The following is a 57,671-nucleotide window of genomic DNA, read 5'->3' as shown; positions in this document are numbered from 1 at the left end:
CTGGCTTTAAAGGGGTCGCTGGAAAACCTGGCCGCGGGCATCTTATTGGTATCACAACGTCCGTTTAAAAAGGGCGATTTTATTGACGGCTCGGGGGTGTCGGGCTCGGTAGAAAAGATCACCATGTTGAATACCCGTCTGAAAACGCCGGATAATAAAGTGGTTGTGATTCCCAATGCCTCTTTAATTAATGATAACCTGACCAACTTTTCCGCTAATCCAACCCGTCGTTTGGATCTTACCGTAGGGATCGGTTACGGGGATGATCTGTTGAAGGCTAAAAAGGTGCTGCAGCAGTTGGTTGCTGAGGAAGAACGTGGTTTGAAAGAGCCGGAGTCTCTGGTGGCTGTGAGTGCATTAGCAGACAGTTCTGTGAACTTTACTGTGCGTATCTGGGTAAAATCTGAAGATTACTGGCCCACCTATTTTGATATGACTGAGAAAGTAAAACTGAAGTTGGATGAAGAGGGTATCTCAATCCCATTCCCACAACGGGATGTGCATATTTATCAGCATGGAGAGGGCTAAGGGTTATAATGAGTGCCTCTTCACCGACTGATTCAAAAACAGGTGCTGTAAAGAAGCCTGTGATTTATAGCAAGCCCAAAGAACGGGTACAAACTGAGCTGGAGATCAAGCGCAGTCGCTTTATTGCTATTGCAGCACCTGTAGCAAACGTCACGGAATGTCAGCAGTTTATTCAATCCGTGCGGGAGGAATACCCGGACGCACGACACCACTGTACGGCATTTATTGCCGGAGCACCGGATAATACCCAGTGTTATGGTATGAGTGATGACGGCGAGCCTTCGGGTACAGCCGGTAAGCCGATGTTTAATGTGGTCAGCCATAGTGGGCTAGGCCAGTTGGCCGTTGTGATTGTACGTTATTTTGGTGGTATTAAGCTGGGAACGGGTGGTCTGGTTAAGGCGTATTCTCAGGCTACCCAGATGGCTCTGGATGAGCTGGAGCTGATTGAGGTACGGCCTAAATACGGTGTTAGGATTGAAGCGGACTATGCGTTTGAATCCGATATTCGCCATTGGTTGCAACAGTTGGATGCTGATCCGATAGAGTGTGATTATGATCACCAGGTTAACTTCCAGGTATGGTTGGAAGAGCCGGAAGAGCTGTTAGACAAGATGCAACAAGTCGGGCAGGGACGGATCAATAGCCGCTTAATGGATGCCTAGTCTTGCTACCCTATTCTCAAGCTTTGGCTGGGAATAGGGTAACTGACATCGGGCGTTCTGGTTTACTGATGGGGTTTACTGATGGCAGCATTCAGCAAGTACCAGAATTTAGACTGAGTTGCCGAGCTGATTTACAGGTTATCGCGATTCTGAGTGTTTTGATCAATCGCACTCTTCAGGCGTTCATACTCCACCATGTTGTCTGGCAGGAAGTATAGGGTGTAGAACACCTTCTCGAACAGATGACGTTTGCCTTCTTCACCCTTTACCTTCTCTTTTGAACTGCTGAAGTTACTGTTCATAGTGAAGTGCAGCACGCAGGTGCCCGGTGGCAGCAGGAGCGTGGAACTATCAAGCTGCTGTTTCTCTTTCGGCTCTTTCAGGCTGTAGGAGGAGATTTCAGTAACCAGTTGCAGGTTGATATAGAAATGACTGGAAACAGGTGCAATGACTCGTTTGCCACTTTCATTGTTCTGCATGTAGATTCCGCAGTTTTTGCGAATTTTCAAAAACATTTTATCCTCCCATAATCGGGCATTTGCTGGCTGATTTTGAACAGCTTAATCACAACTGAGTGTTCTGTTTACGTGCAGCAGGAACAGTAAGACAGATATATGATATTTTTGTGACACAGGCTGTGATTCAATGGGTATTTGTTGTACTTTGGTTGGTGTGTAATGGGTGATAAGTCATGTTTACTTATGTAAAAAAATGATTTTTTTACAGCGGGCTGGCTTCTGGTCATTGTGCCGTCATTGAAACTCATTACAATATGCTGCGCAGGCGAGGTAGAGTTAAAACAATTGGGCCGGAAGAGAGAGTAAGAATTTTGCGAGTCATCAGAAAATATGCCAACCGTCGGTTGTATGATACTTCAGAAAGTCGCTATGTCACTTTGGAAGATATCAAGCTGCTGGTCATTAATAAGGAAGAGTTTCGGGTTGAAGACTCGAAAAGTGGTGACGATTTAACCCGCAATATCTTATTGCAGATTATTACCGAGCAGGAAAACACCTCGACCGGAGGCAGTAATCCTATGTTCAGCAATCAGGTGCTGCAACAACTGATCCGTTTCTACGGTGACAGTATGCAGGGCACCATGAGCAATTACCTGGAAGAAAGCATTAATACCTTCCTGGAACAACAGAAAGCGCTGCGTGATCAGATGCAGAATGCCATGACCAGTAACCCTATGACCACCAATCCTATGGAGCTGATGCGTCGTGTGGCTGAGCAGAATATGAAGCTGTGGCAGAGCTTCCAGCCTAAGAATGGTAAAGACGACGAGCATTAATTCCTGAGCTTGCGCCGATGAGGGGCTTGAGGATGATACGGATCTTTTCGTATCAGGAGTAGCGTTTAATGTCATCGTCTTGTCACAATGTATAATGCAAAAACCAGCCTGATGGCTGGTTTTTTTTCGCCTTCAAAAATCTTAATAATCAGCTGGTTACAGAGGTTTTTAGATTTATGCTGCATTTGCGAATAAAAAGTATTTGACAGTCTTTTGTGCAGTGCACTATATTTCTCTATAACAACTTTGTGCAGTGCAGTATTTAACGGTGATTCGAGAGAATCCAGGAGGCAGTGATGAACTTTTTTGATCAATGGGTAGCAGAGTGTCAGAAAGTGGCGAAGACTTTTACAGAAGCCACTGATTGGCAAGCTTATGAGTCCACTGGTGCTCTGGTGGCCGGTGAAGCCAAGCTGGCTGAAAAAGCAGTTCAGCAGCAAGCACGCTTCTACGCTGACAGTGCCGACCAGATCAGCCAGCATTGTCTGGCGATGGTGAAAAAGACAGATCTGGCTAACATTGCTGAGTCTAACTACAGCTTCTTCTGTGAGCAGCAGATTCGTGTGTCTAACCTGTATCTGAGTGCTCTGGACCTGGCTTCTGAAGCTAAGGGGCTGGTTGATCAGCACGTAAACAAAGCTTTTACTCGCTAAGAATCTTGTTGTTCTTACTCTTCTTGTGAGTAGTGCCCTGCCGGTGATTTACTGGCAAATTTGAGCTTTTTGTCTGTTCTAACTCCCTCCCTCTGCCAGACAGAAAGCAACCCCGGTGTTTTGCACCGGGGTTTTTTTGTATCTGTAGCTTTATCTTTGACGGGCTTTTCGGCTTGTTACAGAGCACTTTTATACTGGACGTTTACTTCTTTTATCCTTATTTATGTATGAACTATGCTGAAGGAAAAGAGCATCGAATATTATGAGATTTCAGCAACGAGTAATGGGATTGCTTAAGCACCCGGAAATGAAGCTGTTTGTAGTGACCGTGATCTTTTTGGCGATCTCCTGGCCGGTCTTTAATCAGGATCGTTTGCCGCTGCAGACAAGCTTTTTATTGATTTCCGGTATCTGGCTGCTTACGGTTGCGATGTTGTTTCTGATGCGTCGTGAGTAGATTTTTGAGTCGATAGTGTAAAGTCAAGACATTGAAGACACATTGAATAACCCGGTATTTTGCAGCAGGGTTACGTACCTGCCAAAAGTGTTAAAGAAAACCTGAAGAAAATGCCGCCTACGGGAGCAGAGGCTATATGATCGACAGTGGGTTGTTATTTGTATCTCTGGCTGCTTATTTGATCTTTTTATTGGCGATCGCCTGGTGGGGTGGTCGCTCAGAGGAGCAAACACGTTTTGTCAGTCTGACCCGTAGCCGCTGGGTATATACCCTATCGTTATCGGTGTACTGCACCTCCTGGACATTTTACGGTATTGTCGGCAGCGCATCGTTGGCTGGCTGGATGTATCTGTCGATCTTCTGGGGCTCCATTCTGGCTTTTTTCTTTAGCTCAATACTGCTAAGGCGCATGATTGCAGTAAAAAACCTATATCGGGTGACCAGTATCGCGGACTTTCTATCCGCACGTTACTTTCGCTCCCAAAGTATTGCAGCCTTGGTCACTGTGATGGCTCTGGTGGGCGTTACACCTTATATTGCACTGCAGCTTAAAGCGATCAATAACAGTTTTGCTATGATCAGTGCGCAGGGAGACAGTACGCTACAGAGTTTTAATGCTTGGGTGCCGGTGCTCAGCGCCGGTTTTATGGTGCTGTTTACGATCGCTTTTGGTTTACGCCATTTGGATACCACGGAACGCCACCCAGGTGTGACCCTGGCTATGGCGGTTGAGAGCCTGATTAAACTGGCGGCATTTGTCTGTGCTGGTTTATTGGTCGTGTTCGGTTTGTTTGATGGCTTTTCTGATCTGTTTGAACAAGCGGAAAAGCTGCGCCAAAGTGATGAGCGTATGGCCGGTTACCTGTCGGCTCCTACCTTTGTCAGCTGGGTGTGCTATCTGCTGGTTTCAGCGTCGGCGATCTTTTTTCTACCCCGGCAATTTCACCTGGCGGTAGTAGAAAATGCCAACCCTAATCATGTGCGTACTGCACAATGGGGCTTACCGCTCTATCTGTTTTTGATTCTTCTGTTTGTGATTCCAATCAGTCTGGGTGGTTTGATTCTGGGCTATGAGCCAACCGATGGGGACACCTTTGTTTTACAGCTGCCGCTACAGTCTGACAGTCCCTGGTTGTCGCTATTTGTGTTTATCGGTGGCTTCTCTGCCGCTATGGGTATGATTATTATCAGTGCCATGAGCATGTCGGTGATGCTGACCAACCATCTGATTCTACCTGTGCTGGAGTTGATCCCCGCATTTAAAAAACTGCGCCGTCATCTGCTGAAGCTACGTTGGCTGGCTGTCGCATTTTTCCTTTATATCAGCTTTCAGTTTAATACCCATGTTGGCGATTCCTATATGTTGGCCAGTATGGGTATCCTCTCTTTTGTCGCGGTATTGCAGTTTGCTCCGGCTGCGTTGGGTGGTTTGTTTTGGCGTAAAGCCAGTCGAGCGGGAGCTTTGGCGGGGCTGTTGCTGGGATTTATGGTGTGGTGTTATACCTTGCTGTTGCCAGCATTGATCAAAAGTGATTGGTTGTCATTGGATTGGCTGGAAGCCGGGCCTGGCGGTAACCCATGGCTTCACCCTGAGTCACTGTTTGGGTTATCGGGATTGGATACGATCAGTCATGGTGTAATCTGGACATTGATATTTAATATCACAGCCTTCCTTATTGTGTCCCTTCTCGTGCCGGGCCGTCACGAGGAAAAAGAGTACAACCGGGAGTTTGAAGAGGTTTTGCGCAACGAGGTTACTGACAAACCGGTGTTTGAGTTACCCCATAATATCTTCTTACCTAATAAGGTGATTCAGGTACGGGAGGTACTGGAAGAGTACTTGTCTCATCAGGAAGCAGTGGACCTGCTTCATCGGGCGTTGGAAGAGAAAGGATTAAAGGATCAGAGCTACGGCACTTTGTTGGATCTGAATCTGCTACAAAAAGAGATCAGTCATCGTTTGTCGGGCTCTATCGGTGCGGCAGCCGCTCATCGGGCTATTGATCGGGCAGCTTTTATCAATCCTGCTGAGCGGGAGTCAATCCGTAATCTGTACTCTGATCTTCTAAATGAACTGAATATCTCTCCCCATGAGCTGCAGGCTAAGGTCAGTTACTACCAGGAGCGGGAGAAACTGATTGTGAGTCACTCTGAGCAGCAGGCGGAAACAATTCGCTTATTACAGGATCAGATTCAGCAGCGCGAACAGGCGGAGCAGGACAGGTTTGAGATGGAAAGTCGTCTGCAATCTATTCTTGATCACGCGCCGTCGGTGATCTATCTAAAAGATCTGGAGGGGCGCTATTTACTTGTCAATAAACAGTTTTTAAGCATATTCAATCGCACTCTGGATCAGGTCATTGGGAAAGATGACTTTGCGTTGTTTTCGCAAGAATCTGCTCAGGCTTTTCAGAAGAATGATCAGGAAGTGATTACATTAGGTCGCCCTCTGGAGAGCGAGGAGGTCGCTGAGCATAAGGATGGTGTGCATACCTATATGTCCATGAAGTTTCCGATTTTTGATCAGGAGGGCAATACCATCGCTTCCGGCGGGATTTCCACGGATATCTCGGATCGCAAAGCGGCAGAAGAACGCTTGAGAACCTTCAATCAGGAGTTGGAAGCACGGGTACAGGAAAGAACCCAAAGCCTGCAAACCAGTAACGAAGCGCTGCAAAATACATTGAAAAATCTGAAGACGACTCAGGATCAACTGATTCAGTCAGAGAAGATGGCATCCTTAGGAGGGCTGGTGGCGGGTGTTGCTCATGAGATTAATACCCCTGTAGGTATAGGGGTTACCGCGGCGTCTTCTTTGTTGAAAGAAACCGAGCAATTGATGGAAAAAATGGCCGATGAAATGCTGACTCGTAGTGATCTGGAAAACTATCTTGCGATAGTGGGTGAGAGCAGTCAACTGGTCTTGAGTAATCTGGAAAAAGCGGCGGAGTTGGTGCGGACTTTCAAGTTGGTGGCTGTAGACCAGTCGGTAGAAGATATGCGCAGTTTTATGTTGCTGGAATATGTTAAGGATATCCTCTTTTCCCTGAAGCCAGCCTTAAGTCAAGCACAGGTGAAGGTCGATATAGACTGCACATCTGAAATTCTAATGCACAGTTACCCGGGCTCGCTATCACAGATCTTTACTAATCTGACGATGAATGCGCTGAAACACGGATTTGATCCTCATCAGGCGGAGAAGAAGATCCAGATTTGTATTCGTATGTTAGATGAGGATCAAGTTGAGGTGGTGTTCTCTGATAATGGTCGGGGCGTAGCGGCTGACCTGCTCAATAAAATGTTTGAACCTTTTGTCACTACCGCCCGGGGTCAGGGGGGCAGTGGTTTAGGTGCTCATATTGTTTATAACCAGGTTACCCGTAAGCTCCATGGCACGATTCAGGCCAGTAGTGAGCCTGGCCAGGGATTGACTCTGCGTATGAGCTGGCCAAGAGATATTCGTGAAACCATAGATCCTGCGATTTAAGGATAGTGAAGCCTTTAACCCTTTGAGTATTTGTATGTTTTCCTTCACTTATTCTGTCTTTGTTTGACCTATATTGCTTATTACATAGCGTCTGGACATAAGTAATGCACTAGCGTCAGGTGCTATCTGGCGCAGTTTTTGCGATAATATGCGGCAAATTTTTTAGTGTGCTGGTATCCGGTGGGTTTAATTAATCCTCTGATCGGCAGACAGTACGTCAACTTTACAAGTGAGATGAAACAAAGATGAGGGTTTTAGTCATCGGTAGTGGTGGTCGTGAACACGCTCTGGCATGGAAAGCAGCTCAGTCTGCACAGGTGACTCAGGTGTTTGTGGCACCGGGTAACGCGGGTACTGCGATTGAGCCAAAACTGGAAAATGTAGCGCTTGACGTACTGGACTTCGATGGTCTGGTTGCTTTTGCCAAAGACAATCAGGTCGAGCTGACCATTGTTGGTCCTGAAGCCCCTCTGGTTGAGGGTGTGGTGGATCGTTTCCAGCAAGAAGGTCTGGCGATCTTTGGTCCTTCTGCGGGTGCTGCTCAGCTGGAAGGTTCTAAAGCCTTTACGAAAGATTTCCTGGCTCGTCAGAAGATCCCGACGGCGGAATACCAGAACTTTACTGAAATTGAGCCTGCGCTTGAGTATCTGCGTGAGAAGGGTGCGCCTATCGTCGTTAAGGCGGACGGCCTGGCAGCAGGTAAAGGCGTAATCGTTGCGATGACGCTGGAAGAAGCGGAAGACGCGGTTAAAGATATGCTGGCAGGTAACGCCTTTGGTGATGCCGGTAGCCGTGTGGTGATCGAAGAGTTCCTGGATGGTGAAGAAGCCAGCTTTATTGTGATGGTTGACGGTAAAAATGTGCTGCCAATGGCCACCAGTCAGGATCACAAGCGTGTTGGTGATAAAGATACGGGCCCTAACACTGGTGGTATGGGCGCATATTCTCCAGCACCTGTGGTCACCCAGGAAATCCATGACCGCATTATGGCAGAAGTGATTATGCCGACGGTTGAAGGTATGGCCGCTGAAGGTAATGATTACACTGGCTTCCTGTATGCTGGTCTGATGATCATGGCTGACGGTACGCCTAAAGTGATCGAATATAACTGCCGTTTCGGTGATCCTGAAACTCAGCCGATCATGCTGCGTCTGAAGTCTGATCTGGTTAGCCTATGTCAGGCTGCTCTGGCCGGTGAGCTGGATAAAGCCGAAGCGGAATGGGATCAGCGCCAGTCTCTGGGTGTGGTTCTGGCTGCGGGTGGCTACCCTGGCGATTACAACAAGGGTGATGTGATCTCTGGTCTGCCGGAAGAAACGGAAGGTCTGAAAGTATTCCATGCCGGTACTAAACTGGTGGACGGCCAGGTAACGACCCATGGTGGTCGTGTACTGTGTGCTACTGCTTTGGGCAATACTGTTGGTGAAGCGCAGGCGAATGCTTACAAACTGGCTGAGCAGATCAGCTGGGAAGGCATGCTCTACCGTAGCGATATCGGCTACCGTGCCATTGCCCGTGAGCAGGGTGAATAAATTTCTCAGTTGTTAACATTTGCTTGAAATGCGATTCAAAATGATAGAAAAGCCCTTTACTGGACTTGTGCGTCGCAGAAAAAAGATTGTCTATTGAGTCAGTTTCAGTTTATCTTAGCTGAAAACGGCAAAACAGATTGATCGCTTTTTGACGCATTTTGGCCGCTAATCGTTAGCATATCAGTGATAAAGCCGGAGTTTTACTCCGGCTTTATTGTTTATCGGGTATCGCGGTTGATCTGGCGTGAGAGGGGCTGTTTTCAGGCCGGTTCAGGCATCGCTTACCGGCTCAGACATCGCTAAATAGAGTAGAAGTGATGGAATGAACAGAGGTAGCTAAACAGAAGTAGCTACGTAAAAGTATCTAAACAAAAGCGGTGTCTGCAACATACGACGGTGTTGATCTTATAACCTGATACTAAGGGTTAATTTATCAACAGGTTTTTGTTTAGGTATTTAGATTAAGGAGATTAAATATGGCTCGTGTACGTATTGAGTACCCACAAGAGCAGACCTTTTTTCATCATGAGATGGCCCTACGTATTACTGACCTGAACTACGGTAATCATCTGGCTCATGATACTCTGATTTCCCTGATTCATGATGCCAGAGCCCAGCTATTTATCAGTCATGGGCATAAAGAGATTGATGTCGACGGTAATGGTACAGGTGTGGTGGTGGCGGATCTGGCCATTAGCTATCGTGCCGAGGTGTTCTACCCGGATACGTTGACCATTGAGATCGCCTTTGATGAGATGTCTCGTAAGGGTTGTGATCTGGTCTATCGTGTGACTAAGGCATCTGATGGTGGTCTGGTGGCCGTAGCAAAAACCGGCATTGTTTTCTTCGATTACAATGAGCGCAAAGCGGCGTTTGTGCCTGAAGAATTTAAGCAGATGATTGCTGAAGTACAGCCTGTGGTTCAGGCGTAATGGGTTCTCTGAGGTAAGTTTATGTCCAGAGAGTATCCTATTATTGCGGTGACCGGATCATCCGGTGCCGGTACGACAACCGTTAAAGACGCGTTTGCCCGTATGTTTCACCGTGAACAGATCGCAGCGGCCTTTGTGCACGGCGATAGTTTTCATCGTTACTCCCGTGCAGAGATGAAGCGTATCCTGCTGGAAGAGCCGGAGCGTAAACGTTCAATCAGCCACTTTGCCGTTGAGGCCAACCTGTTGGATGAGCTGGAAACGCTGTTCAGCAGCTATGCTGAGACGGGCTCTGGCACTTATCGCCACTATATCCATGCCGAAGATAAAGAGATGGTTGAGCAGGGATATCAGGTGGGTACCTTTACACCTTGGGAAGACCTTCCCGAAGGTACGGACCTGTTGTTCTATGAAGGCCTGCATGGTGGTTTGGTAACAGAGGCACACGATCTGGCCCAGTATTCGGATCTGTTGATTGGTATCGCGCCGACGATTAACCTGGAATGGATTCAGAAAATTGACCGGGATACCAAGCTCAGAGGCTATTCGCAGGAGGCGGTGGTTGATTCGATTCATAGCCGTATGTCGGATTATATTCAGTATATCGTCCCTCAGTTCAGCCGCACCCATATCAACTTTCAGCGCGTACCCACGGTTGATACATCCAACCCGTTTATTGTGCAGGATGTTCCTTCCAGCGATGAGAGTATGGTGGTTATCCGCTTTAAGGATAAAGCCAGTGTCGACTTTCCTTATCTGTTGGCGATGATCAAGGACTCGTTTGTGACCCGGCCGGATACCTTGGTGGTGCCCGGTGCGAAAATGGGTTTGGCCATGGAGCTGATTTTAACGCCCCGTATTCTTGAACTGCTGGAAAATCGCCGTTTTCGTTAGATTCTAAGTCACTCTGCATCTAGCTTGATGCAAACCTGATAACAAGAAGTGGAAGAAAACTATGGACTGTCTGTTTTGTAAAATTATTGCGCGGGAGATTCCTGCGGATATCGTATTTGAAGATGATGATGTGCTGGCATTCCGGGACATTGACCCTAAAGCACCGGAGCATATCCTGATTATTCCTAAGCGCCATATTGCGACCCTGAATGACCTGCAGGAAGAGGATTGTGCTTTGGTGGGGCGTCTGCAGTTTACCGCCCAGAAGATTGCCAAAGAACTGGGTATGGCGGAAGAGGGTTATCGTGTGGTGATGAACTGCAACGAAGCCGGTGGACAGACGGTTTATCATATTCATATGCACCTACTGGGTGGCCGTTCTATGACCTGGCCTCCGGGTTAATACGTGAAGCGTTATGTTAATGACCTGATCGGTTATTGATGCAAATCAGCGGGCTTCTTCGGAAGCCCGTTTTTGTTAGCGATTCGTGGGATTATCGTCATAAAGAATGAACAGGAATATCAGAAAACCGTCATAAAATGAGTGGATACTTGTTCGCAGTCGCACAATAATACAGACTAATATATAGAAATAGATCAGTTAATTGGGAATAGTGAACCATGGATCAAGTTATTCGTGAAATTCTGGTGCCGGATGCACCACGAGTTGAAGATCATCATCATGAGCAATTGAATGCTTTTTTAGAGCAGGCCAAAGAATACGATCCTATTCCAACAGCAGTGGTTCATCCTGCTGATGGCAATAGTCTTCTGGGTGCAGTGGAAGCCGCTGAAGAAGGTTTGATTATTCCTTATCTGGTGGGACCTGAAGCACGTATCCGTGCTATCGCTGAAGAGTGTGATGTTGATATCAGCAACTACACCATTATCCCTACCGCCCACAGCCATGAATCAGCTGAGCTGTCTGCCAAAATGGCTAAGAACGGCGAAGTACACGCGCTGATGAAGGGGAGTTTGGGTTCCTCTGAGCTGCTAAGCGCCATTCTGGATAAAAGTGCTGGTCTGCGGACTGAGTTTCGTCTGAGCCATGTCTTTGTGATGGATGTGCCGAGCTATCACAAGACACTGATTGTTACCGATGCGGCGATTAATGTGGCACCGGATCTGATCACTAAGCGCGATATCGCCCAGAATGCGATTTACTGTGCTCAGGCTTTGGGCATTGAACAGCCAAAAGTGGCGATTCTGGCCGCGGTTGAGAAGGTTAAGCCAAGTATGCAGAGTACGCTGGATGCGGCAGCCCTGTGTAAGATGGCGGATCGTAAACAGATCAAAGGTGGTCTGTTGGATGGCCCACTGGCATTTGATAATGCGATTTCAGCCGAGGCCGCCCGTGATAAGGGGATCGACTCAGAAGTGAGTGGTGATGTGGATATCCTGTTGGTGCCCGATCTTGAATCCGGTAATATTCTGGCCAAACAGCTACAGTACCTGGCGGGAGCCAAGTCTGCAGGTATCGTACTGGGTGCCAAGGTACCTGTGATTCTGACCAGTCGTGCGGCAAAACCTCTGGAACGTTTAAGCTCCTGCGCGGTCGCATCATTAGTCGCTCATAAACAGGGGTTAACCGTATGAACTCTATCCTGATTGTTAATGCGGGCTCTTCCAGCCTGAAATGTTCTGTCTTTGATGAGTTTGATGGCGATATCCGTCAGCACTTTCGCGTTAAGGTCGCTAATCTGTCCGGTCCGGCTCGTCTGGAGATCTATGATCACAGCGAAAAAGTCGATGGTATTCTGGTGGATAAGATGCAGCTTTCTGCTGAAGAGCTGGATGTGGCACACAGTCAGGCTCATCATCAGGCGCTGTCTGTGGTACTGAACTGGCTGGATCGCAATACCAAGTTCCGTATTACCCAGGTGGGCCACCGCGTGGTGCACGGCGGTGATTACTACTCAGAACCTGTTGTGATCACTGATGAGGTGATGGAGAAGCTGGAAACGCTGATTCCACTGGCACCACTGCATCAGCCCTATAACTTAAAGCTGATCGATGTGTGTAAGGAAGTCTTGCCGGGTCTGCCTCAGGTTGCTTGTTTTGATACCGCTTTCCATAGCACGATTCCCGATGTAGCCCGTAATTTTGCCATTCCCCGTGCCCTGACCCGTGAAGGTGTGCGTCGTTATGGTTTCCATGGCCTGTCTTATCAGTATATCCACAGTAAACTGAGTGAACTGGACTCTGCTGTGGCTGCCAGCCGTGCGGTTGTGGCTCACCTGGGGGCGGGTGCCAGTATGTGCGCCATCGACAACGGTGAAAGTATCGCCTCGACTATGGGCTTTACTGCCCTGGACGGCCTGCCAATGGGAAGCCGTAGTGGTCAGATCGACCCAGGTGTTCTGCTCTATCTTATGCGTGAGCATAAGATGGATGTGGATGCGATCGAAGGCCTGTTGTACAAAAAGAGTGGTTGGTTGGGCGTTTCAGGTGGTCTGAGCAGCGACATGCTGACACTGCATAAAGAGAACACCGAGCATGCCCGTGAAGCGATCGATATGTTTGTCTATCGTATTGCCCGTGAAACCGGCTCTCTGGCGGCCTCTATGGGCGGTATGGATACCTTTGTTTTCACCGGTGGTGTCGGTGAGAATGACGCTGAGATCCGGGCTCAGGTGGCTCATCAGAATGAGTGGCTGGGAATGAAGTTAGATGCGGCCCGTAATGAAGCCAATGAATACCTGATCAGTGCCGATGACAGTAAGGTGAAAGTGTTTGCGATTCCGACCAACGAAGAGCTGATGATAGCCCGTCATACCAGCCGCCTGCTGCGTTAATGCAGGATTGATAAGGCGGCTGTTACAGGTCGCCTTATCATCGTTTTCCAGCCGTTTGTTTCTACGAATCTTTTTGCTCTTCCTTTAGATTTTTTCCGGTAGTTTTATCCGTTGTAAAGCGCCGGGTTAGCCCTTAAAACACCCTGTTGGATGGTCAAAGACCGCTTCGTCTGCCAGTGATGTTGATATGGCTCACAGCACAGCAAAAAAAGTGCTTTCAACCGTAGCCTGATCCCGGTGCATTGGTTACCATGCCATTAGAAATTACCGAGGTTGTTATGAAAAGTACACGTCAACATACCCCCCTGGATCGTTTGCTGATCAGTGCCGATACTGTACTGCGTACATTGGTGCCTGGTGCAGCTGAACCATACCGGCCTTCCCCTGCCCGTCAGGAAGAAGAGTTGGATATGACCCCCGCTGAGCAAAAACATGCGGCAGGTTTAATGCGTATTAACCATACCGGTGAAGTGTGTGCACAGGCGTTGTATCAGGGGCAGGCGTTGACGGCTCAACTGCCGGAAGTGCGTGAACAGATGGATCATGCGGCAAAAGAAGAGATAGATCACCTGGCATGGTGTGAACAGCGTATTCGTCAGCTGGGCAGTCGCCCGAGTCTGTTGAATCCTGTGTTTTATGGTTTGTCATTTGGTATTGGTGCTGCAGCGGGTGCAGCCGGTGATAAATACAGCCTGGGCTTTGTTGCGGCTACTGAGCAACAGGTATGTAAACACCTGGATGATCATATGCAGCATCTGCCGTATAACGACAAAAAGAGCCGGGCGATTCTGGAGCAGATGTATATCGATGAAGAGCAGCATGCGGATCAGGCTTTGGCTGCCGGTGGTATACGCTTTCCTGTGCCCGTTAAAATGGCTATGAAAGTGATGTCCAAGGTGATGACCAAGTCGGTTTACCGTATCTGAATCGGGTACCAGGTCAGAAGTTTGACTTGGATTTATTAACCCTGAGTATCGTAATGTTTTTTTATGTTTCCTGTTGCGATGAAGGGTTACAATAGTTAACATTGAACGCAAGTTTCTTGGGATTGGTGCTCGGGGAGTTGGGCACCTAAAGGATTTGACCCTTCTTGATTGGAGTTAGACGCGATGAACGCATCTTCTGATAGTATGCTTAAGGACTTTTTAACCAGCTACGCTTCCCTTTCTTTCAAACATCACTTTATTGTTTCCAGTATTATTATCAGTGCGATTGGCTTATTGAAGTTATTGATTAGCCAAAGTGCACCGGATGGTATCTGGTGGCAGGCATTAAGCACGATGAATCTGTTTCTGGTGATTACTGTGCTGATGTATGGTGCGATTATTTTCTCACAGATTATGGCTGCGGTTTGTGCACAGGTGATGCAGGTTATTATGCCTGGTGATAATGCCATCGCTGCAGGTTCTGTCATTGGTGTAACGCTGTCGGCTGTTGCCATGTTCTTTATGGCGCCTATCCTGCTGGATCTGATCTGGCGTTAATCGGATAGGTGTTAGAGGAATGCCGATAGATTAATGGTCGGTTATTCCGAAACAAAAAAGCCACACATCTGTGTGGCTTTTTTGTGCCTGATTAAAAATCGGACATTGCTATCTTATGACGTAAGTCAGCTTTTAGAAACAGGTCAGCCGATGTTGCGGGAGTAGAAAATCTCCAGCATCTCTTTACGCAAACGGGCTTCAATATCGGCGGCTTCTTCAAAAGTCAGCTTATTCTTATCAATACCAAACAGATAGTTATCCAGGTTGAAATCCTTCAGCAGCATCTTGGTGTGGAACATATTCTCTTGATATACGTTCACATCAATCATCTGATAATCTTTTTTGGTATCTTCAGACAGGTAGTCCTGAATCGAGGTGATCTCGTGATCAATAAAGAGCTTACGACCGGATTCATCACGGGTAAAACCGCGTACACGGTAATCCATAGTCACAATATCAGAGTCAAAGCTATGGATCAGATAGTTCAGCGCTTTCAGCGGTGAGATCATGCCACAGGTGGAGACATCGATGTCCAGACGGAATGTACTGATCCCACCGTCTGGGTGACTTTCCGGGTAGGTATGTACTGTCACGTGACTCTTGTCCAGGTGTGCCACGACTGTTTCCGGCAGAGGGCCTGGACCAACGGAATTGCCTGTTTCAGCATCGCTGTCAGTTAGCTCATGCTCAGCAATCAGGATGGTCACACTGGCACCGTGAGGATCATAATCCTGACGGGAGATATTCAGCACGTGAGCACCAATAATATTGGTCACATCCTTCAGAATCTGCGTCAAACGCTCGGCGTTATAAAGTTCATCGATATAATCGATGTACTCTTCACGTTGCTGTTCTGTTTTGGCATAACAGATATCGTAAATATTAAAACTCAGGGAGCTGGTTAGGTTGTTAAAGCCATGAAGCCTGATTTTATCCTTCACGCCCGACACCTCGCGCACACAAATTCGAAAAAACCTACTAACCTTAGGGGTTAGTCCCATGATAAAGGCGCGTATTATGCCTATATTTAACGCCTAATGCACACCAAAAATGAGCGCAATTTACGCATGTCTGATGCGACAGTTTTGCGCTACTTTCTTCCGCTTAGCAAGGATGATTTTACAGCGCGATAATTTCATAATCGTGGCTGATTTCTACTCCGCCTGCCGCAAGCATGATAGATGCGGAACAGTACTTCTCTGCGGACATTTCAACGGCGCGTTTAACCTGACTTTCTTTTAGATTACGGCCGGTAATCACAAAGTGTAGATGAATCTTAGTGAATACTGCAGGTACGGAATCCGCACGCTCAGCTTCCACTTCGGCTTTACAATCCACTACATCCTGACGGGACTTCTGCAAAATGGTCAGTACATCAAAGGAGCTGCAGGAGCCCAGACCCATCAGCAGCAGTTCCATCGGGCGAGGACCGGTATTGCGTCCACCATTGTCAGGTGCACCATCCACAATAATGGCATGACCGGAACCGGATTCTGCTACAAACTGTACGCCGTCTGTCCATTTAACAGTGCTTTTCATCGATTTATTGACTCCAGGTTGGGAATTAAAATATCCAAGCGTTTACAATACAGGCAAGAAATATGGACGATCTCCCTTTGACCTGCAAGCTTTAAGCAGAGAAATAGGTCATATGGTGCATTGGGGACGGAAAAGGAATAGGTGACAATGGCGCTTTTCTGTGTAAATGTGTTCAACTTCAAGTAAGTTCTTACTTCTGGATTTAAAGGTATAGATAGGTATGTTACCCGTTCAAAAAAGGGAGATTCCTGGCTTAGAGGGGTTTTTAGCGCTCAGTCACCGCAGAAAATTTCCTAAGCGTTCAACTGTGATCAGTGCCGGAGCAGAGAGTAACTCTATTCTTTATCTGGTCAAAGGTTCGGTCACTGTGTCTATTGAAGATGAAGATGGACATGAGATGGTGATCGCTTACCTTAATGAAGGCTCTTTCTTTGGTGAAATGGGTTTGTTTGATGAAGAGTCTCGTAGCGCTTGGGTTAAAGCCAAGACAGAGTGTGAAGTGGCTGAAGTGAGTTGTACGCGTTTCAAAGAGCTGATTGAAATGGATACTCGTCTGATGTACGCCCTGGGTAAGCAACTTTCTGAGCGTTTGCGTAAGACTACGATTAAGGTAGGCGACCTGGCATTTATGGATGTGACGGGGCGTGTTGCACGAACTCTGTTGGAGCTGTGTCAGGAACCGGATGCAATGACTCATCCTGACGGCATGCAGATTAAAGTGACGCGTCAAGAGATTGCCCGGATTGTAGGCTGTTCCCGTGAAATGGTAGGCCGTGTACTGAAGGATCTGGAAGAACAAGGCTTGGTAACCGCCTCTGGTAAAACCATGGTGGTTTACGGTACTCGTTAGATCTTAGCTATATATAGGCAGAGATAAGTAAGGTATACAAAGAGCCGCATAGTGCGGCTTTTCTTTTTAATCGGGTATGACCGCCTCTTAAGCTCATTGATTTGAGGTCATGTTTACCCTCATTCATTCTCGAGTGGTAGCTTCTGAACTTTCAGTAGCTCAGTATAATTCTCTGCAGGTACCGGTCGACTGAAATAGTAGCCCTGGAACTGTTTACAGCCCAGCTGTAGCAGCTGCTCCATAACCTCAGCATCTTCCACGCCCTCAGCAATGGTGTCCATCTGGAGATGAGTCGCCATAGCGATAACCGTTTTTGTAATTGCTCTGTCGTTGCTATCGGTCAGGAGGTCGACCACGAAAGATTTATCAATCTTCAGTTGATCAATCGGCATACGTTTCAGGTATTTTAATGATGAGTAACCGGTACCAAAGTCATCAATGGAAAGTGCAATACCCATTCCGCGAATGACTTCCATTTTAGCAATGGTGTTGTCCAAATTACTGATCAGAACACTTTCTGTCAGCTCAAGCTCAAGTTGATTTGGGTCAATACCGGTTGATTGCACAACATCGGTAAGCTGTTCGATAAAACTGCTATGTTCAAATTGGCGGGCACTGATATTAATAGCCAGACGGAAGTTATCAGGACACAGTTTGGACTTTTGCCATTTGGCGAGCTGGCTGCAGGCGTTATGCATTACCCATTTACCGATGGGCAATATCAGGCCGGTCTCTTCTGCCAGTGGGATAAACTGATCGGGTGGAATAAATCCTTGTTCCGGATGCTGCCAGCGTAGCAGTGCCTCAGCGCCAATAATCTGGAAATTATGATCTACCTGCGGCTGATAATGCAGGTAAAGTTCATTATTCTGCATCGATGTATGCAACGCTTTTTCCATCTCTAGATGTTGATCGGCCAGCAGTTGCATACTTGGACGATAGAAGTGAAAGGTATTGCGGCCACCGGATTTAGCCCTGTACAAGGCTGTATCCGCTTGCTTTAGAATACTTTTAGCATCCAGATTGGAATCAGGGAACAGACGAATACCGATACTGGCAGAAATATGCAGAGCATGTTCACCGACATGAATTGGTTCGGCCAGGCTTTCTAATATACGTGTGGTAATGCGACGGGCATTCAGTGCGGCTGGTTCCATACGGGCAGCCAGTTCAGGTAAAATGACCACGAACTCATCACCTCCCAAACGGGCTACTGTATCCTCTTCGCGCATCATCTCTTTTAAGCGATCCGCAATCTCAATCAGCAGCTCATCACCCACATCATGTCCAAGGGAATCATTGATATTTTTAAAGCGATCCAGGTCCATAAACAGTAATGCACTATGCTGCTCGTGACGGGCACTTTGTGCCAGCACTTGATTCAGACGATCCAGAAACAGGCTGCGGTTTGGCAGGCCCGTTAGGGAATCGTAATAGGCCAGGTGATGAATTTTGGCTTCATGGGATTTTCTCAGAGAAATATCCCGGGCCAATGCCAGAATGTAATGACTGCCACCTAACTCGATATGACGGGCTTTTACCTCCACTGGAATCTGAGAGCCCCGCTTACTGATCATCAGTCCCTCGATGGATACATCTTGTTTTTGCAGTAGCTGGGTTTTGATATTCAGAAATGAGTTTTCCCGATCCTGATCCAGAAACAGTTCATGGAAGCTCATTCCGATTAGTTCTTTTTTATCGTATTCCAGGGCGTTGAAGGCCTGATAGTTAGCATTGAAGATAGAGAAATCTTCCTTAAAAATCAGCAAGATATCGCCAATGCTGTTCATCACGTCACGATTAAACTGTTCGCTGCCACGCAGGGCTTTTTCTGCCTGATTGCGGGACGCCCACAATTCATTAAAACTATCAACCAGAAAGCCCAGCTCATCATCTTTGTGATTATACAGATTGGGTAGCTGTTGATCGCCGGTATGGTCTTCCCGCAGTTTATTTAAGCCAGTCGATAGTTGAGTCAGAGGACGGCTGATCAGGACATGGAACACATAGAGAAGGCAAATGGCCAATAACAGATTACGCAGGAAACCTGTGCCGATAATTACGGTCGCACGATCAATAATATCAATAGCGACTGCTTCAGGATCGGTTTCTACGATAAGTGTACCCACAGGGTGTTGCTCGTAGACTGTGGTCAGAGGGATTGCAAAGGATTGGCGCTGCTCTTGAATAAAGAAGCTCAGGCTATCACTGCCCTCTTTTACCAGGCGGTCGGAAGAGGCCAGAATGGTATTGTCGTCCAGACGAATCTCGGCATAGAGGATATAGGTGTGATTAATTAAGCCACCCACGACACGTTGTGCCAGATCTTTATCAATATTATAGGCGGCTTGTACCGCAGACTCTTCGACGAGATGGATGACCTGTTCCACCTTGTCATTCATACTGATACGGCTGTGCTGGATATCCAATGAGATCTGGATACCACTGAATAACAGGCCTAACGCGACAGCAACCAGTACGCTTGCTTTAGCCTGTTTAAAAGAAATTCGATTGCGTAGCGCAGACTTTTTCAAGGCTCAATCCATTAAAAATCGGTCTGTTGTTTTCAGAATAAACACTCCACTTTGCATTTAATGGTCTTCAGCCATTTGTTGCAAGTGCTTTCCTTATCTTTTGCCTTTTTATCGTAATCTGGACAAAAGTGCTGGAATTTTTTCTGACTCGCGATAAAAGGATACAACGGCTTTTGTCAGCCATATCACTTTTGTTATGTTATCGTTTCAATTGTGTAGTTTAAGTGTAGTGGCAATAGTAACAAGGGTGCTGATGCTCATTCATATTACACCCTGCCTTGATAGCGTTGGGGGTGAAGCTTTCAGCATTTAAGGTGAATGTTTTTGATTTCCCCTAATATAACACCAAAATGGTCAGCCGCGAACGGTTGAAAGGGCGCTGTAGGGTTTGTTATAGAGTGTGGCAGTATTGGGTCATATGTTGTCGTGGTAATATGGCCTGCACTAGAGGCGAAGCCACATTACCCGTTGATTTTTTAAGTAGCTAATGTCTGGAGTGACTACTCAATAAACAGTTCTGCCAGCTTTTCACCGGGGTCGTCGGCACGCATAAAGGCTTCTCCAACGAGGAAGCTGTTTACTTCATGCTGGCGCATTGCTTCTACATCATCCCGATTCAGGATGCCACTTTCGGTGACTATGATGCGATCTTCAGGGATCTGCTCCAGCAGATCAAAAGTGGTTTGCAGGCTCACTTCAAAGGTGTGGAGGTTTCGATTGTTAATGCCAATCATACGGTTTGGCAGCTTCAGTGCACGGTGTAGCTCGGCTTCATCATGCACTTCGATCAGTACATCCATATCCAGCTCATGAGCCAGGAGATTCAGCTCCAGCATCACATCATCTTCCAGGCAGGCGGCAATCAGCAGAATGCAGTCGGCACCGATGGCGCGTGCTTCATACACCTGATAAGGATCAACAATAAAGTCCTTGCGGATCACAGGCAGATCACATGCCCCACGGGCTTGTTTCAGATACTCTTCATGGCCCTGGAAAAAATCACGGTCAGTCAGTACAGACAGGCAGCTGGCCCCGCCTTCCTGATAGCTGATGGCTATCTCTGCGGGATCAAAGTGTTCACGCAGAACACCTTTGCTGGGTGAGGCTTTTTTTATTTCAGCAATGACAGCAGAGCGACCTTCACGCAGACTGCGAGCCAGAGCATCAGCAAAGCCTCTGGGAGTATCTTTATTGGCCAGCGCCTGATCGCGTACCATCTCCAGAGATACGGTTTGCTTACGCTCTTTGATCTCTTCCCATTTGCGGTCGACAATTTTTTTTAGAATGGTGGGTGTGTTCACAAACAGCTCCTAGGCAAAAACATCAGTAAAACTGGACAGTTCTTTCATCTTCTCACCGGCCAGTCCAGTGCCGATGGCATCCTGGGCCATTTCGACCCCTTCTTTAATACTACTGGCAATATCGGCGGCATAGAGAGCGGCACCGGCATTTAGCGCGATAATATCTGCCGCTTTTTGAGACTCAGGGGTGCTCTGTTTGCCCAGTGCATCCTTGATTAGCGCAAGGGATTGTTCTGCTCCCTGAATATCCAAACCGACCAGGCTCTGGCTTTCCAGGCCGACATCTTCCGGGTGGATATCGTATTCTTTAATCTCTCCATCTTTCAGTTCAGCAACATGGGTACTGGTCGCCAAACTGAACTCATCCAGGCCGTCTTTGGCATGAACAACCAGCACATGTTTGCTACCAAGATTACGGAGCACTTCGGCTAAAGGGCGGCACAGGGTTTGGGCAAAGACACCAATGACCTGGTGCTTGACTCCCGCTGGGTTGGTTAGAGGGCCCAGCATATTAAACAGGGTGCGCATACCCAGCTCTTTACGTGGGCCGATAGCATGCTTCATAGCGTTATGATGCATAGGTGCAAACATAAAGCCGACACCCACTTCGCTGATGCAGCGACCAATCTGTTCTGGGTTCAGCTCAAGGTTGATACCAGCGGCTTCCAGTAAGTCAGCACTGCCACTGGTTGAGGATACCGAACGGTTTCCGTGTTTAGCGACCTTTCCACCCGCTGCGGCGATGACAAAGGAGCCTGCGGTAGACACATTGAACAGGTTGGAGCCGTCACCACCTGTTCCGCAGGTATCGACAGCATTTTCCAGATCAATGGTCACCGGCGTGGCTAGTTCACGCATGACCTCAACGGCGGCTGTAATTTCATCAATGGATTCGCTTTTCATGCGTAATGCCACCAGAAATGCACCAATCTGAGCATCTGTGCATTGGCCGGTCATGATTTGACGCATTACACCGTGCATTTCTTCCCGGCTTAAATCCAGTCGTTCAACAACCTTATTCAGGGCCTGCTGAATATTCATTCCTGTGTCCTCTGCTAACTACTGAACTGCTCTGTGACAGTTTGTTTTGGAATGCCTGGCATTCCCCTCTGTTCTTGTTTGCATCTAGGGCAGTGCCAATCACGATTGGCCTGGGATGCTGAGTACCCTGGCGCATGTTGCCAGTACTATAAATGACGTTGTAAGAAATTGTTTAACATATCATGGCCGTGCTGGGTGAGTATTGATTCAGGGTGGAACTGTACGCCTTCAATGGGCAGTGTCTTATGTTTTAAGCCCATAATTTCATCCAGCTCACCGTCGTGTGTTTCAGTCCAGGCGGTGACTTCAAGGCAGTCCGGCAGTGTTTGCTGTTTGACGACCAGTGAGTGATAGCGGGTAGCCGTAAATGGCAGCGTTAGCCCCTGAAACACACCTTGATGGTTATGGTAGACAGGTGAGGTTTTACCGTGCATGACCTCTTTGGCACGAATGATATCACCGCCAAACGCCTGGGCAATGCTCTGGTGCCCGAGGCATATGCCCAGAATAGGAATCCGTCCTGCAAAGTACTCAATAGCCGCCAGAGAGATACCCGCTTCATTGGGAGTACATGGGCCGGGAGAGATCACCAGCTGCTTGGGCTGTAGTGCTTCAATCTGTTCCAGTGTGATCTCATCGTTTCGATAGACCTGAACATCGGCACCCAGTTCCAGTAAATAATGTACGACGTTAAAGGTAAAAGAGTCGTAATTGTCGATCATCAATAACATAAGTGATGTAACTTTTTGATTGATAAGAGGTTATGTCTACGGCGGTTATTGTTTACCCACGTTTTACCCACTTAGGCCCGCCTTTAAACCAGCTCGTCCAAAGAATCCACGACCAGATCTGGATCGCATTCCTGTACCGGTTTACCGTGGTCATAACCATAAGTCACCGCGATGGTTTTAAACCCTGCATTTTTACCGGCGTTGATATCCGTAATGGAGTCGCCAATCATCACGCCATGCTGTGCAGCGATATTCAGTTGTTCACAAGCGTGCAGCAGCGGCAGACCGGATGGCTTTTTCTCACTTAAAGAGTCACCGCCCAGGACAAGATCAAAATAGTGTTCCAGATTCAGCTCCTGCAGAATCTCAGGTACAAACTGATAGGGTTTATTGGTGATCAGAACCATCGGTATTTGTTTGGCTTTGGCGGTATCCAGCAAAGCAAAGATACCGTCGTAACACACCGTCTTTTCACCTTTACAGGCCTGATAGTGTTTTAGAAACAGAGTATGAGCTTGCTGAAGGGTCTCATCTTCATCAGCAATCTGCTGATCACCAGAGATGTTATTCGTCAGTGCACGCTTTACCAGTGCCAGAGAGCCATTCCCCACCCATTGACGTACCGAGGCTTCACCGGCTTCTGCCCGTTGCAGATCCAGTAGCATCTTATCCACAGCGCTGGCCAGGTCAGGTACCGAGTCGATTAAGGTTCCATCCAGGTCAAAGGCCAGCAGTTGGGCGTTTTCAATCAGTGGGTGTAACGCAGTATTCAAGGTGATGCCCTCTTATCTCGGTTTACGTACCTGTTTGGTCTGAGTAGCCCAAAAACAACAAACCGGATCAGGCAAGTGATCCGGTTTGCTGGTTGAGCTTGATGGTAGCATTGTACTAGTACGTTGATACAGTATTTTTTACCGAGACTATGGTTTTACCTGTGCCAGCTCGGCACGCATGGCATCAATGGTTGTCTTGTAATCATCGGTATTAAAGATGGCGGAACCGGCAACAAAAGTATCTGCACCCGCTTCAGCGATCTCGCGGATGTTCTGAATACCCACACCACCGTCGATCTCCAGGCGGATATCCAGGCCACTATCATCGATGATCTTGCGTGCCTGACGCAGTTTATCCAGCGTGCCTGGGATAAACTTCTGTCCACCAAAGCCAGGATTTACAGACATCAGCAGTACCATGTCTACTTTGTCCAATACGTAGTCCAGATAGTGCAGCGGTGTCGCCGGGTTAAATACCAGGCCAGACTTGCAGCCTCCGTCGCGAATAATCTGTAGAGAACGATCAATATGATCAGACGCTTCCGGGTGGAAGGTGATCCAGCTGGCACCGGCATCAATAAAATCACCAATCATACGATCAACCGGAGACACCATCAGGTGGACATCAATCGGTGCGGTTACACCGTGATTACGCAGCGCCTTACAGACCATAGGGCCAATGGTCAGATTAGGAACATAGTGATTGTCCATCACATCAAAGTGCACAATATCGGCTCCGGCCTGCAGTACGTTGTCAACTTCTTCACCCAGACGGGCAAAGTCGGCAGATAGAATGGATGGTGCAATTTTAAAATCTGACATCAGACTCTCTCATCAATTTGTGATCGCAGTGGTCTCTACCCGAGAGGGATAAGTACAATGACCGAACTGGCATCGATACCCAGATAAAAAGTGTGGCAGAGGGTGGCACTTTTCGTAGAAACTTCGGGTTCAGGTGACGGCATTTTACCCAATGCCTGCAGTAACGCCTAGTCAGTTCTGAGCAAAAAACGGATAAGGCCAAGAGTTTCAACGCGGCTCTGTATGACATGTTGCGCATTGAAAAATACTTGAGAGTACAAGGATGGGTGGCAATCAGGTTTAGTCGCCAGCTATGACGATGTATATTGACTAGAGAAGTTTGGTTGTCATTGCAATCAGGCTATGCTGTCTGACACTGTTTCTTGATGAGGGCAAGTGGAGTCTGGTCAGATTCACCTTGGCCGGGTTTGTTGTGCAATAAATCATATGGAAGAGAGAGATGAAACGACTGACGTCCATGGTGAAATGTTTTTCTCGCGCTTGCTTTTACCGGCGTGCCGGGATACTGGTCATGCTTTACATGCTCCCCTTGTCCGGTTACGGGCAAACCCCTATTGGCAAAATTTTATTTGTACATGGCGATGCCGTTGTTATCAGTGAAGATGGCATTTCAAGAAAAGCACAAAAAGGCCATGACGTATTTCTGCGTGATCTTGTCGTGACAGAAAAGGCTGCCAGTGTACAGATTCAAATGCAGGATAAAAGTTATTTTGCTGTCCGGCCTGATAGTTCTGTGCGTTTGGCCAGATTTTCTTTTAACGGCCAGTCTAAGAACAACCAGGTAGAGACCAAAGTATTTAAAGGCGGTTTACGCTCTATAACAGGGTTGATTGGACAAAGAAATAAAAAACAGTTTGCGATCAGGACGCCCGTTGCAACCATCGGTATTCGTGGTACGGATTTAGTGGTGTTTCATGTCGCGGATAAGATCGAAGAGATGGAAAATAGTCCTCAGGGCAGTTATCTGTTGATTCAAGAGGGCAGCGGTGCACTGGAAAATGAATCGGGTACCCAGGTTCTCAAGCCCAACGAGGTGGCCTACGCTTCCAGCGCTGAGGATGTTCCCAAACCCTTAGAAGATCTGCCCGATATTTTTAAACAGCCCTCGTTTGAGGAAAGCCTGATTGGTATTAATTCCAATCGTTTCACTTTTTCTGGCCAGTTCTATATCACCGGTGGCCGGAGCGATCAGCTGATTCCTGTTGCCTGGGACGATCAGGAGGGTATCCGTATGATTCCTCTGTTCTATCATAATGCGCGTTATCAAGGCCTGGCGTGCTCAGGTTCGAGCTTCAAAAGTCATTTTAAGCATCTGAATGCGGATGTCCGGATGAATTATCATCTTTCAGGTTACTCTTATCTGTTTGCTGAGCTATCCGCACTTAGGCAGTATGTTTCACCGGATAATGAGGGTGATGCCAACCTGGGGCGCTTAGCGGGTAACCGACTGAGTGTCGGTGGATATTATGGTGTATCTCCTGAGGCCAAGGCCTGGGTACAGCTGGACTATGTGATTGCAAACAGTGATAAGGCCGACACTGGCACAGAGGCCATTCTGGCGCTTGAAGAATACCAAATTAGCCAGCTACAGGCGGGGGCAGATATTAAACTCAATGAACAAATCGCATTTTCGGGGCAATTCACCCGGGCGGAAGTTGATTGGGAGTTCATGCCCTTCACCCCTAAGTTGCAGCTCGATAATGCCTATCGTAGCAACAGCCTGGAGCTAGGGGCTCGCATCAGCGCTCAATCAGTACCGGTTAAACTCTATACCGGTTTAATCGCAAGTCACGTTCACTATGATGAATCCGGTGACCTAGGTGAAAAGGTACGCGGCTATGGTGGCCGGGGGCGTTTGGATTTCAGGCCCGTTAGTCCTGTAAATCTTTCTATGGATCTTTTGCTTATGAGACTTTCTCCCCGTTTTAATGATGAGAGTGATAGCGGAACAATGGAATATAGTGACAGGCTTCGTCAATTAACTCTGGGGGTTCAGTTGGATTTGAACACCAATGTACAGCTATCCGGTAGTGTGAGTCATCGACAGCTGGAACTGGAGCCTAGATCGACATTTAGCGGTGACTTAGATGCCTATAGTGGGCAGATTGGTGTGAAAGTTATGTTCTAGAGATTAGGGCTGGGGCCACTTAAACAGTGGCTCCAGCCCTGATCGGCAGGATCAATACCGGAGGCTTATTGAGATAAGCCCAGAGCCTTGACCGTTTCGATGTTGATATAAGGATCTGAAGGCAGGTTATGATCGGCCTGGAACTGATGCACCGCTTTCATGGTCTTTTCTCCGACAATACCGTCAATGGGGCCAGGTGAATAACCTTGATTGAGTAAGCGTGTTTGTATGCTTCTGATTGTTGATGTATCCATATTGCTTTCGCATAAAATGGCTCGCCATTCCATGTAACCAGGCTGGTCGATTTTGCTTAAGGTGATCTCATTATACTCGGCAGGGATGACGTGTCTGACCTGTTTTGCCGGTTCCAGCAATTTTTGCACCTGGATCGTCTGATATTCGGCTGGTTGTTTGACCGTCTCGGTTCGGGCGGGAGCGACAAGTACTTGCTTATCTAGTGTCTGATAAACAGCTGGGGTCTCAACGAGACAGATCTGATTGCCTGTACGGGTTTTTTTAGGTAATTGTTGGTTATTTATCTCATGCCAGGTAAAGGAGGTATCTTCCATCTTGGTTCGGGTAGTAACCTCCTGATATTGAGCAGCAACAGGTTGCTGATGTTGACTCGCGGGTGTCACCAGGGTTCTGACGCGCACTGTCTCATATTCAGCGGGAATCGCTATGGTTTTAACCGTTGCAGGTGTTTTGAGTATCTGCTTGCTCACGGTTTTATATTGGGCGGGCACATCCTTTTTGCACAGTCCTTCGGCACTATGAGCCGATAAGGTGCCAGCACAGGGCTCCCAGGTCACATGAGCCGGAATATCCAGTAGCTGCACCTCGACCGTTTCATACCGAGCCGGTATCTCTTCCAGTCGGGTGCTGGCCGCTTTGACTAACACCTTTTTTTCGACCCAACTAAACTTGGGCTCAGTACTGGTGAATAGCGTCGATGCCTCTTTAACAAGAATCTCTTCTTTCTGCTCATTATACCAGGCTGGGTGATAGTGCTCATGAAAGCACATGCCAGGTTTGGCGTTATCCAATTGAATACCGTGGGCCTGAGCCTTATCCAGCAGATATTTCTCCGCGGGTGGACTTTTAGGGTCGAGGCTGACCCGCCATTCAAGGCTGGCAGGGGTAATCAGCACTCGTTCCTGTACTGTTTTATACTGAGCAGGAATTGGGATGATTTTGTTACTGGCCGATTTGATCATGACCTGTTCAGTGTTGAGCTGAAACTTTGCCGGTACTGTTTCGATGTATTCGCTGCTTTCTTTAGTCAGAATTGATTTTGAATACTGTTGGTAGGTGGTTTCCACCCAGACGCGAGCAAAGCATTGCCCAGGTTTTGCACTGGTCAGGGTTGCCGGTAATGGTGGTGGTTGTGTCGTTTTTTGGATTTCCAGTGCGTGCTCTTTTTCTTTGGGTTGTGACCCTTTTATCGCTAAGGCCTTTTCCTGTTCTGCCAAGACTTGCTCTTTCTGCTGTAGCCGGTCAAGGTCCGTTTGTGAGGCAGGTTTTATCTGCTGGTTACTACAGCCAGCGGTAATGACCGCCGCGCTTAATAGGCTTAATACCTGTGCTATTGGTTTTTCCATCATAATCCACTTCAGCTTTAGGCGCTCTTGCTTGTGAGAATAAGGCTAACAGTATCAAACTGATTGCCCGCATCTGGAAATAATAGACGTTCACGAGGGAATAGAGGAGTCATCTAATGTCATTTTTCTGGAACCTTTTCACGTTTTGTCTGTTTGTTGGGGGATTACCTGTGTCTGGTGGTTCTTTATCGGTGTCGAGTTATTTATACTCAGGGACTTGGATATCAAATGTAGTGTTCTGATATCACACAAAGCGTAGTGCAGAGACAGCGATAGGGGATACAGGGTGATCATTCACGGCGATGGATTTACCGGCAATGAGGGCGTGACCAAACGTATAGTGCGTTGGCTATTGGTGTTGACGTTATCGCTATTTACATTCTCGCCAGCCTGGGCAGCAAATGATGAGGAAGTGCCTGAAGACGGTGAAGAGCTGACTGAAGAGCAGACTAAGCCAAAAGAGCCTCCTAAGCCTCACGTCAATGTTGATGCTGATGAAACCCGCGATTACTTCCTGGAACGTCAGGCTAATCCCAAAGAGATTATTAAACTACAGGCCCTGGATGAAGAAGCCCTTAGCCTATTTCTACCTGAGAATAGTGCGGTTGCTCAAGGTGCTATTCTGCTGTTGCATGAAGAAGATGCTCACCCTGACTGGCCAACGGTAATTAATCCTCTGCGTATTCTGATGCCGGATTATGGCTGGGCTACACTGTCTTTGGCTTTACCAAGCCCAGGTCCGGCGAAGCAGCCTGATCGCACACTCCCGGCTATTGAGGTTTTTGCTCAGATGCCCAAGAAAGAAGGCGAAGAAGAGGGAGAAGAAGGTGTTGCTGAAGAGGGGACTGGAGATGAAGAAGGTATCGAAGGAGAGGGTCCTGTAGAGGAAAAGGCTGGTGATGATGAAGAGGGCGATGAGCTGGGTGGTGAAGATGAAGCTCCACCTGCGCCGGCACCAGAACCGGAAAAACCAAAAGCACCGATTGACCTGCGTGTGAATGCCCGTATTGAAGCAGCTTTAGCTCAGCTGGGCTCGATGAACTATGAGCGTATTGTGCTGGTGGGGCATGGTACAGGTGCTGCCTGGATTCTGGGTTATTTGAAAGAAAGCCCGTTACCACCGGAACAAGCTCTGGTATTGGTGCAGCCACGCTTGCCTTACTATGATATTGCGGTGGACATTCCCAGTTTGTTAGGTGAACAGCAGCGTCCGATTTTGGATCTGTATTTTGCAGATACCAACCAAGCTAAGAGAATGGCCAAAGACCGTGCAAATTATGCCCGTCGATCAGGCAATCCGGATTACCGTCAAAGTCGTATATCGGGTAGCTCAGTGAATAGTCAGACCGATGCCCGTGGTCGTCGTATCGCACAAACGATTCGTGGCTGGCTGGCTTCCCGTATTTCCAGTGATCCAGAGCGTGAGGCGGAAGACCCCTACCTGAAAGGTGGGGAAGACAGTCTTTACATTTACCCAGGTGCACGCTCAGTGGAAACCTTTGAGGAAAATACTGAAAACGGGCAGCGTTCAGGCCGGACTATGATGTAAGGTTTTACAACGAGTCAGAAAATGAAAGCCCCATCACTTTATGTCAGGTATGTCAGGTGATGGGGCTTTTGGTGTTTGACATATATGCGTATAAAGTCAATTAGCCCAAATGTTGTGCCAGTGTTTCCAATCTCTCAGGTGTGCCCACATCCAGCCAATATCCTTGATAGTGTTCTCCACTGACTTTGTTTTCTGTCGCGGCTTGTCTTAATAAAGGTGCTAGTGGAATAGGAGTGGGTTGATTCATAGGGATCAGCTTAGGATCAATCAGACTAATACCGCTAAAGGTATACTGGTTTTCTGCTCTGTTTTGGACCTGGTGATTCAGCAAGCCAAAATCACCATTGGGATTATGTTCTGGGTTGTTGACCAATACTAAATGGGCTAATTGATCTTGAGCCAGTTTAAGCCGCCTGTCTTGAACCAGTTGGCTCAAATCAAAATCACACCATACATCGCCGTTGACCAGCAGAATGGCTTCATCGGCAGAGAGTTTGCCTGAACGCAGGGCTTGCTGCAGACCGCCTGCGGTTTCCAGCGGTTCAGGCTCATAAGATAAGCGGATCTCTGCAGGCCATTGTTTACTGACGATAAAGTCTTCAATTTGTTGGGCCAGATAGCTGGTATTAATCACGATGTGTTGGATACCGGCTTTAAACAGACGCTCCAGCTGATGCTCCAGCAGAGGTTTTCCTGCAACCTTTAACATGGGTTTTGGTGTGTGGTCCGTTAAAGGGCGCATGCGGGTGCCAAGACCCGCTGCCAGTATCATCGCTTGCATTATACCGGGACCTCTTGCTGAAACTGTTTTTCCTCTAAGGCTGGCTGAATACGGCTTTGCAGCCAATGGGTAAACTCTTCCAGTTGAGGGTAAGGTTTACAGTCTTCCAGCAAGTGGTCAAAAGTACGTGGAATATCTGCCAGATAACCGGATTTACCATCACGCAGCCACAGGCGGGCAAAGATACCGACTATTTTTAGATGGCGCTGAGCTCCTATCATATCGAAGTCTTCAACAAACTGTTTCTGTCTATAACCCGTCGGCATTTGTCCTTTTTGTTCCAGTTGGCACCAGAAGTGGTTTTGCCAGTGATGGACCTGATCTTTCGGCCATGTGATATAAGCATCTCTTAGCAGAGAGAGCAGATCATAGGTAATGGGGCCGTAAACAGCATCCTGAAAATCGATAATGCCGATATTGTGTTTGCCTTCGGGTGTCAGCATGAGGTTTCGGGAATGATAGTCTCTATGCACGGTGACTTTTGGCTGTGCCTGCGCATGTTCACTGAGGTAAGCGAAGGTGTTGTCGATCAGTTGATGATCCGTTTCTGTCAGCTCCAGAGCTAACCATTTTTGGCAGAACCATTCCCGGAACAGTTCCATCTCACGCATCAATAGAGCATTGTCGTAATGGGGGAGGTGCTGTCCCTGTGTTGTCTGAATCTGCAGGAGAGCGTCAATGGCATCCTGATAGAGCGGATTAGCCTGTTGGGCTCCTTGTTCCAGTAGAGGGAGCAGTTGCTGATCACCAAAATCTTCCAATAGCAGGAAGCCCTGTTTCAGGTCCTGAGCAAAAATCTCCGGCACAGCAACACCCTGCTGGAACCATTCTTTGGCAATAGAGACAAAAGGTGTGCAGTCTTCTTCCGGTGGTGGCGCATCCATCACAATGCGCGGACCTTGCTCGGTCTCCAAGCGATAATAACGACGGAAGCTGGCATCACCTGCTACTGACGTAAGCTGTGGATTGGTGTCGCCTGTCTGCTGGTTAAGCCACTGACACAATTGCTGATAACGGGGGTTCATAGCTACTCCTTACTTATGCGGTTATTATTGCAAAAGCTTTCCGGGCTGCCCATAGCTATCTGGCGACTGACAGAGTGGTTTTTAAAGAGACGGGAAGAGACAGGGTGATCAGAGTAATAACCTATGCTGGTTGAAATAAACTCAATAGATCAATTTAGCATGCTATTTGTTGTGAACTCCTTGTGTTGAGTCGTTATAATGGCGCGCTATTGTCGACGAAATAAGCACCTAGACAAGTGTGTTCTTCCATAGTATCAACCCTGTTTTTATTGCCAGATTTTCCGGTAGCAGGCTGAGAGGGAAAGGATTCAGTTGTTTGGAGCTGTAGTGCACTATTAAGGATTAAGTTTGAAACGGCCTGTGATACCTACTAATGCCCTCGTGAGCAGAAAATCGATCGGCAGTAAAAAGGCGTTAGCCATTGCCTTGGCCTCGGGGTTTTCTTTATCTGCTGCTTTTTTTTCAGTCGGGTCTGCCTGGGCTCAGCTTCTTCCAGAAGAAGATGAGAAATCCTGGGCTTCAGAGCAGTCCGATGCGGTTTCTGCTAAATCGATAGTGATTACCGAACCTGCGGCATCTGATTCAGATCTTGATCTGAATTCGGATCTCTTAGGTTGGATTAAGACCGGCAGTGATCGCAATCAGGGGATTTGTGGCGGTTATTATCTGCATCAGACTATGGTGCTGCCTGAGAATCAGGAGAGCATGGAGGTCACGGCTGATCAAGCGGAGTATCAGTCTGATGGCTCCGTGCTGTTAACCGGTGATGTGAGGGTGCGTTCTCAGCAAATGATGATGAGCACGGAAGAGGCATCAATCAATAAAGCGCGTACTTCTATTGAGACTCAGGGGACATTACGTTTAGTACAGCCTCAAGGTTTACTCGTAGGTAGTCGGGGACGTTTTAATCAAGATAGTGAGCAGTTTGAAGTGCATAACGCTCAGTATGTGCTGTATGAAAATAACTTCCGTGGTGCTGCAGAGCGTGTTCGTCACAATGAGAATCGGGTGTTAGAGGTGACCAATGGCAGCTATACCTCTTGTCCGCCTAATGACAATAGCTGGCAGTTGATTGGTCAGGATATTGAGTTGGACCATGACAGTGGTTTTGGTACAGCGAAACATGCCCGTCTTGAGCTGGGTGACGTGCCTGTTTTCTATTGGCCCTACTTTAAGTTTCCGATTGATGACCGTCGTCATACCGGCCTGTTGCCTCCTTCCGCATCCATTGACAGTAAGGGGGTTGAAGAGTTTAGCCAACCAATCTATCTGAACCTGGCTCCTAACTATGATGCCACGTTAACGCCGCATTGGTACCGGGAGCGTGGTCTACAGATGAATACAGAGTTCCGTTATCTTCTGCAGGAAAAGCATTCTGGTACGCTGCATTATAACTTTTTGGACTCAGATCCTGATTTTAATGATGAAAACCGTTACTTCTACTCCGCTGAGTCGGCGGGCTATATTCGCAATAACTGGGTTTATCGTTTGGACTACAGCAAGGCCTCGGATGATTACTATTTCCGGTCATTTGAGTCTGGTTTTGACGGCTCGAACATCGAAAAGCTGAATCAGCTTATTGAAACCCGTTATCACCAAGGTGCATGGACCTTCCGTGGAGCACTTGAAGGTTTTCAGGAGCTTGACCCCAATCTTACGGATGCAGAGCGGGAATATTACAAGCTGCCGCAGCTAGAAGCCAATGCCCGGTATTCGGATGGTAACGGTCTGACATGGGGGGCTAATAATCAGACTGCGCGTTTTTATCGTAGTATTGATGATGGCAGCGGAATTGCAGGTGATGTTGACAGCAACGGAGTGATCACCTGGAGCAGCGATATGTCTGCTCAACGGACCCATCTGGAGCCTTATGTTGGATATCGCAATGATCAGGTATGGGGGTTCTGGGCCGCTAATGCGCGTTTAGGTGTGTCCCATTATCAGTTAACTGACCAACCCGATGGTGTTGCTGATAGCCATAGCCGGATAGTACCTACAGTGTCTATGGACTCAGGGTTGATTTTTGAGCGCGAGATGGCTGCGTTTGACCAAACGTACACGCAAACCCTGGAACCGCGGCTGTTCTGGGTTTACTCCCCTGAAGAAGATCAGACTGATATTCCCGTATTTGATACCAGCGAATATCTTTTTGATGCTAACCAGTTGTTCCGTGATACTCGCTTCAGTGGCGTTGATAGGCAAGGAGATCTGCATAAGATCAGTCTGGGGTTAACCAGTCGTTTTCTTGATCAGCAGGGGCGTGAAAAGGTTAAGCTGATGGTTGGTCAGGCATTTTATCCTGAGGAACGCAGCGTAAATATGGACAGTGATCCTACTGTTGCACAAGGTTCTCAATACAGGCGTAGTGTCTCGCCTTTGATTGCTGAGGTGAATTATAACCCTTATCCTTGGGCTTCTCTTTCGGCATCAGGGCAGTGGAATACTCACGAACGCGGTTTCTTTTTAGAAAAGCGGGAGACGAAATTCAGGGCGCAGCATCCATCAGGGCTCTCTGTTTTATTGCGTCATACTAAGAGCTATACCGATTGTGCCATCAATGGCGGTTGTGCCGCAGGTATTAGCGAACCCTACGATGAAACGGCGGACTTGGGGTTCACCGCGCCGATTAATAATCAATGGCGTATTTTTATGCTGGGACGCCTGGATATTCAAGCTGGGGATTATATGGAGCAAATTTCTGGTTTAGAGTATGAAAGTTGTTGTTGGTTGTTAAGAATAGCCAATCATCAATATTATTCCGGTGACGATGTAGATGATCCGGATGCCTTTGAGGATAAGTTTAAAATTCAGCTGGTATTAAAAGGTTTTGGTGGTTTAGGTCGAGGGGAACCCTTTAACCGGGCCGCAGAGTACATTCCGGGGTACAACCCCATCTTTAAGTAATAGGCATTTGGACAAACGCTTTTCGCAATAGCTTTTTACAAGCGTACTCACGTTGTGAGTCGTTATGGAATTATTGTGAAGAACGTCTGATCTAAAAGTCGATGAGCGTCGGCCTAGCGGCCGGAATACGATATTTTGTGGTGAATTGATTTAAGCGGGAATTATGAGAAAGATAGCCCAACTCTGCCTTGTAATGGGGCTGGCTTTCAGCGCTGTATTACCGGTCCAGGCCCGTGAAGTACTGGATCGTGTGGTTGCAGTGGTGAACACAGAAGCTCTGATGCAATCTGAACTGGAAACCAAAATGGATTCTGTTTATCAGAATCTGCGTCAGCGAAATATTTCACCTCCGCCACGGGACCAGTTGCGTCAGCAGGTACTGGATCGTCTCATTCTGGACACCATTCAGCTTCAGCAGGCGAAAAAGTTGGGTATGCGTGTACAGGAGCAGCAGCTGATGCAAGCGTTGGCCAGTGTGGCACAGAAAAATAAGATGACGCTGAATCAGTTCCGCCAGGTGCTGGAAAGCCAGGGTATTCCATTTGATAGTGTACGTGATCAGATCAGTCGTGAATTACTGATCTCTCAACTGCGCCAACGCAGTGTGGGGAGTCGGGTGCGTATCTCTGATCAGGAAGTCGATGCGTTTCTGGCCCAGGAAAAAAGTGAACTGAACTCGACGGATTATCATCTGCAGCAGATCACGATCCGTTTGCCTGACAAGGTGACACCGCAACAGGTAGCTGAAGCGGAGCAGTTGGTGCAGAGCAGTTATCAGAAATTGATCAATGGTGAAGATTTTACTCAGCTGGCGATTCGTACCTCTCAGGATGATTTCGCTCTGGAAGGTGGCGATATGGGATGGCGTCGCGGTTCTGAACTGCCGTTGTATATGGCTGATCCGGTCCAGTCTTTAGGGATTAATCAGATATCCCTGCCTCTGCGTAGTCCCGCGGGCTTTCATATTGTCAAATTGCTGGAAAAGCGCGGTGGCCCATCCAAGCTGATCACAGAAACATTAAGCCGCCATATTCTGATCTCTCCAACAGCACTGCGTAGCGAAGCCGAAGCCCGTCAGTTGATTCGTTCTCTGCGTGAGCGGGTGAAAAATGGTGAAGACTTTGCTGAATTAGCCCGTAATTACTCAGATGATAAAGGCTCAGCTGGTGATGGTGGCAGTTTGGGGTGGGCTGGTCCAGGCAAGTTTGTGCCAGCATTTGAAGCAGCTTTGAATATCACGCCAATTGATGGCTTAAGTGATATTGTGCGGACTCAATTTGGTTGGCATATCATTCAGGTTAACGGCCGTCGAAGCCAGGATATTGGTGAGCAAGTGTTGAAAGAGCAGGCGCGTCAGCAGCTGTTTAAGCGTAAATTTGATTCGGAGCTGGATAACTGGCTGCGAGAGATGAGAGCCGCAGCGTATATCGAGGAAAAGTAATGAGTTTATCCCTGGTCATTACGGCGGGTGAGCCAGCGGGTATCGGCCCGGATGTGGTGCTTAAGCTGGCGGTTAATTGGCAAGCGGCGCAGGATAACCTGGCCTGGAGTGGCGTAGCTGTTGATCAACTGCGCCTGGCGGTCATCGCTGATCCGGATATGCTGGCCCGTAGGGCGAAGCAGTTAGGGCTGGATGTAACTTTTGTGCCAGTTGATGCAGGTGCCGAGCTGCCTATGATGCAGGCCCGGCAGTTGGCCGTGATTCCGGTCCCGATGGTAGAGAAAGAGCAGCTGGGGTTGCTGAATGTCGCTAATGCAAGCTATGTGTTGGAAACATTAAAACTCGCCTGTGATGGTTGTTTGAGTCAGCGCTGGCAGGGTATGGTGACAGCTCCTGTGCATAAGGGCATCATTAATGATGCGGGGGTGGCCTTTTCCGGTCATACTGAGTTTCTTCAGGAACGCACCGGTTCAGAGCAAGTAGTGATGATGTTGGCAACGGCCGGCTTGCGTGTGGCTCTGGTCACCACTCATTTGCCATTACGGGAAGTGGCTGATGCGATTACTGGTGAGCGTGTAAAGCAGATCAGTCGTATTCTCTATCGCTCATTACAACAGGACTTTGCCGTTACTCAACCCAGGGTTTTGGTGTGTGGCTTGAACCCTCATGCGGGCGAGGATGGCCATCTGGGTCGTGAGGAGATTGATATCATCATTCCAGCCCTGCAGGAACTGGCTGATGAGGGGATCAATCTGACAGGCCCTCTGCCAGCGGATACCTTGTTTGCTCAGCATCATCTGCAGCATGCCGATGCCGCATTGGCAATGTACCATGATCAGGGATTGCCGGTGCTAAAACATGCAGGGTTTGGTAAAGCAGCCAATATTACATTAGGTATGCCGATTGTACGTACTTCGGTGGACCATGGTACTGCTCTGGATCTGGCTGGAACCGGCCTGGCTAATGAAGGCAGTTTATGGACTGCCTTGGGTTATGCTGCTTTGATGGCGCAGGCACGCCAGGCTATCGGTTAAGTTTCAGAAGTTAAGTTTCAGAAGTTAAGTTTGAGGATAATCAATGGCTAAAAAGCCACAGCAACACAGAGCCAGAAAACGTTTTGGCCAGAACTTCTTGCAGGATGAAGGCATTATTCGGCGTATCGTTGGTCGCATTGCGCCCAGAGCAGACCATCATATGGTGGAAATTGGTCCTGGTATGGGAGCGTTAACTGAAATTATTCTGGAATCTGCTGAACGTCTGGATGTCATTGAGCTGGACCGGGATCTGATTCCTGGTCTGAAGGTTCAATTTTTCAACTTTCCTGGCTTTGAGATCCATCAGGCAGATGCACTGAAGTTTGATTTTGCCTCTTTAATGGATGACGGCAAGCCTTTGCGTGTGGTGGGTAATTTGCCCTATAACATCTCCACACCATTAATTTTCCATCTGCTGGATCATAAAGGTGTCATTCAGGATATGCACTTTATGCTGCAGAAAGAGGTGGTCGAGCGTTTGGCTGCCACACCGGGTACAAATGATTGGGGCCGTTTAGGTATTATGGCTCAGTATCTGTGTGATGTTGAGGCGTTGTTTATTGTACCGCCAGAAGCCTTTGATCCTATGCCAAAGGTTGATTCTGCGATTGTACGCCTGACACCTTATCAGGAGCTACCGCATCCAGCCAAATCGGTAGAATGTCTGGATAGTCTGGTACGTAAAGCTTTTGCTCAACGTCGTAAAACATTGAGAAATAACCTGAAGGGTATGTTGGATGTGAGCGATCTTGAAAGTTTGGGTATTGATCCTGGACGTCGCCCAGAGACTCTGAGCTTGCAGGAAGTTGTCGCATTAAGTGATTGTTTAGCGGATAAGTTGAATAAATATGACTGATCAATCAGCGGTCAGTAGTCTGGTCGAAGTGCAGGTGGAGCCCGGCTTTATCCGCTTTGATGGCGATAAAGAAGAGAAATATATTTTTAATTACAAGGTGACTATCACCAACCGTAATAAAAATAATATCCAGTTGGTGAGTCGAGCCTGGATTATTACTGATGGTAATGGCAAGGTCAGTGAGGTTAAGGGCAAAGGTGTGGTCGGTGAGCAGCCTATCATTGCCCCAGGTGAGTCTTTCCATTATACCTCAGGCTGTGTGTTTCCTACGCCAATTGGCTTTATGCAAGGGCACTACAGCATGCTGGATATTGAGATGGATAGCTATTTCACGGTTGCAATTCCAGTGTTCCGTCTGGCACAGCAGGCGTCATTGCACTGATTAATCTCTTGTTCAGTATTTATTAACTGAGAACCACTGTCTCGACGGTGGTAATCGTTTCAGAACGGCTTTCTGGTCCCTCTTTTATTGGTTTAAAGCATACTCTTCTAATTACTGTGCTTGGGGCCTTAGCAGTATTTTGGTTTTGGATTATCGTTCGATGAAGGTTTTTGCTGTCGGTGACCTACAGGGATGCTTTAGTGAGCTGGAGCAACTGTTAGAGAAAGTAGAGTTTGACCCCAATCAGGATCAGTTGTGGTTGGCGGGTGATCTGGTGAACCGTGGTCCTGAGTCCCTGGAAGTACTGCGTTTTGCATCATCTATGGGCGACAGTGTTAAAGCGGTTTTGGGCAATCATGACCTGCACTTATTAGCCATCGCCTTTGGTGGTGCCAAGGTGAAACGTTCAGACACCCTGGAAGCAATTTTAACGGCCCCTGACAGAGATGAGTTACTGGATTGGCTGCGTCATCGGCCTCTGTGTCATTATGATGAAAAGCAAGGTTATGTAATGACCCATGCGGGAATTCCGCCAATCTGGAGTGTTAATGACACTCTTAACTATGCCAATGAAGTGGAGCAGGTGCTGCGTAGTCGCCAATGTAAAGCTTACTTTAAGGCGATGTACGGCAACTATCCTGATATTTGGCAAGATGACCTGGTAGGTTTTGATCGCCTGCGCGCAATTACTAACTACTTGACTCGTATGCGCTTTTGTACACCACAAGCTCAGCTTGAGTTTGCTAGTAAAGAGGGGCTGGAGCAGTGCCCTCCTGGTTTTGCTCCTTGGTTTGATTATCCTCGTCAGAGTGAAACCCCCATCATCTTTGGTCACTGGGCTGCATTAGAAGGTCAGGTTGATCGGGCTGGGGTTTATGCACTTGATACAGGCTGTGTTTGGGGGGGGCGCTTAACCGCATTGAATTTAGCAACAAAAGAGCTGATTTCGGTAAACAGCCTGCAGCATCGACACTTCTGAGTTTTGATCCTGATTGGGTAATAACCTTACTTTTATAATTAGTATTTTCTTATATTGTGTTTTGATTGCGCCCTTCTATAATGAAGGGCGTTTAATATTAAAAGGTTGGCCTGATGAGTTTTCAATTTATGGACCCGGCAACGCTGGGTGAGCGTCTGGATAACGGTACGAGAACGGTTATTGTTGATATTCGTGACCCAAACAGCTTTGCAGCAGGTAATATTAGTGGCTCCCTGCATTTGGACAATGAAAATGTGCAGGCGTTTATTGAGCAAAATAATAAAAGCCAGCCGGTCGTGGTATGTTGTTACCACGGCAATAGTAGTCAGTCTGCAGCACAGTTTCTGTTTGAGCAGGGTTTTACCGAGGTATATAGTCTGAATGGGGGCTATGAGCAGTGGAAGGTTAGCTTTCCTCAGCACTGCAGTTAAACGAAAGCCCAATGATGGCTTCGTCCTCGTATTGGTCGTTTGTCTATACAGATTAAAAAAGCGGTGGGCATGACCCGCCGCTTTTTTAATAATGCTTTGCTACCTTCGATTTGTAAAAGACATTATAGGTAGCCTTTGTAGATTGAAAGGGCGCCAGGGCAGGTCTTCCCCTGGTGCCTTACCCCATTTTATTGTGCGGACGGGTTGCCCAGCACAATAGCGCCAGATACAGCCTGAGTCCCAGTACTGTTACTGGCACCAAAGCTACTCATCACACCTTCTGGTACATTAATATTATTGACCGGCACTGTAGAGCCGACAAATACAGCTCGAGCTTCACCTGTCAGTCCAGAGGACGATTGCAGAGAAATAGCACCACCATTCAGAACACTCTCAATTGTCGTACCTCCTGTATTTTGCAGCACGACATTGCCTGAACCGATCGTCATATCAATCTGTGTGGATGTGATCTGCTGTGTACCAAAATCCACTCCCATACTGGCTGAGTTATATTGGCCAACATTGCCATCCTGATCCGTGGGAGCACTACCACCAATCAGACCGTAAGTGATCGTGCCGGCAGTGGTCCCTGCCAGACTAGTGATATCACTATTTGGTGTCTGATTGGTTGTGCTTATAAAGTGAGCTTGCTCCAGAGTAATAGGGTCATTGGAAAGCAGGCTTGTGTTGGCGGAAGCCCAGCGACCCCAGGTTACGTTCAGGCCTGTTGAATCGGAACCTATAGAAGAGGTTACAACGCTGCCATCGGTTTCAACGATAGCTTCCAGACCTGTTGCTCCGGTTGTGACAGGATCTTCCCCGTTAATCACTAACACTGTACCGACGCCGTTAGCACTGGTTTGAACAGCCACTGAGACAGTTGCAGGATCTGTTGTACTGACCGCTGGTGTAGAGGCGGTTTGACTATAGGCTGCAGTACCCCAGAAGTCTGAATTAGTACTTGTATCCTGAAGATGGAAGCCTGACATGGCGTGCTGGTAAGTGTTGTTTTCTGCACTATCTATTAGTGAGAAGAGCATACTACCTGAACCCGAACCACCATCAGTACGGTCCAGGGTGAACTGAGCGACATCGCTATTACTTGCCAGAGCTACCGGGGACGGCGTGGAGAATACATAGCTAGTACTGGTACCGGACTGAGCAACAGAGAATGCAATATCAGCATTGGTAATCTGCATGCTGGTAAAGTTGAGGTTGACGGTACTGCTCATACCTGAACTATTCACTACACCATTGGTTGCCGCTAAGGTCATAGTGGAAGTGGAGTTTGCGTTGTAGCTGGCTCCTGAGAGTGAGTTGGCCACTGTACCAAAGTTAGCGGTTTTAGGACTGGTAATAAATGGCAGGAAGGTCAGCATAGGCTCAACATCTGAGCTGGAGCTTACAGTCCACTTATTGGTTAGCCAGATGCCCCAACTCAGATTTTGTATAGAACTGGCGCTTACAGGTCCGAGAATACCGTCTTCAATGCCATTTCTTTCTGTTAATAAGGTGCAGTCCGTAGCGCTGCCGCAACGACCTTGCAAATCCAGGTGGGTTGGTAGCTGGAACTCACTACTGGACGAAATATAGCCACTCATCCCCTGAAGATTAAGTAGGTTAATCTGATTACTGCCATTGACGCTAATCGGTAGCGGCATAAAGAAGGGGGTTGATATAGTTTGTAGGGGGGTCTGCTCCATGGCGTAAGCCCCAGACAACGCAAGGCTATTAGTGGATGTTGATAGCTGATATCCACCAGCAGCAAGTTCAGCATCGCTGCCTGCAAAGTTAAAGTTTGCAAACCCCGTCATAGTATTACTAGAGGCGTCTTTCTGATAAGCATTCAGATCCAGTGTTTGAAGATCACCGCTTGCCAAGGAGATTGGATCACCGTCCTGATAAACCAGCCAGGTATCATTGTTATGGGTCAGATTCATATCTAAAGAGATGATCTGTTGATTACCATAGTCAATCAGCATTTGAGCATCATTGAGTACCCCGCTGTTACCATCCTGATCAACAGGAGATGTTCCCCCCGCGAGAGTATAGCGAACCATTCCTGATTTTGAGATAGCACTTAATGAGGTGACATCAGGGCTATAAGCATAATGCAGGCCTCTCGTTGATACCGTTGTGCCACTCTCTGTCAGGCTGAGATCATTACTGCTCCAGTAGCCCCAGTTAACTGTTGCTCCACCAGAACTGATAGATCCTGCATTCGTCAGGGAATCTGTTGAAGTATTAACATCGAAGGTGCCTGGTTGGTTACTCCACGCAGAGTTCGTTGTATTACCTGAAATAGGTGCCGTACTTTCCAGGCTGGTAAACTGCTGAACAGTGAAGTTAGAATCACCGTCTGCTGTCATAGCCACTGCAGAGGTGTTCCAACTAGTACTATTGCTACTGGATAGGAAAGTGCCATGAAGGATACCCGTTCCGGGTTCTATGCTAGCCTGTTCGGTGGCTGTATAGCCTCCCACGCCATAAATACTACCGTCACTATCTATACCGGATAGCTGATAGTTACCGAGTGCATGTTGGCCGTTATCACCTGAGAACTGGAGTGTTGCTGTGCCTGATGTGCTGTTCTGGCCATCTTGCAGAGTTACTTCTAGCTGATTGCCAGGTCCTGAAAGTGCCGTTGGTTGTAGCAGGTCAAACTCATAACTTTGCGATGGTGAGTTGAAGTTTAGCGCAAAGCTAGTGATTTCTGCCTGGCCGAAATCAACGGTGAACTCATTTAATGCAACCTGCATGGCTTGATCTGCAGAGTTGATCAGTAGAGTCGAATTCATATCTTCGGGGGCATAGGTAAACTGGCCGGAAGAGGGTAGATTGTTCAAACTCAACAGGTGATCTGCAGAGGTAAAGAACATCGGTAGCTCACCACCGGAAGAGATTCGAACACTATCAACATAGTACAACCAAGATCCAGCTTGCCATTGTCCCCAGCTGATACGGTCACTATTGGTGCCAGTGCCACTGTTGGATAAAGTATGTTGAACGCTTGGCGTTTGCTCTGCAACAAACAAATGATGTTGCTCGCCGTTGTCATAACTCAGCAGATCAAATGCAGAGCTTGTGCTATCGGCTACACTGGCTTGGGCTGCACTAGTTGCAATATTCTGCAGGGTGATACCCGAACTTCCGATATCGGAATAAAGTACCTGATAGTTGACGCTGCTATTATCGACCTGATCAAAAACTGCAGTGCCTACCGCATTGTTTAATGTCGTGTTCGTGGTTGAGCTATTAAGGGAGTAACCACCTGCAATGCGCTCAGCATTGTCGCCAATAAAGGAATAGGTCATATTTCCTGTTAAGCCCGAGCTATCAGCAGTCGCGTCTAAACCAGTAGTATGCTGTTGTTGGCTGGTGTTGATCGTCGTCGAAGTCCCTCTTCCAATAACGAGATCGGCGCTTGAGTCCGTACTTCTATTGATCTTAAGATCCAGATTGCTGAGTTGCTCCTGACCTGATGACGAGAAGTTAATCACTATAAAGCCTGAACCCAGGGTACCAATGCTATTACCACTGTTATCCGTAGGAGATGTTCCTGCAGTAGAGTCTAACTTGTACAGTACTTGGCGGCCTTCGGCGCTGGACTTATTACTCAGGTTAGATGTACTGGTTGTATCGGGACTATGGATATAATGCAAAGCTCCCACGCTACTGCTCTGAGTGTTATCAACCGTCCAGTTCGAAGTCCACTTACCCCAATAGACCCGTTTATCTGTTTCTGTCAGCGAGCCTGAGTCCAGAATCAAATTGTTTTCTGCTGCTTGCTGCGCGTCAAACTGGAAACCATCTGAACTGGCCCCAGAAAAGGCTGTATTGGATACACCACCTGGTGTTGTGGCCAGTGTTAAAGTATTCGCTTCGCCATCAGTTACCCAGCCTTGTGTTGAAGCCGAAGTGGAAGCGCTGCTATTTGGTACGTAGCTAACAATAATAGATGTCCCCGTTACTGCTGGTACTGTCTCGGATACGGGGTCTGTTGGCTCAGGTTCTGGCTCAGGTTCTGGCTCAGGTTCTGGCTCAGGTTCTGGCTCTGGTTCTGGTTCTGGTTCTGGTTCTGGTTCTGGCTCAGGTTCTGGCTCTGGCTCTGGCTCTGGTTCTGGCTCTGGCTCTGGTTCTGGCTCTGGTTCTGGCTCAGGTTCTGGCTCTGGCTCTGGCTCTGGCTCTGGCTCTGGCTCTGGCTCTGGCTCTGGTTCTGGCTCAGGTTCTGGCTCAGGTTCTGGTTCTGGTTCTGGCTCTGGCTCTGGCTCTGGCTCTGGCTCTGGCTCTGGCTCTGGCTTAGTAATGATGGTGTCTCCATCGCCGGTATTTATTATTAGATTACCGTTCTGGGCTGTATTACTTGTTGTATCCAGTGCCGCTTCACCTTCTCTATCCAGAATTGTCTGAGCAGAGCTGTTTAGTGCGACATCAAGCTTCGTAACTTGATCTGCGTCGCTGGTAGGTAATGCGTCATTAACATTGTTAATCAGAATACCGCTTTCATTGATGGCAACACGGATCTGTTCATCGTTTAGGTTTTCTTCTGATTGATTGGAAAGAATGCCATTAGCATCAGAAAACTCACTACCAATGCCTAAACTATCTTCAGTTTGGCTAGAGGGCGAGGAGTTTGCGTCTGAGAATTGACTACTCAAGCCTAAGCTATCTTCAGATTGACCAGAGGCAGAGGCATTCGTATCGGAAAGTTCACCATCAGATAAAGAGGTGCTGGTGCTTTCAGTACGGCGAGTATTAGATGAAGCAGAGGTATTGTTGCTTTCAGATGAGCTATCTTCAGAGCTATCGTCTTTTTGCTCTTCAGGGCTTTCATTTTCTGAGGAAGAATTGTCATCTGGATCGTCTTCATTAGACGCTGTGCTATTTTCCTCAGAATCCTCTTCCTCTGCGGTAACACTTTGCAGTATAGGGAAAGGCTGAATGGTTTTTTGGATCACATCGGTCGGGGATGCGGCAAAACCAAATTCACCGCTGGCAAACAATAACTCTCCAGTATCGTTGAATAAGCTGACAATACCTGAGTCAACGCCCAGATATAGACCTGCCATGAGGTTATCAGAAGACCAGGGGTTTATATCCGAAGGGGATACTAGAACAGCTTTGTAGACTGTTCCGCGAATGCCGATTGTAGCAACGGATGTTTCAACCTTATAGTTGGAAAAGCGTTTTTTACCAATCAGGCCAGTTACTTTTCTCATGCCGCCTTTTAACAGGCTAAAGTTTGCTTTACCGTTACTTTCTGCTGTTTGTTTGAACTGATAGTCATTGACTCTAAACTCAGTATCAGACTTTAGTGAGAGAATACTACCGTCAGAAAATCGTATATGAATACGTCCCTGTTTCCCTGTTTTGATCGTATCGCCACTTAGGATCTGGGATTTAGCTTTAAGTGCCAGGACCGAGCCGTCTGCCCGCAATACTTTGTTGCCGCCAGTGCTGATAATAACTTTGCCTGCGATATCGTCAGCTTTGACCCAGCCAGGCCAGGTCATTAGGGCCGGTGCGGCCAATATGGTGGAGGACAGGCCAACGGCCGATAAACCTATTTTAGAAAAGCGCAGTTTTATACATTCTGAAATAGCCATAACTAATACTCGTATTTCACGCCAATGGACACGACCTCCCGGTCATACTCATACAGTTCAATCGAAGAGCTGTTATCAATAAAAGAGGAGTTTAAGTTGACGCTGAACTGGTCGTTAAACAGATAGCGCCAGGACAGGTTGAGGGCTTTGTATTTATCATGGCGACGAGTGTTATATAACCAATCCCGTCCTTGGTATTCGGTATCCTGATAGATGGCTGCTGCAGTGGCAATATTTTTCTCGGTAATAGGCAGCTGTAGGCCGATGCTGCCACCAAAGAACTGCTTTTCAACAGAAGCTTTACTGACTGTAGTAACATCATCTGGAGTTTCTTCACCATAGTAGAGGTTAGAGAAAAGGATAGGGCTATTCCAAATGGGTAATACTTTATATACGCTGGCACCCGTGCTGACCTGAATAGAATCGCGCCAAGCAATACTGCTATCAGGATAGCTAAAACGTGAGGCCGATAGATAAGCACTGGCCGAAAGAGTGTTGCTGAAACTGTGAGTATAGTCTGCAGAAAGGCTGAACATGTTACGGAAGGCGCTGCCATCAGTACGATAATGTTGGCCTCGGGCGGTGACTTGAACCCGGTCTTTATTTTCCAGGTTATAACGCAATCCGCCTACGATATTAAGCGTGCTGTTGTTAAAGCTATCTTCATCTTGATAACTCTTATGATTGACGTCTCCTTTGGCAAATAATGTGTACGTTTTGTCCATAGGTTTGGTTATCGTAGCACCGGCACTGGCCTGAACATAAGAATCCCCTTTGCCCAGGGATTCGTCTGTGAGCTCTACCCTGTTGAGTTGATCTTCTGGTGCACTATTTAAGTTGCTGTCATATCCAGCTGTTATTTGAGCATAGACTTTCTTCGTGACTTTATACTGCTGCTCTCTTTTCTCTATTAGTGCCAGGTAGCGCTTAATTTTGATTGCAACTGCTTCCGGAGGCTCTTTCAATAGAACAGTGTTAAACTCTTGCTTAGCGGCTTCATTGTCTTCCAGCAAGTACATACCCCGGGCGTACTCTAGCCTTACCCTGTCATTTTCTGGGTATTGAATCAGTACTCGTTCTAAGGCCATCGTTCCTTCTCCGGGGTGGCCAGAATCTACGGCAGCTAAACCATAGTAGAAGTCAAATAAAGGCGTACCTTCCAACTCCTCTAAGTGTTCACTTGCAATATTGTAGGCATTTTCCGATTTTCCTTGTTCAGTCAGTACCTTTAACTCATTGATTAAATTGTCCTTATCTGTTTGAGCGTAAGGTGTAGAGGAAAAGGTCAATGCCGTCATAATTGGCAATATAGTGAAACCTTTTTTAAAGTTTAGCCATCTCATAAACTGATAACCCTGTGTGAGAAACTTAAGGCAAACGAGGCTGTCTGACTGTTTTGGCTAGACGCGTCGTAGAGAGCCGTAACTAACCCTCAGACTAGCTACTGAGTATAGAAAAAGCTACCTTTTATGAGAGAGAAATCTGATGTTCGTATAGTTGAATGATCTTATAACGGAAGGTTTTTTAGTTCTTATGCTCTAATAGGTGCGTGTAGGCGCTGCCTTTTAGTGGGTACATCTTTCACTCTTCTTTTATATAGCACTTCTGCTTTGCTGTTTGGATGCGGGTGAACAAGAAAAAGGTTGCTATCTCATATTGAAGTAAACACTCTTCAATATTCCTACTCACTTACCTGAAAATACGAATGTCTTGTATATATGAGTATCTTGTATAGATATCGCTTGCCTGGCAGACTGTTTTAGTGACTGGAGCTAAAAAAGATGCAGAGGGGTGAGAAAAATAAAAACCTGAAAGTATTAGAACCCTCAGGTTTTTAGTGGGCAGCAATATTCAGAGTGATTTACCAGGCAATGACTACATCACCTTGCTGAATGCCTATTTTATCAGGGTCTGTAGCAACCTGACCGCGAGCGAAGAAAGGTTGTACCTTTTTTAATGTAAGAACTAGTTTGACATTTTCCAGCTCAGTATAAGGGTTTTGCTGATTATCGTAGAAGGTACTTAGGCGATAGATATTCAGCGTATCGCCAGGTCTTAACCCTGCATCTGCACCTGAATTGATATAGATATTACGGCCATCGGTACGGGTAATTTTAGCCATAAAAGGCTGACAACCCAGAGACGCCTGCAGGTCTTCTGCTGCTTGCTCCATTACTTTATTCACTTTCTGGCCATAATCGCTGTTCCAGAAAGAGATGGCACCAAAGCCTGGTTTTTCATTCAAAGGAATATTCCAATTTCCTTGAGTATCATAACGTTGGCTATAGACCATAGAGCCACTAAAGCCGTCGTGGACATAAATATCCATCTGGAAGCGGCGTTCAAAACGTTTATCTTCATACTCCATCTTGTCGCGGATTTGGTCGATGTACGATTTTTCCCGCAGCAAGTCAGGGCGCACCATGGATATATCGCGGATTACACCGCTGACCACATACTGCACACCTAATTTTCCTGCAGTACTCACCGCTGTCGTGAGGGTACCTTGTTCCGTGACTGAGGTTGGAATGGCTTCAGGTCTATTATAAACCTGAAACTCCGAAGCATCTAAAACTCTTAGGCGTTGCTGACTGGAAAGGCGGCGACTTAAGTCTGCAGGTAGCTTTTGGCTGATCTTATAGAGGCCACCGAAAGTGGAGGACTGGGGATCAGCAAGATAAAATGAGCTGATTGCAGCGCTACGCAGGTAGTCATTGCTGGACTCTGTGCCGCAGGTATTATTCTCGGTAATGACATCGGCACTGATGGTTAGGTACATGATGCCATCTTTGATCTCCTCCTTCAGGATATTAATATCCTGCACAGAGCCATTGGAGCTGACTCTGAGGTTATCGGCGGTGATGGCACCATCGGTCATCTGTTGAAAGCTGCTGACATCCGCTCCAGCTTGCAGGCTGACTTGCTGAATCGCATCGCGAATGGCCGCTCGGCGTGCACTGACCAGATCCTGATGTTGAATAGAGGCCTGACCGGTTGCTTCAAGCCATTTGGCCTCGGCTTGGAAACTACTGAGAGCCAGGGTTAAACCCAGGCCCTTCAGAATATTGTGACGGATCTTTTGACTGAACAACCGACCACTCCTTGTATGATCTGAGAGTTATTAGTTCAGATAATACTGCCCCGGCTGAGTTTTCACCAGAGGGCGAGTAACCGCGCGGGTATCAGGGGACTGGCCGTGAACGGTTGGAGCAGTACAGTTCGGAGTCTGAACCGCGTCTACAGAGGTTATGCAGTCGTAGAAAGTAGGTTCCAGCACCAGTTCAAGAGTAGTCTCATAATTTTTATGAGACAGTTCGTAAGTGGAAATCACTTTAGCTCCGCGGATAACGCTATCCACGTAGGTACGGAAACGGTCATCGCGCAGCACCATGGCTTCAACGGTAGAGCCACCACTTACACGGGTGCCGTATACACGTTCAGCCAGAGCACGATAGGCATCCAGCTTAGAAGCGCGCATCGCCATTAGCTGGTTTTGGCCTTTGGACATACGAGGGTTGTCCAAATAGGCTCCATAGCCTGTTACACGAACAATAATGGGCTCAACTTTAGGGGTGTAGGTGTGTTCAACCTGCTGATAAACAACCTGCTGCTGAGGCATCGCCTGCTGTTGCATGTAAGCTTGGTTCATAGGTCCACAGCCAGCAAGCAGTGCTGCACTAGTTAGTGTCAGAGTGGCCAGTTTTAATTTCATTTCATCTCTCCAGATGTCCGTCACAGAAAACTTGCTTCGGCTTATTGCATCAATAAACAAAAATATTTCAATATTCTACAGTTTGTTGCAAGAGAATACGGCTTATTTACGCAAAAACTTTTGTTTAGTGATTTGTTAACGTTTACGAATATAAATTACATCAGGCTGCATTCTGCAGCAGGGCTCCATGATAATCTGTGGGGTCAGTACCCGATGAGTTTCCGTTCGTATAATTACTCTTCTGGGTTGAAGCTGCGGCTGCGGCGGCAGTTTGACATAACCCGGTGGCGGTGCGGCATTATACGGCGCCTGATGGTATCCCTGGGGATAAGCACAAGCGGTTAAGCCTGCAATTAAAAATGTGGTGCCCGCAACCTTAAGTATGTTTTGCATCAACTCAGACCTGACGTTTTATCCTAAGTAGAGAAACAAATGTTTCCAGAGTAAGACATGCTGGGTGCTCTGGTTTCCGGTATGGAGAATATCAACAACCGTTGTTTCGCTATGTATTAACACTTGAGCCGAAAAATGTAATGAATATTATCGGCGATTACGAAAAAAAGTTTAGAAATTATAAGGGTAACTTAAGTATGGCACATCCGGGGCAGGTATTTTTAGTGGGCGGGCCGGTTCGCGACCAATTATTAAGTCTTAAGGCTCACGATAATGATTGGGTGATAGTGGGGGCTACACCTGAGCAGATGTTGTCAGCAGGTTTCACTCAAGTGGGGAAGGACTTCCCTGTTTTTTTGCACCCGGAGGCGAAAGAGGAGTACGCCCTGGCACGTACAGAGCGTAAGCAGGGGCATGGTTATCAGGGGTTTATTTGTCATACCAGTCCGGATGTGACGCTGGAGCAGGATCTTCTGCGCCGTGATTTTACCATCAATGCCATGGCGTTAAGTGATCAGGGGGAGCTGGTGGATCCCTATGGTGGTCAGCAGGATCTTGAGAATAAAATATTTCGGCATGTCTCGCCTGCGTTTGCGGAAGACCCTTTGCGAGTATTGCGTGGCGCACGTTTTTTGGCGCGTTTTCATCACCTGGGTTTTAGCGTTGCACAAGAGACTTTAGCTCTGATGACTCAGTTGGCTGAAAAAGGTGAGTTGGCGCATCTATCGGCTGAGCGAGTATGGAAAGAAACCGAGCGAGCGCTGGCAGAGCCCGATGCGGAACAATACTTTTTACTGCTACGGAAAGTCCAAGCATTAAATACCTGGTGGCTTGAGTTATCGAAGAGTGATTTTGAACTGCCGGATCACCTGTCTTCTAACGGGGCTTCTCAGAGTGAGGGCGGTAAGCAGGGCGATGGTAGGAAAGAGTGTGTTCAGGAGAAGATCGATCTGGGCGAAGCAGCTCAGAATATCGCTCTGCTGCGCTGGGGATATCTGTTACATGATTTGTCAGCGGCAGAGATTAGAGCGCTGTGCGAGCGCCTGCGCTGTCCAAAACGTCATCTGGATTTTGCCTTGCTAGTACAAGGTTATTTTGGTGTGTTGCAACAACCGCAGGAAGCGGAGTCTTGTCTACAGTTGCTGGAGAAAAGCGGAGTACTAAAACAGGGCGGTTTATTTGCTGAGTTACTGCAGTTATTGCCTGACTCTAAAAGCGATTTAAGAGAGTGGTGGCAGCAGTTGGCAGAGCAGGTGTCTGAGGTAAAGGCTCAGGATTATATTGAGCAGGGTTTTAAAGGTCCTGAGTTAGGTAAAGCGATGAAGGAAGGGCGTTTGCAGAAAGTACAGCATTGGTTGATTGGCGCTGGAAAGCCTGAGGTTTAAGGCTGGACGAGTGAGCCTAGCGAGATTGGTGCAGTGTGAAGGGCGGGAGCTATTCTGTCTGTGATTACCGGTGTCGTTTTTTGTGGCAGTAATTGAGGTAATCGATGAAAGAGGTTAGCTCCTACCATTTTGGCTTCAGAAAGAAGAGAGAGTCAGTCCATATAGGGTTGGCTGATATCTGTGCCTTGCCAGGTTAATGGCCGTAACCACAGCTTTTGTTCCGTATGCGGGAAGCTCCGCCACAGCTGTTTGCAGGTGAGATCCTGGCTTGGTGGTATCATATCCGGTTCCATCAATGCCATGGGGTAAAGCATATAGCCATGGCGGAACAGGTCTTTGCGCGGCAGGCTGATGCCATCGTGCTCACCGGTCAGCTGGTCCACCATGACAATATCAATATCCAGGGTGCGGCCGCTGTATTTAGGGGCGTTTTCTTCCCGACCATGATCATATTCGATCTGGCGCAGTTGTTGGCTTAGCTGTTTTAACGGCAGGTCGCTATGAATGATCGCCATTAGGTTGATAAAGTTATCACCAATAAAGCCCACTGGCTCGCTTTCCACGGCAGCAGAGAGTTCCAGCGTGCCAAATTCATCGGCTAAGGCATCCAGGCCCTGAAGAATATGTTTTTCGGCCTGGATATTACTGCCCAGGCTGAGGTAGATGCGGGCCATGGTTATAGAGTTCCCCGTTCGATCTGTACGGCAACGTTACCGGCATTGGGTACGGCGCCAGGTTTACTGACTTTGATTTTCAGCCAGCTGACACCAAAGTCTTGCATAATCAGTTGAGCGATGGCCTCAGCCAGTGTTTCGATCAGCTCATAGGATGACTGCTGCACAAACTCGGTGACTTTCTGGCTGATAGCAAAATAGTCCAGGGTCAGGCTCAGATCATCGCTGGCGGCGGCGGGTTTAATATCTGTCGCCATCTCGATATCAAAAACCAGAGGCTGAGTAATTTCCCGTTCCCAGTCATACACACCGATTACGGCATCAACCTTTAAACCTTCGATAAATACGCGGTCCAATAGAGTCACCCTGTTACTTAATTTTATATGCTTGTGGTTATCGCTTGGTATCTGTACCAGTGATTAATGCAAGAGTGCCTTACTCTGTGTCGGTTACCGGCGGCAGATCCGTCAATGGCCAACGTGGTTGCACCTTGATCTGTTTGTCGCTGAACTGCCCTGCGCTCAAACGCTGGCAACCCGCGTAGGCGATCATGGCACCGTTATCGGTACAGAACTCATTGCGGGGATAATACACACTACCGCCCATACCTTTAAGGGTGTTTTCCAGTTGTTGTCGCAAATACTGGTTTGCGCTGACGCCTCCAGCGATAACCAGGCGTTTTTGCCCGGTTTGTTTCAGTGCGCGTTTACATTTGATCACCAGAGTATCGACAACAGCTTCCTGAAATGCCAGGGCTATATCCGCACGGGCTTGCTCAGTCAGAACGCCATCATTGGCTCCTTTTTCTGCTTCGATGGTATTTAAAGTAAAGGTTTTTAAACCACTGAAACTGAAATCCAGGCCGGGGCGATTGGTCATGGGACGCGGAAAGGTGTACTTGTCAGGGGTACCTTGTGCTGCGATACGGGCGATATGAGGACCACCAGGATAAGGCAGATCCATCATCTTGGCGGATTTATCAAACGCTTCACCAGCCGCATCGTCGATACTTTCACCCAACATCTGATATTGGCCAATACCTTGTACTTCGATCAATTGGGTATGACCACCGGACACTAGCAGCGCAACAAACGGAAATTCTGGTGGGGTTTCTTCCAGCATAGGGGCCAATAAGTGGCCTTCCATATGATGTACACCCAGGCAGGGTTTATCCCAGGCCAGAGACAAGGCTTGTGCGGTAGATGCACCCACCATCAACGCGCCAATCAGGCCAGGGCCTGCAGTATAGGCGATAGCGTCGATATCCTCGGCCTGGCAGTTGGCCTTGGTCATCACTTCTTTGGTCAGGGGTAATAGTTTGCGTACATGGTCACGGGAGGCCAGTTCAGGCACAACGCCACCATAGGGAATATGCATATCGATCTGACTGTAGAGGGCGTGGGCTAACAGGCCCTGCTCAGAGTCATATATGGCCAGGCCGGTTTCATCACAGGAGGTTTCAATTCCGAGTACACGCATGGGATTCACTAACTACTTGAAGGATTGGGGCGATTTTACCTATATGGTCGAAAAATGACACTAAAAGTCGACGAAAACCGGGGGATCTGGTTTGCATGTGATGGGTAAAGCCTATAGAATCATGCGTCCCCTAAGGCTGCTACCTATATTTATAGAGGTAGCCTCAATTTTTTTAATCCTAATTTATTTAAGGTGGTGAGTCTTTCATGCCTGCTGTTAAAGTTAAAGACAACGAGCCGTTTGACGTTGCTCTACGTCGTTTTAAGCGTTCTTGTGAAAAAGCTGGTATCTTAGCCGAAGTACGTCGTCGTGAATTCTACAAGAAACCTACTTGGGTTCGTAAGCGTAAAGCAGCTGCAGCTGTTAAGCGTCACGCTAAAAAGGTACAACGCGAGCAGAAACGCTTCGAGCGTCTGTACTAAGCAACCTCTTGTAGGTGCTCTCTTGTCAGGCTTGAGTCTACAAGAGGCGAGTCAACCTCAACGGTTGTCTTTATAGGGGTTAAAACGGCTGCCTTCTGGCAGCCGTTTTTCATTTCTGGTGCTTTTGTCTGGATCTGGTGTAATGGCTGGACGAATCCCCCAATATTTTATTGATGATCTGCTTGCCCGAACCGATGTGGTGGATGTGGTCTCTTCAGTGGTAAAACTGAAGAAAAGTGGCCGCAATTGGCATGGTCTCTGTCCGTTTCATAACGAAAAAACACCTTCCTTCACGGTTAGTCAGGAAAAGCAGTTTTATCACTGTTTTGGTTGCGGTGCCCATGGTAATGCCGTTGGTTTTCTGATGGAGCACGACCACATGACCTATGTGGAGGCGATCGAAGATCTGGCGAGACAGCAAGGCTTGGATGTTCCCAGGGAAGAGAGCGAGTTTCAGTCTAAGCAACGTAAGGTCGCTCAGAAAAGCCAGGAAGTAATGGAGCTTTCGGCGAAATTCTATCAGGATCAGCTGCACTCACATCCGCAGCAAGCAGTGGCTCAGGCTTACCTGAATAAGCGTGGACTGAATCCTGATATTATTAACAAGTTTGGTATCGGTTATGCCCCCGAAGGGTGGGATAACCTGAAAAATCATCTGCTGGAAAAAACGATCAGCGAAAAAGAGCAGGTGAACTTTGGTCTGCTGGTGCATAAAGAAGAAACCGGTCGCACCTATGATCGCTTCCGTCATCGCATCATGTTTCCGATCAAAGATTGGCGTGGCAAGGTGATCGCCTTTGGTGGACGGGTATTGGGGGATGAAAAGCCCAAGTATCTGAATTCACCGGAAACCCAGGTCTTCCAGAAGGGGAAAGAGCTTTACGGTCTGTATGAGGCCCGCACTGCATCGGGATCGCTGGAGCGATTGATGGTGGTGGAGGGCTATATGGATGTGGTCGCTTTGTCTCAGGCGGGTATTAACTATGCCGTAGCGACATTGGGTACATCGGCCACCGCAGATCATATGGAGCGTCTGTTTAAGCTGGTGCCTGAGGTGGTGTTCTGCTTTGACGGCGATGCGGCAGGCTTAAAGGCGGCAGAAAGGGCATTGGATAATGTGTTGCCCTTTATGATTGATGGTCGTCAGGCGCGTTTTCTGTTTTTGCCTGAGGGTGAAGATCCTGATTCTCTGGTGGGTAAGGTCGGTAAAAACTTGTTCGAGCAGCGTGTGGTGCGTGCCGCTCCTTTGTCGGAGTATCTGTTCTGGCAGTTGCAGCAAGGCCTGCAGATGGATCAGCCAGAAGCCAAAGCGCAGCTGAAACAACGGGCGATTCCTCTGCTGCAACGTATCCCCAAAGGGCTGTTGCAAACGCTGTTGGTACAGAAGCTGGCCGGTTTGATTGGTGTCAGCGAAGAGCATTTATCCCCGCTATTATTGGAAGTGGCTGACGCGCCTACGCCAAGGTCTTCATCTGCAGGGGCGCAATCTGGTCGTTATGAGTCTGCCCTGTCTTCGAGTGCTGTAGAATCAAGGGCTGGGAGCTATGATGATTATGATGTCTATGATAGCTATATGGGCCATGGCGATGAGAGCGGAAGCGAGTATGGTGATAGTGGTGAATACAGCGATTATGCGCAATTAAATGCCGTTGAGAGTTTTTCCCTGTCTTATGCTAAACGCCTGCTGACCTGGTTGGTGCATCAACCTGCAATATGGGGTGCGCTGACTGATGAGCAGAAGCAGCAGTTGCAGCAGTTAAGCGACGAAAACTTGTCTCATCAGGCAGGGCAATTGATGAAAAAATTGGTCGAGTACTTGAATTCTGAACCAAAAGCCACCACTCAGAGTATCCTGGCCCACTGGTATGGCACTCCCGAGGGAGAATTACTGGGACGGGTTTCAGTAGAGGATATATTAATACCAGCTGAGATGCTGATATCCGAATTTCAGGCATGGCTTCATTCATTGGAGCATAAAAGGGCTGAGCAGCAGCGCAGTCGTCGGTTTGATGAGCTGACAAATAAGAGCCGTTCCGGTCAGGCTCTGACCCAGGCCGAAAAACAAGAACTGGTTATGCTGATTCAGGCCCAACACGCACCGGCAGGGGCGATTGGGCAAAAGCAATAGCCAGATTAATGACTTATATGAGTACGCGGGTGGAAGTCAAGGGCTTTTTAATGCTATAATTTAACGCTTAGCATTTTTCTCACCTCGTTCTATGCACTATTTTTGAGATAGGGTATCTATGGCTGGAAATGAGCAGCAACAGTCGCGCTTGAAGGAACTGATTGCCCGCGGTAAAGAGCAGGGCTACCTCACTTACGCAGAAGTAAATGATCACCTCCCGGAAGATATTTCTGATCCCGATCAGGTTGAAGATATTATCCGTATGATCAACGACATGGGGATTTCAGTTTCTGAAGAAGCGCCCGATGCCGAAACTCTTTTGATGACCGACGGTGACTCTTCCGGCGATGAAGAAGTTACAGAAGAAGCCGTAGCCGCATTGGCTGCAGTGGAGTCTGATGTAGGTCGAACCACTGATCCAGTACGCATGTATATGCGTGAGATGGGTACGGTTGAACTTCTGACCCGTGAGGGTGAGATTGTTATTGCCAAGCGCATCGAAGAAGGTTTGCGTCAGGTTATGCACTCCTTGGCTTATCTGCCTGGTCAGGTGGATCAGGTCTTGGCTGTGTATGATGAAACTCAGACCGAAGAAGGGCGTTTGAGTGATCTTCTGATCGGTTATATCGACCCTGATGATGACTCTGCGATTCCTGCAGAAGCTGAAATCGCCCCGGAAGATCTGGATGACGATGAAGATGATGAGGACGACGATGAAGAGGGTGGTGACGGCGGTCCTGACCCTGAAGAAGCCCGCATCCGTTTTACTCGTCTGAGAGAGTTGAATGATGCAGTGCGTACAGCTGGCGAAAAGTCCGGTTTAGACAGTGCTGAGTATCGTAAAGCTCAGGCTGAGCTGGCTGAACATTTCTCGCCAATTAAGCTGACACCTAAATATTTCGATATGATGGTGGCGCGCGTACGTGATGGTATGGACGGCATTCGCTTCCAGGAGCGGCGCATCATGCAAATGTGTGTGCGTAAAGCTAAGATGAGCCGTAAAGAGTTTATCTCCAGCTTCCCTGGTAACGAAACAGATCTGGAGTGGCTGGATCGTATACTGGCAGATGAGCCCGTATATGCGAGTAAGCTGCGTTTGATGCGTACTGATATTGTGCGTGCTCAGCGTAAGATTGCTAATACTGAACAAGAGTTAAAGCTGTCTCTGAGTGAGATTAAAGAAGTCAATCGCCGCATGTCTATTGGTGAGGCCAAAGCTCGTCGTGCGAAAAAAGAGATGGTTGAGGCCAACCTGCGTCTGGTGATTTCTATCGCTAAGAAATACACCAACCGTGGTTTACAATTCCTGGATCTGATCCAGGAAGGTAATATCGGTTTGATGAAAGCGGTTGATAAATTTGAATACCGTCGTGGTTACAAGTTCTCCACCTATGCTACCTGGTGGATTCGTCAGGCGATTACCCGTTCTATTGCGGATCAGGCCCGTACGATCCGTATTCCGGTGCATATGATCGAAACGATCAACAAGCTGAACCGTGTGTCTCGTCAGATGCTCCAGGAGATGGGCCGCGAGCCGACTCCGGAAGAGCTGGGTGAGCGTATGGAGATGCCGGAAGATAAAGTCCGTAAAGTATTGAAGATCGCTAAAGAGCCGATCTCTATGGAAACACCGATTGGTGACGATGAAGATTCCCATCTGGGTGACTTTATTGAAGATACTGCTATGGAATCTCCGGTGGACTCTGCGACTGGTGAAGGTTTGGTTGAAGCAACCCGCTCTGTATTGGGAGGCTTGACAGGTCGTGAGGCAAAAGTACTGCGTATGCGCTTCGGTATTGATATGAATACCGATCACACTCTGGAAGAGGTTGGCAAGCAGTTTGATGTAACACGTGAGCGTATTCGTCAGATTGAAGCTAAGGCGCTGCGTAAGCTGCGTCATCCGACCCGATCTGAGCATTTAAGAAGTTTTATTGACGAGTAAGTCAGAAGGCTCGCTTAGTTTGATTGGTAAACCCTGGTGTTGTCACCGGGGTTTATTTTTTCATACTGCAACAATTCAGGGTGTCAAAAAAGCTATGCCGTATCGCAAGGGGCTAAGTAGAAAGTAGATCTATATTGGGAAGGGTATTTGCCGCGTCATTAGAGACTGCTAGTAGTCAGTCATCATGAAAACATAGAGTGCTAGACTTGTTCTCAAAAGGTGGAAGTCACCTGACCAGTTGAGGGCAATCTGAATGAAAAAGCGTTATGTAGTGAAGTTGACTGAAGAAGAACGTAATCACTTAATTGATCTGGTTACACGAGGCCGTGTAGCGGCTTATCGTCGACGTCATGCAGAAGTCTTACTGCTGGTTGACGAAGGTGAGCATGGCCCTTCTCTTACTGATCGTGACGCTGCCGAAAGAGTGAGATATAGCCGGCGTACTATTGAGCAAATCCGGGAACGCTGCGTGACAGAGGGCTTGGCACAAGCACTTGAGCGTAA

General features: G+C 47.7%; 48 protein-coding genes (1 of these 48 running past the window's edge). 29 read left to right on the top strand and 19 right to left on the bottom strand.

The features are described 5' to 3' along the window. A protein-coding gene (locus tag H579_RS0112040; protein ID WP_036566184.1) for a mechanosensitive ion channel family protein crosses the window boundary here: on the top strand, positions 1 to 528 show its 3' portion. The gene continues 297 nt to the left of window position 1, outside the view; 528 of the gene's 825 nt are visible here — the last part of the coding sequence; the start codon falls outside the window, past its left edge; its stop codon occupies positions 526 to 528. Positions 529 to 536: 8 nt separating this feature from the next. Then, entirely contained in the window at positions 537 to 1,193 is a 657-nt protein-coding gene (locus tag H579_RS25430; RefSeq protein WP_051227566.1) for a YigZ family protein, read from the top strand. 131 nt (positions 1,194 to 1,324) lie between these two features. Here H579_RS25430 and H579_RS0112030 read toward each other — a convergent pair whose 3' ends face one another. After that, positions 1,325 to 1,708 carry a hypothetical protein gene (locus H579_RS0112030; protein WP_028300888.1) on the bottom strand — a complete coding sequence of 128 codons (384 nt, stop codon included), beginning with the start codon at positions 1,706 to 1,708 and terminating at the stop codon, positions 1,325 to 1,327. A gap of 314 nt (positions 1,709 to 2,022) precedes the next feature. On the opposite strand from H579_RS0112030, the gene phaR reads away from it, so the two are divergent. From phaR to H579_RS0111965, 12 genes are all read left to right on the top strand, one after another. Further along, complete coding sequence (gene phaR, locus H579_RS25425; protein ID WP_084624086.1) at positions 2,023 to 2,487, top strand: polyhydroxyalkanoate synthesis repressor PhaR; 465 nt, start codon at positions 2,023 to 2,025, stop codon at positions 2,485 to 2,487. Between the two features lie 296 nt (positions 2,488 to 2,783). Next, complete coding sequence (locus tag H579_RS0112015) at positions 2,784 to 3,140, top strand: hypothetical protein (protein ID WP_028300887.1); 357 nt, start codon at positions 2,784 to 2,786, stop codon at positions 3,138 to 3,140. A 262-nt stretch (positions 3,141 to 3,402) separates the two neighbouring features. After that, positions 3,403 to 3,597 (top strand): hypothetical protein, encoded by a 195-nt coding sequence (locus tag H579_RS29130; RefSeq protein ID WP_157834611.1) that lies wholly within the window; start codon positions 3,403 to 3,405, stop codon positions 3,595 to 3,597. Between the two features lie 136 nt (positions 3,598 to 3,733). Continuing rightward, positions 3,734 to 7,084 carry an ATP-binding protein gene (locus H579_RS27900; RefSeq protein WP_051227564.1) on the top strand — a complete coding sequence of 1,117 codons (3,351 nt, stop codon included), beginning with the start codon at positions 3,734 to 3,736 and terminating at the stop codon, positions 7,082 to 7,084. A gap of 245 nt (positions 7,085 to 7,329) precedes the next feature. Further along, positions 7,330 to 8,616 carry a phosphoribosylamine--glycine ligase gene (gene purD, locus H579_RS0112000; protein ID WP_028300886.1) on the top strand — a complete coding sequence of 429 codons (1,287 nt, stop codon included), beginning with the start codon at positions 7,330 to 7,332 and terminating at the stop codon, positions 8,614 to 8,616. A 476-nt stretch (positions 8,617 to 9,092) separates the two neighbouring features. Then, a complete protein-coding gene (locus tag H579_RS0111995; protein WP_028300885.1) occupies positions 9,093 to 9,548 on the top strand; it encodes an acyl-CoA thioesterase in 456 nt (151 codons plus the stop codon). A gap of 21 nt (positions 9,549 to 9,569) precedes the next feature. After that, entirely contained in the window at positions 9,570 to 10,442 is an 873-nt protein-coding gene (locus H579_RS0111990) for a phosphoribulokinase (RefSeq protein WP_028300884.1), read from the top strand. Between the two features lie 61 nt (positions 10,443 to 10,503). Beyond that, entirely contained in the window at positions 10,504 to 10,845 is a 342-nt protein-coding gene (locus tag H579_RS0111985) for a histidine triad nucleotide-binding protein (RefSeq protein ID WP_028300883.1), read from the top strand. A 218-nt stretch (positions 10,846 to 11,063) separates the two neighbouring features. Continuing rightward, positions 11,064 to 12,038 (top strand): bifunctional enoyl-CoA hydratase/phosphate acetyltransferase, encoded by a 975-nt coding sequence (locus H579_RS0111980; protein ID WP_036566181.1) that lies wholly within the window; start codon positions 11,064 to 11,066, stop codon positions 12,036 to 12,038. Beyond that, positions 12,035 to 13,237 (top strand): acetate/propionate family kinase, encoded by a 1,203-nt coding sequence (locus H579_RS0111975; protein ID WP_028300881.1) that lies wholly within the window; start codon positions 12,035 to 12,037, stop codon positions 13,235 to 13,237. The genes H579_RS0111980 and H579_RS0111975 overlap by 4 nt, the downstream gene beginning before the upstream one ends. 278 nt (positions 13,238 to 13,515) lie before the next feature. Next, the gene (coq7, locus tag H579_RS0111970; protein ID WP_028300880.1) at positions 13,516 to 14,163 is read left to right on the top strand and encodes a 2-polyprenyl-3-methyl-6-methoxy-1,4-benzoquinone monooxygenase; all 648 of its coding nucleotides are present in this window, start codon (positions 13,516 to 13,518) and stop codon (positions 14,161 to 14,163) included. Positions 14,164 to 14,346: 183 nt separating this feature from the next. After that, on the top strand, positions 14,347 to 14,721 hold the full coding sequence (locus H579_RS0111965) for a hypothetical protein (protein ID WP_028300879.1): 375 nt from the start codon (positions 14,347 to 14,349) through the stop codon (positions 14,719 to 14,721). Positions 14,722 to 14,864: 143 nt separating this feature from the next. Here the strand turns inward: H579_RS0111965 and speD are convergent, their stop codons facing one another. After that, complete coding sequence (gene speD, locus H579_RS0111960) at positions 14,865 to 15,662, bottom strand: adenosylmethionine decarboxylase (RefSeq protein WP_028300878.1); 798 nt, start codon at positions 15,660 to 15,662, stop codon at positions 14,865 to 14,867. 178 nt (positions 15,663 to 15,840) lie between these two features. Beyond that, positions 15,841 to 16,260, bottom strand: coding sequence for an OsmC family protein (locus H579_RS0111955; protein WP_028300877.1), 420 nt, complete (start codon positions 16,258 to 16,260; stop codon positions 15,841 to 15,843). 220 nt (positions 16,261 to 16,480) lie between these two features. Between H579_RS0111955 and crp the strand changes: the two genes are divergently transcribed. Beyond that, positions 16,481 to 17,110, top strand: coding sequence for a cAMP-activated global transcriptional regulator CRP (crp, locus tag H579_RS0111950; RefSeq protein WP_028300876.1), 630 nt, complete (start codon positions 16,481 to 16,483; stop codon positions 17,108 to 17,110). Positions 17,111 to 17,229: 119 nt separating this feature from the next. Here crp and H579_RS0111945 read toward each other — a convergent pair whose 3' ends face one another. From H579_RS0111945 to rpe, 6 genes are all read right to left on the bottom strand, one after another. Then, positions 17,230 to 19,644, bottom strand: a complete 2,415-nt coding sequence (locus H579_RS0111945) for a putative bifunctional diguanylate cyclase/phosphodiesterase (RefSeq protein ID WP_028300875.1) — start codon at positions 19,642 to 19,644, stop codon at positions 17,230 to 17,232. 500 nt (positions 19,645 to 20,144) lie between these two features. Next, a complete protein-coding gene (gene trpC, locus H579_RS0111940) occupies positions 20,145 to 20,951 on the bottom strand; it encodes an indole-3-glycerol phosphate synthase TrpC (protein WP_211224712.1) in 807 nt (268 codons plus the stop codon). Between the two features lie 3 nt (positions 20,952 to 20,954). Next, a complete protein-coding gene (trpD, locus tag H579_RS0111935) occupies positions 20,955 to 21,986 on the bottom strand; it encodes an anthranilate phosphoribosyltransferase (protein ID WP_028300873.1) in 1,032 nt (343 codons plus the stop codon). A 146-nt stretch (positions 21,987 to 22,132) separates the two neighbouring features. Then, complete coding sequence (locus tag H579_RS0111930) at positions 22,133 to 22,717, bottom strand: anthranilate synthase component II (protein ID WP_028300872.1); 585 nt, start codon at positions 22,715 to 22,717, stop codon at positions 22,133 to 22,135. Between the two features lie 83 nt (positions 22,718 to 22,800). Continuing rightward, a complete protein-coding gene (locus H579_RS0111925) occupies positions 22,801 to 23,490 on the bottom strand; it encodes a phosphoglycolate phosphatase (protein WP_084624085.1) in 690 nt (229 codons plus the stop codon). A 147-nt stretch (positions 23,491 to 23,637) separates the two neighbouring features. Next, positions 23,638 to 24,312 carry a ribulose-phosphate 3-epimerase gene (rpe, locus tag H579_RS0111920; RefSeq protein WP_028300870.1) on the bottom strand — a complete coding sequence of 225 codons (675 nt, stop codon included), beginning with the start codon at positions 24,310 to 24,312 and terminating at the stop codon, positions 23,638 to 23,640. Positions 24,313 to 24,823: 511 nt separating this feature from the next. Between rpe and H579_RS0111915 the strand changes: the two genes are divergently transcribed. Then, positions 24,824 to 26,440: a FecR family protein gene (locus tag H579_RS0111915; protein ID WP_211224711.1), complete on the top strand. Its 1,617-nt coding sequence runs from the start codon at positions 24,824 to 24,826 to the stop codon at positions 26,438 to 26,440. Between the two features lie 65 nt (positions 26,441 to 26,505). Here the strand turns inward: H579_RS0111915 and H579_RS0111910 are convergent, their stop codons facing one another. Continuing rightward, a complete protein-coding gene (locus H579_RS0111910) occupies positions 26,506 to 28,041 on the bottom strand; it encodes a peptidoglycan-binding domain-containing protein (RefSeq protein WP_169449708.1) in 1,536 nt (511 codons plus the stop codon). A 286-nt stretch (positions 28,042 to 28,327) separates the two neighbouring features. Between H579_RS0111910 and H579_RS0111905 the strand changes: the two genes are divergently transcribed. Further along, on the top strand, positions 28,328 to 29,590 hold the full coding sequence (locus H579_RS0111905; RefSeq protein WP_028300867.1) for a DUF3530 family protein: 1,263 nt from the start codon (positions 28,328 to 28,330) through the stop codon (positions 29,588 to 29,590). 100 nt (positions 29,591 to 29,690) lie between these two features. On the opposite strand, the gene murU is transcribed toward H579_RS0111905, so the two are convergent. Then, the gene (gene murU, locus H579_RS0111900) at positions 29,691 to 30,371 is read right to left on the bottom strand and encodes an N-acetylmuramate alpha-1-phosphate uridylyltransferase MurU (protein WP_028300866.1); all 681 of its coding nucleotides are present in this window, start codon (positions 30,369 to 30,371) and stop codon (positions 29,691 to 29,693) included. Next, the gene (locus H579_RS0111895) at positions 30,371 to 31,396 is read right to left on the bottom strand and encodes an aminoglycoside phosphotransferase family protein (RefSeq protein WP_028300865.1); all 1,026 of its coding nucleotides are present in this window, start codon (positions 31,394 to 31,396) and stop codon (positions 30,371 to 30,373) included. Before H579_RS0111895 ends, murU begins: the two co-directional genes overlap by 1 nt. A 381-nt stretch (positions 31,397 to 31,777) precedes the next feature. Between H579_RS0111895 and H579_RS0111890 the strand changes: the two genes are divergently transcribed. The 7 genes from H579_RS0111890 (at position 31,778) to glpE (ending at position 39,423) form a co-directional block, all read left to right on the top strand. After that, on the top strand, positions 31,778 to 34,300 hold the full coding sequence (locus H579_RS0111890; RefSeq protein ID WP_157834610.1) for an LPS-assembly protein LptD: 2,523 nt from the start codon (positions 31,778 to 31,780) through the stop codon (positions 34,298 to 34,300). 163 nt (positions 34,301 to 34,463) lie between these two features. Next, positions 34,464 to 35,741 (top strand): peptidylprolyl isomerase, encoded by a 1,278-nt coding sequence (locus H579_RS0111885; RefSeq protein ID WP_036566178.1) that lies wholly within the window; start codon positions 34,464 to 34,466, stop codon positions 35,739 to 35,741. Further along, positions 35,741 to 36,775, top strand: a complete 1,035-nt coding sequence (gene pdxA, locus H579_RS0111880; protein WP_028300862.1) for a 4-hydroxythreonine-4-phosphate dehydrogenase PdxA — start codon at positions 35,741 to 35,743, stop codon at positions 36,773 to 36,775. Before H579_RS0111885 ends, pdxA begins: the two co-directional genes overlap by 1 nt. Positions 36,776 to 36,818: 43 nt before the next feature. Next, entirely contained in the window at positions 36,819 to 37,631 is an 813-nt protein-coding gene (gene rsmA, locus H579_RS0111875) for a 16S rRNA (adenine(1518)-N(6)/adenine(1519)-N(6))-dimethyltransferase RsmA (protein WP_028300861.1), read from the top strand. After that, positions 37,624 to 38,013, top strand: a complete 390-nt coding sequence (gene apaG / locus H579_RS0111870; RefSeq protein WP_028300860.1) for a Co2+/Mg2+ efflux protein ApaG — start codon at positions 37,624 to 37,626, stop codon at positions 38,011 to 38,013. Before rsmA ends, apaG begins: the two co-directional genes overlap by 8 nt. A gap of 160 nt (positions 38,014 to 38,173) precedes the next feature. After that, on the top strand, positions 38,174 to 38,992 hold the full coding sequence (locus H579_RS0111865) for a symmetrical bis(5'-nucleosyl)-tetraphosphatase (RefSeq protein ID WP_028300859.1): 819 nt from the start codon (positions 38,174 to 38,176) through the stop codon (positions 38,990 to 38,992). A 113-nt stretch (positions 38,993 to 39,105) separates the two neighbouring features. Further along, complete coding sequence (glpE, locus tag H579_RS0111860) at positions 39,106 to 39,423, top strand: thiosulfate sulfurtransferase GlpE (RefSeq protein WP_036566176.1); 318 nt, start codon at positions 39,106 to 39,108, stop codon at positions 39,421 to 39,423. 188 nt (positions 39,424 to 39,611) lie between these two features. On the opposite strand, the gene H579_RS28580 is transcribed toward glpE, so the two are convergent. From H579_RS28580 to H579_RS27890, 4 genes are all read right to left on the bottom strand, one after another. Continuing rightward, the gene (locus H579_RS28580) at positions 39,612 to 45,029 is read right to left on the bottom strand and encodes a FecR family protein (RefSeq protein WP_084624083.1); all 5,418 of its coding nucleotides are present in this window, start codon (positions 45,027 to 45,029) and stop codon (positions 39,612 to 39,614) included. Between the two features lie 2 nt (positions 45,030 to 45,031). Beyond that, on the bottom strand, positions 45,032 to 46,372 hold the full coding sequence (locus H579_RS27895; protein WP_051227561.1) for a tetratricopeptide repeat protein: 1,341 nt from the start codon (positions 46,370 to 46,372) through the stop codon (positions 45,032 to 45,034). Positions 46,373 to 46,890: 518 nt separating this feature from the next. Next, positions 46,891 to 48,120, bottom strand: coding sequence for a flagellar assembly protein T N-terminal domain-containing protein (locus H579_RS0111845; RefSeq protein WP_028300856.1), 1,230 nt, complete (start codon positions 48,118 to 48,120; stop codon positions 46,891 to 46,893). A gap of 30 nt (positions 48,121 to 48,150) precedes the next feature. Next, complete coding sequence (locus tag H579_RS27890) at positions 48,151 to 48,741, bottom strand: LPP20 family lipoprotein (protein ID WP_051227560.1); 591 nt, start codon at positions 48,739 to 48,741, stop codon at positions 48,151 to 48,153. A 590-nt stretch (positions 48,742 to 49,331) separates the two neighbouring features. On the opposite strand from H579_RS27890, the gene H579_RS0111830 reads away from it, so the two are divergent. Then, entirely contained in the window at positions 49,332 to 50,519 is a 1,188-nt protein-coding gene (locus tag H579_RS0111830; RefSeq protein ID WP_028300854.1) for a tRNA nucleotidyltransferase/poly(A) polymerase-related protein, read from the top strand. Between the two features lie 152 nt (positions 50,520 to 50,671). On the opposite strand, the gene folK is transcribed toward H579_RS0111830, so the two are convergent. The 3 genes from folK to tsaD all read right to left on the bottom strand — a co-directional run bounded on the left by folK (position 50,672) and on the right by tsaD (position 52,672). Then, on the bottom strand, positions 50,672 to 51,193 hold the full coding sequence (gene folK / locus H579_RS0111825; RefSeq protein WP_028300853.1) for a 2-amino-4-hydroxy-6-hydroxymethyldihydropteridine diphosphokinase: 522 nt from the start codon (positions 51,191 to 51,193) through the stop codon (positions 50,672 to 50,674). Between the two features lie 2 nt (positions 51,194 to 51,195). Then, complete coding sequence (gene folB, locus H579_RS0111820) at positions 51,196 to 51,549, bottom strand: dihydroneopterin aldolase (RefSeq protein WP_028300852.1); 354 nt, start codon at positions 51,547 to 51,549, stop codon at positions 51,196 to 51,198. A gap of 79 nt (positions 51,550 to 51,628) precedes the next feature. Further along, a complete protein-coding gene (tsaD, locus tag H579_RS0111815) occupies positions 51,629 to 52,672 on the bottom strand; it encodes a tRNA (adenosine(37)-N6)-threonylcarbamoyltransferase complex transferase subunit TsaD (RefSeq protein ID WP_028300851.1) in 1,044 nt (347 codons plus the stop codon). Between the two features lie 206 nt (positions 52,673 to 52,878). Between tsaD and rpsU the strand changes: the two genes are divergently transcribed. The 4 genes from rpsU to H579_RS0111790 form a co-directional block, all read left to right on the top strand. Further along, a complete protein-coding gene (rpsU, locus tag H579_RS0111810; protein ID WP_028300850.1) occupies positions 52,879 to 53,094 on the top strand; it encodes a 30S ribosomal protein S21 in 216 nt (71 codons plus the stop codon). Positions 53,095 to 53,236: 142 nt separating this feature from the next. Then, positions 53,237 to 55,222, top strand: a complete 1,986-nt coding sequence (gene dnaG, locus H579_RS0111800; protein ID WP_028300849.1) for a DNA primase — start codon at positions 53,237 to 53,239, stop codon at positions 55,220 to 55,222. Positions 55,223 to 55,340: 118 nt separating this feature from the next. Next, positions 55,341 to 57,167, top strand: a complete 1,827-nt coding sequence (gene rpoD, locus H579_RS0111795; protein WP_028300848.1) for an RNA polymerase sigma factor RpoD — start codon at positions 55,341 to 55,343, stop codon at positions 57,165 to 57,167. A 253-nt stretch (positions 57,168 to 57,420) separates the two neighbouring features. Further along, positions 57,421 to 57,671, top strand: a 251-nt coding sequence (locus H579_RS0111790; protein WP_028300847.1) for a helix-turn-helix domain-containing protein, incomplete at its 3' end; no start/stop codon positions are given.

The sequence above is a fragment of the Oceanospirillum beijerinckii DSM 7166 genome (assembly GCF_000422425.1).
In the GTDB taxonomy this organism is placed as follows: domain Bacteria; phylum Pseudomonadota; class Gammaproteobacteria; order Pseudomonadales; family Halomonadaceae; genus Oceanospirillum; species Oceanospirillum beijerinckii.
The sequence above is the reverse complement of the archived record's forward strand: the minus strand, read 5'-3'. Positions and strand labels throughout refer to the sequence as shown.

Excerpts from the sequence above, each read along its gene's own strand:
- H579_RS25430 (WP_051227566.1), top strand. The coding sequence starts at position 537 with ATGAGTGCCTCTTCACCGACTGATTCAAAAACAGGTGCTGTAAAGAAG.
- H579_RS0112030 (WP_028300888.1), bottom strand. The coding sequence starts at position 1,708 with ATGTTTTTGAAAATTCGCAAAAACTGCGGAATCTACATGCAGAACAAT.
- H579_RS0112015 (WP_028300887.1), top strand. The coding sequence starts at position 2,784 with ATGAACTTTTTTGATCAATGGGTAGCAGAGTGTCAGAAAGTGGCGAAG.
- H579_RS29130 (WP_157834611.1), top strand. The coding sequence starts at position 3,403 with ATGAGATTTCAGCAACGAGTAATGGGATTGCTTAAGCACCCGGAAATG.
- H579_RS27900 (WP_051227564.1), top strand. The coding sequence starts at position 3,734 with ATGATCGACAGTGGGTTGTTATTTGTATCTCTGGCTGCTTATTTGATC.
- purD (WP_028300886.1), top strand. The coding sequence starts at position 7,330 with ATGAGGGTTTTAGTCATCGGTAGTGGTGGTCGTGAACACGCTCTGGCA.
- H579_RS0111995 (WP_028300885.1), top strand. The coding sequence starts at position 9,093 with ATGGCTCGTGTACGTATTGAGTACCCACAAGAGCAGACCTTTTTTCAT.
- H579_RS0111990 (WP_028300884.1), top strand. The coding sequence starts at position 9,570 with ATGTCCAGAGAGTATCCTATTATTGCGGTGACCGGATCATCCGGTGCC.
- H579_RS0111985 (WP_028300883.1), top strand. The coding sequence starts at position 10,504 with ATGGACTGTCTGTTTTGTAAAATTATTGCGCGGGAGATTCCTGCGGAT.
- H579_RS0111980 (WP_036566181.1), top strand. The coding sequence starts at position 11,064 with ATGGATCAAGTTATTCGTGAAATTCTGGTGCCGGATGCACCACGAGTT.
- H579_RS0111975 (WP_028300881.1), top strand. The coding sequence starts at position 12,035 with ATGAACTCTATCCTGATTGTTAATGCGGGCTCTTCCAGCCTGAAATGT.
- coq7 (WP_028300880.1), top strand. The coding sequence starts at position 13,516 with ATGAAAAGTACACGTCAACATACCCCCCTGGATCGTTTGCTGATCAGT.
- H579_RS0111965 (WP_028300879.1), top strand. The coding sequence starts at position 14,347 with ATGAACGCATCTTCTGATAGTATGCTTAAGGACTTTTTAACCAGCTAC.
- H579_RS0111955 (WP_028300877.1), bottom strand. The coding sequence starts at position 16,260 with ATGAAAAGCACTGTTAAATGGACAGACGGCGTACAGTTTGTAGCAGAA.
- crp (WP_028300876.1), top strand. The coding sequence starts at position 16,481 with ATGTTACCCGTTCAAAAAAGGGAGATTCCTGGCTTAGAGGGGTTTTTA.
- trpD (WP_028300873.1), bottom strand. The coding sequence starts at position 21,986 with ATGAATATTCAGCAGGCCCTGAATAAGGTTGTTGAACGACTGGATTTA.
- H579_RS0111930 (WP_028300872.1), bottom strand. The coding sequence starts at position 22,717 with ATGTTATTGATGATCGACAATTACGACTCTTTTACCTTTAACGTCGTA.
- rpe (WP_028300870.1), bottom strand. The coding sequence starts at position 24,312 with ATGTCAGATTTTAAAATTGCACCATCCATTCTATCTGCCGACTTTGCC.
- H579_RS0111915 (WP_211224711.1), top strand. The coding sequence starts at position 24,824 with ATGCTTTACATGCTCCCCTTGTCCGGTTACGGGCAAACCCCTATTGGC.
- H579_RS0111910 (WP_169449708.1), bottom strand. The coding sequence starts at position 28,041 with ATGGAAAAACCAATAGCACAGGTATTAAGCCTATTAAGCGCGGCGGTC.
- murU (WP_028300866.1), bottom strand. The coding sequence starts at position 30,371 with ATGCAAGCGATGATACTGGCAGCGGGTCTTGGCACCCGCATGCGCCCT.
- H579_RS0111895 (WP_028300865.1), bottom strand. The coding sequence starts at position 31,396 with ATGAACCCCCGTTATCAGCAATTGTGTCAGTGGCTTAACCAGCAGACA.
- H579_RS0111885 (WP_036566178.1), top strand. The coding sequence starts at position 34,464 with ATGAGAAAGATAGCCCAACTCTGCCTTGTAATGGGGCTGGCTTTCAGC.
- pdxA (WP_028300862.1), top strand. The coding sequence starts at position 35,741 with ATGAGTTTATCCCTGGTCATTACGGCGGGTGAGCCAGCGGGTATCGGC.
- rsmA (WP_028300861.1), top strand. The coding sequence starts at position 36,819 with ATGGCTAAAAAGCCACAGCAACACAGAGCCAGAAAACGTTTTGGCCAG.
- apaG (WP_028300860.1), top strand. The coding sequence starts at position 37,624 with ATGACTGATCAATCAGCGGTCAGTAGTCTGGTCGAAGTGCAGGTGGAG.
- H579_RS0111865 (WP_028300859.1), top strand. The coding sequence starts at position 38,174 with ATGAAGGTTTTTGCTGTCGGTGACCTACAGGGATGCTTTAGTGAGCTG.
- glpE (WP_036566176.1), top strand. The coding sequence starts at position 39,106 with ATGAGTTTTCAATTTATGGACCCGGCAACGCTGGGTGAGCGTCTGGAT.
- H579_RS28580 (WP_084624083.1), bottom strand. The coding sequence starts at position 45,029 with ATGGCTATTTCAGAATGTATAAAACTGCGCTTTTCTAAAATAGGTTTA.
- H579_RS27895 (WP_051227561.1), bottom strand. The coding sequence starts at position 46,372 with ATGAGATGGCTAAACTTTAAAAAAGGTTTCACTATATTGCCAATTATG.
- H579_RS27890 (WP_051227560.1), bottom strand. The coding sequence starts at position 48,741 with ATGAAATTAAAACTGGCCACTCTGACACTAACTAGTGCAGCACTGCTT.
- H579_RS0111830 (WP_028300854.1), top strand. The coding sequence starts at position 49,332 with ATGGCACATCCGGGGCAGGTATTTTTAGTGGGCGGGCCGGTTCGCGAC.
- folK (WP_028300853.1), bottom strand. The coding sequence starts at position 51,193 with ATGGCCCGCATCTACCTCAGCCTGGGCAGTAATATCCAGGCCGAAAAA.
- tsaD (WP_028300851.1), bottom strand. The coding sequence starts at position 52,672 with ATGCGTGTACTCGGAATTGAAACCTCCTGTGATGAAACCGGCCTGGCC.
- rpsU (WP_028300850.1), top strand. The coding sequence starts at position 52,879 with ATGCCTGCTGTTAAAGTTAAAGACAACGAGCCGTTTGACGTTGCTCTA.
- dnaG (WP_028300849.1), top strand. The coding sequence starts at position 53,237 with ATGGCTGGACGAATCCCCCAATATTTTATTGATGATCTGCTTGCCCGA.
- rpoD (WP_028300848.1), top strand. The coding sequence starts at position 55,341 with ATGGCTGGAAATGAGCAGCAACAGTCGCGCTTGAAGGAACTGATTGCC.